Genomic DNA, 56,957 nt, shown 5'->3' with positions numbered 1-56,957 from the left:
ACAAGCTGTCGATGTCGACGGTGCGCGATTGCGCTTGTTCAGCGCAGGACGCTTCGAGGTGCTTCCTGCCGGATGCTCGGCGCTCGCCGACCGGCGCATTGCACATTGCACGATCGGCGCCGGGGAGGCCTGGCTGGTCGGCGACGCCGATCTGCTGTTCGCCCCGCTATGGCGCCCGCTGGTGCCGGGTGCCGAGCATCTGCGGCAGGCGGACACGATGGTATGGCTCGCAGCACGCCTGCGCGGCGAGCCGGGCGATAGCGTCGTTCTGCAGCCGCTCTGGATTTCCTCCACCTGATCGCGGCGCTCGAACGCACCGCTCAGCTTCCACTTTCGATCGGTCTTTCGCGCCACTCGCTTGCGCGTTTCACCTTGCCTTGCCCCGCGCGGGGGGAGGTTTCTCCTGTTTTTGAGATAAATTTGGGATAGATTCCCTAACTTGCCCTAATTTTCCCCTTTCCACCCCGATTTATACTTGGTAGGCAGGAATCGGAGAGGGGCAATCTCCACCCGAGTCATTTCGCCCGGAATCCTGCGATTCCCGGATCGGGGAAGTTTTGCCCGGAGGCGCGAGAACGGGGGCAAGAGCGATGGCGGTTGTGACGCCCGGCCGATACTCGGGCACCAACTTCGCCGCGATCGATGGCAAGGGGCGCGTCGCCGTCCCTTCGCAGTTCCGCAACAATGTGCCCCTCAATGCGGACGGCCAGCGCGTGCTTTGGGTCGGTTTTCACGAAAAGCTGCCCTGTCTCGTCGCTTATGGCCACGACCAATATGATCGCCTCTCGGACGAGATCGAGCGTGACCGCGCGGCCGCGCTGGCGCGCAATCTCGACTTTGACGAGGACGAGGCGTTCAAGCAGCGCTTTAGCTATACGGAGGCTTATACACTCGACGACAGCGGGCGCTTCCTGCCCAATTTCACCGCGCGCGATCGCGTCGGCGAGGCGGGCGCGACGGCGTTCGTCGGGTCGGGGCGCCGCTTCGAAATCTGGTGGTTGCCGACGCTGGCCGAATGCGCCGCCGCCGATCCCGTGCTCCAGCGGCTTGCCGCCAACTGGGCCGAGACCAAAGGGCGGGGGCGCAAATGAGCGACCTGTCCCGCGATCCCCGTCACGATCCGGTGTTGCGCGACGAAGTGGTCGCCGCGCTCGCCATCGTGCCGGGCGAGCGTCACGTCGACGCGACATTCGGTGCCGGCGGCTACACGCGCGCGATGCTCGCCGCGGGCGCCGAGGTGGTCGCGTGCGACCGCGACCCCGATGCGATCGGCGAGGGGCGTGCACTGGCCGAAGAGGCCGACGGCCGCCTGACGCTGGTACAGGGACGCTTCGGCGAGATCGACCGGTTGCTTGCCGAGCGCGGGATCGAGGCGGTCGACGGCATCGTCTTCGACATCGGCGTGTCGTCGATGCAGCTCGACCGGGCCGACCGCGGCTTTTCCTTCCAGGCGGACGGCCCGCTCGACATGCGGATGGCGCAGGCGGGCGAGAGCGCGGCCGACTGGCTCAACCGAGCCGACGAAGCCGAAATCGCCGACGTGCTGTATCACTACGGCGACGAGCGCCAATCGCGGCGGGTCGCGCGCGCGATCGTTGCGGCGCGTCCGCTGTCGCGCACGGGCGAATTGGCCGCGGTGATTCGCAAGGCGCTGCGGCATCCGCCGGGCGCCCCCAAGGATCCGGCGACCAAGAGCTTTCAGGCGATCCGCATTCATATCAATGGCGAACTCGACGAGCTGGTCGCGGGGCTGTGTGCCGCCGAGCGCATCCTGCGCCCCGGCGGCCGCCTCGCGGTGGTCAGCTTTCACAGCACCGAGGACAGGATCGTGAAGAATTTCCTGCGCGAACGGAGCGGGGGTGATGCCCGCGCGTCGCGCCACCGGCCCGCGCCGCTCCCTCTGGCGCGGGCCGCAACCTTCGAACCCCCGGCGCGCAAGGTCCGCCCGGGCAAGGCGGAGGAGGCACGCAACCCGCGCGCCCGCTCCGCGACGCTTCGCAGCGCGGTGCGGACGTCCGCACCCGCCTGGCCTGCCGGCAAGACGATGAAGGAGGCGATGTCATGTTGATGGCGGCTCGCAAGCTCCAGGGAATCGGCCTGGTGCTGCTCGTACTGATCTTTGCGATGATGTTGTATCCGGTGTCGCTCAAGGTGGCCGCGACGCGCAGCGAACTGGCACAGATCGACAAGCGGATCGGGCAGGCGCGCGACAACATCCGCTATCTGGAATCCGAACTGGCCGTCCGCGCCTCCATGCGGCAGCTCGAACAGTGGAATGTCGAAAGCTTCGGCTATTCGGCACCGAACGCCGACCAGTATCTGGCGAACGAACGCCAGCTCGCCTCGCTCGACCGCCTGCCGCGGGCGCGCGGCGCCAACGATGTTGCGCCGGTGCTGATGGCGATGGTCTCTCCGGTCGCCCAGCCTCAGGCGACGGCGCCGAAGCCGGCGACCGTCATTCCGGCGGCATCGGCGGCGGAGCCCGCACCGCCCCCGCGGACGGTGAAGGCCGAGCCCAAGCCCGTCGTGCTGGCGCAAGCCGAAACGAACGCTGCCGTCCGCTCCGACGTCGCGCCGCGCTTGGCGCCGACCCGCCGCCGCGAACAGCTCAAGATGATCGAGGATCAGCTCCTGTCGGAACGGACGCTCGCCGAACTCAAGCGCAGCGCCGCCGCCGAAGCATCGGGAGGCCAGTAAACGCCGATGAATACCCTGGTCGTCCGTCCAGCCAGGATCCGAACCGCGGGGGTGCGACAGCAGATTCTGCTGACCGCGCAGCAGCGGCTGATGATCCTGATGCTGCTGTTCATGGCGGCCTTTTTGCTGGTGTCGGTGCGCCTCTTCTATTTCGCGATGTTCGACACGTCGTCGGGACGCGGCGCGAACGCGGCCGCATTCGTCCCGGCGCGCGCCGACATCGTCGATCGCAACGGCGTGCCGCTCGCACGGACGATCGATGGATATTCGATCCGCGTCGTTCCCGAAAAGCTGATCAACAAGCCGCAATATCTGGTCGGGGAACTTCAGAAGATTTTTCCCGACATGACGCGCGCGGAGCTGTTCGCAAAGCTCAGCGGCCCGCGTCCGACCTATATCCGCCGGCGCGCGCTGCCCGACCAGGTCGCGGCGGTGAATGCGATCGGCGACGTCGGTTTCGATTTTCCGCGCGAGAAGGAGCGGCTTTATCCGCAGTTCACCCTTGCCGCGCACGTACTGGGCTTCACCAATTCCGAGGGGCATGGCGTCACCGGGGTTGAAGGGGCGTTCGACGACCGGCTGACCAACGATGCGACGCGCGGCCAGCCGCTGGCGCTGTCGATCGATGCGCGCGTCCAGGGCGTGCTCGAAAGCGAACTCAGCTATGCGGTCACGAATCTCGAAGCGATCGGTGGCGCGGGAATCATCCTCGACGTGCATACGGGCGAAGTGCTTGCGATGACGTCGCTGCCGACGTTCAATCCGAACAAGCTGGTTGCCGGCAATACCGAGGCGCGCCGCAATGCGGTGACCTATAATCTCTATGAGCTTGGTTCGACCTTCAAGCCCTTGTCGATCGGTGCGGCGATCGACAACGGCGTCGTCACCAGCATGGCAAAGCGTTACGACGCGACCAAACCGCTCGCAATCGCCGGCTTTCATATTCGCGACTCGCATATGATGGGGCGCTGGCTCAACGTCCCCGAGACGCTGATCCACAGCTCGAATATCGTCACGGCGCAGATCGCCGACCAGCTGGGCCGCGAAAAGATGGAGGAATTGTTCCGCAATCTCGAATTCGACGGGCGTCCGCATATCGAGCTGAAAGAGCGGGCATTTCCGCTGTGGCCAAAGGATTGGGGCCGCGTCACCACCATGACCACCAGCTATGGTCACGGGATCGCGGTGACGCCGTTGCACCTGGCGAGCGCCTATGCCGCGCTCGTCAACGGTGGCATCTGGCGTCCGGCCACCCTGCTCAAACTGGGCGACAAGGCGCCGCCACAGGGGCGCCGGGTGTTCAAGGCGTCGACCAGCGCCCGGATGCGCCAGCTCCTCCGCCTGATCGTTGCCGATGGCACGGGTCGCAACGCCGACGCGCCGGGCTTCCGGGTCGGTGGCAAGACGGGCAGCGCCGAAAAGCCCGGCGCGGGGGGCTATCGCCGCCATTCGCTCGTCTCGACCTTCGCGGCGGCGTTCCCGATGGATAATCCGCGCTACGTCGTCCTTGCGATGGTCGACGAGCCCAAGGGCAACGCCTTCAGTTCGGGGCAGCGAACGGCGGGCTACACCGTCGCGCCGGTGGTCAAGAAGGTGGTGATGCGCGCGGGGCCGATGCTGGGCGTTTTTCCGGACGAAAGCCGCGACGTCGATGTGTCCGAACTGACCCCGCTCTTGTGGAAGGGCGGGAAGGGGGACTGATGCGTCTCTCGGCGCTCCTCGACGCTCCGGCACCCAAAGACGCCGACCCCGTGGTCACCGGCCTGGCGATCGACCATCGCAAGGTCGCGCCCGGGACGATCTTCGGCGCGTTTGCCGGCGAGAAATTCAACGGCGAGGATTTCATTCCTGCCGCGGTCGATGCGGGCGCGATCGCGGTCGTTGCCCGCCCCGAGGCGCGGGTCGACGGCGCGGTGCATATCGCCGATGCCAATCCGCGCCGCGCCTTTGCGCATATCGCCGCGCGCTTCTTTCACCGTTTCCCGGCGACGTGCGTCGCGGTGACCGGCACCAACGGCAAGACGTCGACGGTCGAAATGACGCGCCAGCTCTGGCGTATGGCCGGGTTCCACGCGGCATCGATCGGAACGCTCGGCATCACGACGTCGAACGACAGCACGTCGACCGGGCTCACGACGCCCGACATCGTCACTTTCCTGGGCACCATGTCGGGGCTCGCCGCCGAAGGCGTGACGCACGCGGCGTTCGAGGCGTCCAGTCACGGGCTCGAACAATATCGCACCGAAGGTCTGCCGGTGCGCGCGGCGGCCTTTACCAATCTGAGCCACGATCACCTCGACTACCACGGCACGATGGACGCCTATCTCGCCGCGAAACTGCGCCTGTTTACCGAGGTGGTGGAGAATGGCGGCGCGGCCGTCATATGGACCGACGATCCCCGGTCGGCGGCGATCGTCGACGTCGCCGACGCTCGGGGGCTGAGGCTGATGACCGTCGGCACCGGTGCCGACGGGCTGCGCCTTGTCGCGCGCGCACCGACGCAGCTCGGCCAGGCGCTGACCGTCGCTGCGGGGGATTTGACGATGACCGTCAACCTGCCGCTGATTGGCGCTTATCAGGCGGCCAATGCGCTCGTCGCTGCAGGACTCGTCATCGTCACCGGCGGCGATCCGCAGCAGACCCTTGCCAATCTTGCACGGCTCCAGCCGGTGCGCGGGCGCCTGGAACGCGCAGCCATCGCCCGGTCGGGGGCGCCGGTCTATGTCGACTATGCCCACACCCCCGACGGGTTGGAAGCGGCGCTCGATGCGCTCCGCCCCCATGCCGCGGGCCGATTGATCCTGGTGTTCGGTGCAGGGGGCGACCGCGACAGGGACAAGCGGGCGCCGATGGGCCGGATTGCCGCCGCCAAGGCTGATGTCGCGATCATCACCGACGATAATCCGCGCGGCGAGGATCCCGCGATGATTCGGGCCGCGATCGCCGAGGGCGCACCCGACGCGCGGGTGATCGGCGACCGCCGCGCGGCCATCGCGGCGGCCATCGCCGAGGCGCAGGCCGACGATATCGTCTGCATCGCCGGCAAGGGGCACGAGCAGGGACAGATCGTCGGCGCGGGCGAAGCCATGCGGGTCATCCCCTTCGACGATGTCGGCATCGCGCGCGAGGTGGCGGCGTGACCCCGCTGTGGACGGCCCGTGCGATCGCGGCCGCGACCGGCGGGACCGCGAGCGGCGACTTCACCGTTCAGGGCGTTGCCTTCGATTCCCGCGAAGTGACGGGGGGAGACCTCTTCATCGCGATGAAGGGTGAGGCGACCGATGGCCACAGGTTCATCGACAAGGCGATCGCGGCGGGCGCCTCCGGCATCGTCTGCGAAACCGCGATCGACTTTCCGCACATCCGGGTTGCGGACAGCGCGGCGGCGCTGAACGCGCTGGGCGCCGCATCGCGGGCCCGCAGCCACGGCCGCATCGTCGGGGTAACCGGTTCGGCGGGCAAGACCGGCACCAAAGAGGCGCTGTTCGCGGCGCTCGACCGGTTCCGTCCGGGCAAGGCCCACCGCTCGGTCAAAAGCTACAACAATCATGTGGGCGTGCCACTCAGTCTTGCCCGCATGCCCTCGACTGCCGATTTCGGCGTCTTCGAAATGGGCATGAACCATGCGGGTGAACTCGCCGAGTTGACCCGGATGGTGCGTCCGCATGTCGCGATCGTCACCACGATCGCCCCTGCCCACATGGAATTCTTTGGCAGCGAAGAAGCGATTGCCGATGCCAAGGGCGAAATTTTCGAGGGGCTCGAGCCCGGTGGAACCGCGATCATCCCCTTCGACAGTCCGCACTATGCGCGGCTTCGGGCAAAGGCGGAACGGCATGCGGCGCATGTCGTCAGCTTCGGCCTGGGCGAGGGCGCCGACGTGCGCGCGGTCGACTGGCTGAACGACGGCAAGGGCGGCTCGCTGGTCACCGCGCAGGTGCAGGACGCGCTGTTGTGTTTCACCATTTCGCAAGGCGGCCGGCATTGGGTGTCGAACGCGCTGGCGGTGCTGGCGGCGGTGAAGGCGGTCGGCGGCGACTTGCCCGCCGCGGGGCTCGCGTTTGCCGAGATGGCCGGGCTCGCCGGGCGCGGCGCACGGCATCGCGTGCCGGTCGAGGGCGGCGACATCCTGGTCATCGACGAAAGCTACAATGCCAACCCGGCATCGATGGCGGCGACGATCGGCCAGCTTGGCGACGAATCCGGCGCGCGCAAGATAGCGATTCTCGGGAGCATGAAGGAACTCGGCGCCGATGGCGAGGCCTATCACGCCGATCTTGCCGCTCCGCTCGTCGCGGCGGGGGTGCAATTCGCCCTGCTTGTCGGCGAAGAGATGGTGCCGCTCGCCAAAGCGCTTGAGGGGCGCATCGATTTCGAGCATGTGCCCGCGCATCCGGCCGCCACCGCGCGGCTGAAAGACCTGATCCGCCCCGGCGATGTGGTGCTGGTCAAGGGATCGAACAGTGTCGGCCTGTCGCATCTTGTGACGGCGCTGACCCATGGGGACTATTGATGCTATATTGGCTGGCGGAATGGCTTGGCTTTCCGGGGGCGCTCAATCTCATCCGCTACCTGAGTTTTCGCTCGGGGGCGGCGGTAGCCACCGCGTTGATCATCGGGCTGTGGATCGGCCCCCGATTCATCCTGATGCTGCGCCTGCGGCAAGGGAAGGGGCAGCCGATCCGCGATGATGGCCCGCAGAGCCATCTCGCGAAAAAGGGCACGCCGACGATGGGCGGGCTGATGATCCTGATCTCGCTGATGATTTCGGCGCTGCTGTGGATGGACCTGTCCAACCGCTTCGTCTGGGCCTGCCTGTTTGTCACCGGCGGTTTTGCCGCGGTCGGCTTCATGGACGATCTCGACAAGGTGACCAAGGCAAGCCATCGCGGCATCCCGGGCCGGGTGCGCCTGCTGATCGAATTCGTGATCGCGGGCATCGCGGTGCTGCTGATCGTTTCGCGCACTGGTACGGACCTTTATCTGCCCTTTTTCAGCGATGTCTACATTCCGCTCGGCCCGCTCTATTATGTCTTTGCGATGGTGCTCATCGTCGGGTTCGGCAATGCGGTGAACCTGACCGACGGGCTCGATGGGCTTGCGACCTTTCCGGTGATGATCGCCAGCCTGACCTTTCTGGTGATCGTCTATCTGTCGGGCAATGTGAAGTTCGCCGGATATCTGGGCATTCCGCACGTCCCCGGCGCCGGCGAGCTTGCGATCTTCGCGGCGGCGATTATCGGCGCATGCTTGGCGTTCCTGTGGTTCAACGCGCCGCCCGCGGCGGTGTTTATGGGCGACACCGGCAGCCTTGCGCTCGGTGGTGCGCTGGCGACCATGGCGGTAACGGCGCAGCATGAACTGGTGCTCGTCCTCGTCGGTGGACTGTTCGTGGTCGAAGCGCTGTCGGTGATTATCCAGGTCTTCTGGTACAAGCGCACCGGCAAGCGCGTATTCCGGATGGCGCCGATCCATCACCATTTCGAACAATTGGGCTGGCCCGAGTCCACGGTCGTCGTCCGTTTCTGGATCGTCTCGATCGTTCTGGCGCTCGCGGGGCTCGCGACGCTGAAGCTGCGGTGATCACCTCGCGCGCCTTTGCCGGTCGCCGCTATGCGGTGTTGGGACTGGCGCGCTCGGGCCTTGCGGCCTGCGAGGCGCTGATCGCCAGCGGCGCGGGGGTGACGGCCTGGGACGACCGCGAAGCGGCCCGCGACGAGGCGATGGCGCTCGGCGCCGATATCGGCGACCCGCTCCAGATCGACTTGACCGGCTTCGCGGGTGTCGTTGTGTCGCCTGGCGTGCCGCTCAACCGCCATCCGATCGTCGCGCACGCGCGCGAGGCGCATGTGCCGGTCATCGGCGATGTCGAACTTTTCGCTGAAGCGCGCGCCGACCTGCCTCCGCACCGGGTCGTGGGCATCACGGGCACCAACGGCAAGTCGACCGTGACCGCGCTCGTCACCCACATGCTCGAGACCGCGGGCCTCCCCGCGCTGATGGGCGGCAATATCGGGCTGCCGATCCTCGCGCGCGACCCCCTCGCCGCCAATGATCGGGGCGCCGGGGTCTATGTCCTCGAATTGTCGAGCTATCAGATCGACCTGACGCACAGCCTGGCGTGCGACGTGGCGGTGCTGACCAACATCACGCCGGATCATCTCGATCGCTACGATGGGTTCGAAGGCTATGTCGCGTCGAAGGCGCGACTGTTCAACCTTCAGCACCGCGATCAGGTCGCGGTCGTCGCGGCCGACGACGACCCTTCGAAAATGATCGCGGGCCACATCAACCATCGCCTCTACCGCGTCTCGGCAAAGGATATCGATCCCGCCGATCAGGCGCGCTGGCCCGCGCTGCAAGGCCCGCACAACGCGCAGAACGCGGTCTGCGCGATCGCCGTTTGCCGCGTGCTGGGCCTGGACGACGACGAAATCGAACGCGGACTTGCGACCTTCACGTCGCTGCCGCACCGCATGGAATGGATCGGCGAAGCCCGTGGCGCCAACTGGTATAACGACAGCAAGGCGACCAATGCGGCTTCCGCTGCACCGGCGCTGGCGGCGTTTCCGCCGGCGCCGGACCAGCGTTTGCACTGGATCGCGGGCGGGCAGGCAAAGGGCGACGGGCTCGCCGCATGCCGCCCGTGGTTCGGCCATGTAAAACGCGCCTATCTGATCGGCGAGGCGACGGACGAGTTCGCGCGGGAGATCGGCGATGCGATTTCCGTCGACCGTGCGGCTACGTTGGATACGGCCGTCGCCCATGCCGCCAAGGCGGTGCAGCCGGGCGACGTGGTGCTGTTGTCGCCGGCTTGCGCCTCGTTCGACCAATATAAGGATTATGAGGACCGCGGCGACCGTTTCCGGGCGCTGGTGCAGGCGCTCCGGGCATGAGCGGGGGGATGGACAATATGGACAGGGCGAGCGAGCGGCCGATCATCGCGGCGACGCGCAGCGCAAAACGACGCGGCCCGCGCCTCAGTCGCGCCGACCGGACGCCGCTCGGCCTGTGGTTCTGGGAAATCGACCGCGTGCTGTTGCTGCTCGTGTCGATGCTGATCGCGATCGGCTTGGTCGCCGTGGCAGCGGCATCGCCGGTGGCGGCGCAAAAGCTGTCGACCTCGACCGCAAGCCTCGACCCGCTCTATTATTTCTATCGCCAGTTGATGTGGGTCATGGTCGGCGTACCGGTGATGCTCGCCATTTCGATGCTGCCAAAGCCACAAGCGCGACGGTTCGCCATCTATGGAACGATTACCTTTCTCGCGCTCCTGTTTCTCGTTCCGTTGATCGGCACCTCGGTGAACGGCGCCCAGCGGTGGATCGGCAGCGGTATGTTCCGCCTCCAGCCGTCAGAGTTTCTCAAGCCCTTCTTTGCCGTTTCGCTCGCATGGATCCTCTCGATTCGCCTGCACGACCAGAGCCTTCCGGTCGTGCCGCTGTCGGTCGTGCTCACCGGCATCATCGCGGTGCTGCTGATGGGTCAGCCCGACCTGGGACAGACGATCATTTTTGCGGCGACCTGGTTCGTGCTCGTGCTTGTCGCGGGACTTTCGATGCGGATCATGGCAGGTCTCGGCGTCGCCGGGCTCGCGGGCATCGTACTGGCCTATTTCTTCTATCCGGTGGCGCAGCAGCGCATCAACATCTGGCTTTTTGCCGAAGGCGACAGCTTTCAGGTTGAAAAGGCGCATGCGACGCTGACCGCCGGCGGGTTGATCGGGACCGGCCCGGGTGCGGGGCTCGCAAAGTTCCAGCTGCCCGAAGCGCACACCGACTATATCTTTTCGGTGATCGGCGAGGAGTTCGGGATCATCGCCTGCATTGCGATCGCGATCCTCTATCTCGCGATCATCGTGCGCGTCCTCGTCCGCCTGCTCGATGAGGAGGACAGCTTCCTCATTCTGGCGGTGACCGCGCTGATTGCGCAATTCGGGGGGCAGGCGATCATCAACATGGCGGTGAACACCCAGCTGTTCCCGTCGAAGGGCATGACGCTGCCTTTTATCAGCTATGGCGGCTCGTCGTTCATCGCGCTGTCGATCGGCATGGGTTTGCTCTTGTCGCTGACCCGGCGGAACCCCTATGCGGCGCGTGTATCGATGACCCGCAACTGGAACAGAAAATGAGCGCCACCCGCCACTATCTTCTCGCCGCCGGCGGCACCGGTGGCCATATGCTGCCCGCCTATGCGCTTGCCGGCGAGTTGATCGCGCGGGGGCACCGCGTCGCGCTGGTCAGCGACGACCGCGGGCTGAAGATCCCCGGTGCCCCGGCAGCGCTCGAAACGCATGTCCTGCCCGCCGGGCGTGTGCACGGCGGCCCGGTGGGCTGGCTGAAGGCCGCGCTCGCGATCCGCAAGGGGCGGCGCATGGCGATCGACCTGATCCGGGATTTCGACCCGGCCGTCGTCGTCGGCTTTGGCGGCTATCCGTCGCTTCCGAGTCTGCTCGCGGCACGCGCGACGAAGACGCCCAGCGTGATCCACGAACAAAATGCCGTGCTCGGCCGCACCAACCGCCTGATGGCGCGTCAGGTCGATGCGATCGCGGTGGCGTATCGCAACATCGACCGCTTCCCCGAAAAATGCGCGATGAAGCGCCACCTCACCGGCAATCCGGTGCGCGAGGAGGTGATTGCGATCCGCGAAGAGGGCTATCCGCCGCTGCCCGAGGACGGCATCCTGCGGCTGCTCGTCGTCGGTGGCAGCCTTGGCGCGACGATCCTTTCGGACGTTGTCCCGGCGGCGGTCGCGATGCTGCCAAAGGCGCTGCTCGAACGCTTGCAGGTCGTCCAGCAGGCGCGCGAAGAGGATCTGGACACGGTACGCGGCAAATATGCCGAACTCGGCGTCGCGGCCGAATGCGCCCCTTATATCGCCGACCTGCCCGAACGGCTGCGCTGGGCGCACCTGTTCATCGGCCGCGCGGGCGCGTCGACGGTCGCCGAACTCGCCTGTGCCGGACGTCCGGCGATCTTCGTGCCCTATCCGCACGCGATGGACGATCACCAGACGTGGAACGTTGTCGATCTGGTCGAGGCGCATGGTGCGCTGTCGATCGCGCAGCCCGACTTCACACCCGCCGCGCTTGCGAAGCAGATCCAGCGCATGGCGCTCGAACCCGGCGCGCTCGAAACCGCGGCGGAAAATGCCGCGAGCTGCGGTCTGCCCGATGCGACCCGCGACCTTGCCGACCTGGTCGAAAGCTTCGCACCGCCGCCGCTGATGGACGTGATCCGTGTCGGCGCGAGCGCGCCGCGGGCGGCGGCGAGCGGTGTCAGCGCCGCTCGGGAGGCAAGCTGATGCGCGGCGTCGCAACCGACATCGGGATCATTCATTTCATCGGCATCGGCGGCATCGGCATGTCGGGGATCGCCGAGGTGATGCACAATCTGGGCTATCAGGTGCAGGGCAGCGATATCGCCGACAGCTATGTCGTCGAAGGCCTGAGGAAGCGCGGCATCAAGGTTGCCATCGGCCATGCGCCCGAAAATGTCGACGGCGTCGCGGTTGTCGTCACCTCGACGGCGGTGAAGCGCGGCAATCCCGAGGTCGAGGCGGCGCTCGCGCATCGCATCCCCCTTGTCCGCCGCGCCGAAATGCTCGCCGAACTGATGCGTTTGAAATCTACCGTCGCCATCGCAGGGACGCATGGCAAGACGACGACGACCAGCCTCGTCGCGGCGCTGCTCGACGCGGGCGGCATCGACCCGACTGTCATCAACGGCGGCATCATCAACAATTACGGCTCGAACGCCCGGCTCGGTGCGTCGGACTGGATGGTGGTCGAAGCCGACGAGAGCGACGGCAGCTTCCTGCGCCTCGACGGGACGATCGCGGTCGTCACCAACATCGATCCCGAGCATCTCGACCATTATGGCAGCTTCGACGCGATCAAGGATGCGTTCGTCGAGTTCATCGAGAATGTGCCTTTCTATGGCGCAGCGATGCTCTGCCTCGACCATCCCGAAGTTCAGGCCGTCATCCCGCGCATCCGCGACCGCCGCATCGTCACCTATGGCTTCTCCGCTCAGGCCGACGTGCGCGGTACCAATGTCCTTCCCGGCCCCGACGGCAATCGCTTCGACGTCGTCGTGCGCGACCGCGACGGGAACAGCCGGACGATAGAGGGAATCCACCTGCCGATGTCGGGCCGGCACAATGTCCAGAATGCGCTCGCGGCGATCGCGGTGGCGCTGCACATGGGCGTCAGCGACGACAAGATCGTATCGGGCTTCAACGGGTTCGCGGGGGTGAAGCGCCGCTTCACCAAGGTCGGCGAGATCGCGGCGGGCGTGGGCAATATCGCGGTGATCGACGATTATGCGCACCACCCGGTCGAAATCCGCGCGGTCCTTTCGGCGGCGCGCGAGGGCGTCGGCGCGGGGCGCGTGGTCGCCGTGGTGCAGCCGCACCGATATACCCGGCTGCGCGATCATATGGACGAGTTCCAGCAGGCCTTCAACGACGCCGACATGGTGCTTGCGCTCCCTGTCTATGCCGCCGGCGAAGCGGCGATCGAGGGCGTGTCGTCCGATGCGCTTGTTGCCGGCCTGCGCGACCGCGGCCATCGCCACGCAGCGACGGTAGCCGACCCCTCGGCGCTTGGAGCTGTGCTCGCCGACGCGATCCGCGCGGGTCACCTCGGCGCGGGCGACAAGATCATCTGCCTCGGCGCGGGCGACGTCACCAAGACAGCGGCTGGACTGGCGAGCGCGGTGGAGGCGGCATGATGCTCGGTCTCCTGCGCGACCGTTTCAACGGGGAAGGGGCGATGGCATGAGTCTCACCACCCTTCCCGTTGTCCGCGGCAAGCTCACTCCGCGCGCGCCGCTGGCACCGCTTGTCTGGTTCAAGTCGGGGGGTGCTGCCGACTGGCTGTTCGAGCCGAAGGACGCCGACGATCTTTCCGACTTCCTTCGCGACCTGGATCCGGCGATCGCGGTGATGGCGCTCGGCCTCGGGTCGAACCTCATCGTCCGCGATGGCGGCTTTCCGGGCGTCGTCGTCCGGCTCGGCAAGGCGTTCGCAAAGGTCGAAGCCGTCGATGCGACGAGCCTGCGCTGCGGCGGCGGTGCGTCGGGCATCCTCGTTTCTTCGACGGCGCGCGATGCGGGTATCGCCGGAATGGAATTCCTGCGCTCAATCCCCGGCACCGTAGGCGGCTTCGTCCGCATGAACGGCGGTGCCTATGGCAGCGAGGTCAAGGACATATTGGTCGAGGCTGACGTGGTGCTGCGTTCGGGCGAGCGCCGAACACTCGCGCTCGCAGACCTGGGTTATACCTATCGCCACAGCGCATTGCCGGAGGGTGCGGTCGTCGTCGCCGCGACGTTCCACGGCCGCCCGGGCGAACCCGCCGCGATCCAGGCGGAGATGGACCGCATCTCGGCGAGCCGCGAAGCCTCGCAGCCGCTGCGCTCGAAAACCGGCGGCTCGACCTTCAAGAATCCGGACGGCCACAAGGCGTGGCAGCTCGTCGACGAGGCCGGCTGTCGCGGATTGGTGCTCGGCGGCGCGCAGGTCAGCGAAAAGCACACCAATTTCCTGATCAACACCGGCGACGCGACGAGCGCCGACATCGAGGCGCTCGGCGAGGAAGTCCGCCGCCGGGTGAAGGCGAAGAGCGGCATCGAATTGCAATGGGAGATTCAGCGCGTGGGAGTGGCGAAGTGAGGGCGCCTCACCTCTCTCCGTTCGTGCTGAGCTTGTCGAAGCACCGCTCTTCTTTTTGGACGTCGAAAGACAAGAACGGTCCTTCGACAAGCTCAGGACAAACGGTTTTGAATATTGGAGTTGAAGCATGACCCACGGTCCGTGGCATGTCGCCGTCCTGATGGGCGGCTGGTCCGCCGAGCGTGAGGTGTCCCTGTCGAGTGGCAAGGGGATCGCCGATGCGCTTGAAAGCCGCGGGCACAAGGTCACCCGGATCGACATGGGCCGCGATGTCGCACAGCGGCTGGCCGACGTGAAACCCGACATCGTCTTCAACGCGCTCCACGGCGTCCCGGGCGAGGACGGGACGGTGCAGGGCATGCTCGACCTCATGGGCCTCAAATATACGCACAGCGGGCTCGTGACGTCGGTGATTGCGATCGACAAGGAGTTGACGAAGCAGGCGCTTGTGCCGCATGGAATCCCTATGCCGACGGGGGTCATGGTCGACAGCGAAAGCCTGTTTTCAACCGACCCTTTGCCGCGCCCCTATGTCCTGAAACCCGTCAACGAAGGCTCGTCGGTCGGGGTCGCGATCGTCAAGGACGACAGCAATTACGGCAACCCGATCGCGCGCGGCTCGGTAGGCCCGTGGCAGGAGTTCGACCGGCTGCTCGCCGAGCCTTTCGTGAAGGGGCGCGAACTGACCGTCGCGGTGCTCGGCGGACAGGCGCTCGGTGTCACCGAGCTGCGCGTGAAGTCGGGTTTCTACGATTATGACGCCAAATATACCGAAGGTCTGACCGAGCATGTCTGCCCGGCCGAGGTGCCGGCGGATATCGCGGACAGGATGAAGCATATTGCGATCGAGGCGCATCGCCTGCTGGGCTGCAAGGGCGCCTCGCGCTCCGATTTCCGCTGGGATGACGAGCATGGCCTCGCGGGGATATTCCTGCTCGAGGTCAATACCCAGCCCGGTATGACTCCGCTCAGCCTCGTGCCTGAACAGGCACGGGCTATCGGCATCGACTATGCCGAACTCGTCGAACGCATCGTGGAGGAAGCGTTATGAGCAGCACCCGGATCAAGCGGGCCAAGGCGCCGCCGCGCCGACCCGCGCGCGCGCCCAAGAAGCGCAAGGCGGTCAAGACGTCGCGTGTGAACGCGCTGCTCAACGCGCTGCCGGTCAGCCCGGCAACGCTTCAACGCGTCGCCAATTGGACGATCGGGCTCAGCCTCGCCGCGATCGCCGCCGTCGGCGCCCATGCAACGGGCGTCACCGCGAAGATCGACGAGGAATGGGCACAGGCGGTCGGCCGAGCGGGATTCCAGGTCAAGAAGGTCGAGGTGGTCGGCGCGGACCGCATCGATCGGCTCAAAGTCTATGACATCGCGCTGGCGCAGAAGGACCGCTCGATGGCGGCGGTCGACCTGGAAGCGGTGCGCGACGATCTGATGCAATATGGCTGGATCAAGGATGCGCGGGTGTCGCGCCGGTTGCCCGATACGCTTGTGGTCGACATCGTCGAACGCAGTCCCGCCGCGATCTGGCAACATGGGGGCAAGCTGTCGTTGATCGACAAGACCGGGGTCGTGCTCGAACCGGTCACGGTCGCGACGATGCCCGACCTGCCGCTGGTCATCGGTCCCAATGCGAACCAGCGATCGCAGGATCTCGACCGCTTGCTCGCATCGGCGAGCAGCCTCAGGGAATTGCTCGCGGGCGCGACCTGGGTCGGCAATCGCCGCTGGGACTTGCGCTTCCGTAGTGGCGAGACGCTATCGCTTCCCGAGGGCGAGGCGGCCGCGAAGCAAGCCCTTGCGAAATTTGCGCATATGGACGGCGCGAATCGCCTGCTCGGGCGAGGTATCCTGCGTTTCGATATGCGCGACCCGAGCCGTTTCGTGCTACGCTTGCCGCACGAGGGGCAGGTGGCGCCGGCGAAGCTCGAAGACGCGCGCGCCGCCGCCGATGCCATAGCCGCCGGCACGGCCGGCGAAGGATAGGGATCGCAGCACCATGGCGCCGCCGCGCATCGAAAAGATCATCACAGCGCTCGATGTCGGGTCGTGGAAGGTCTGCGCGCTGATCGCGGGACAGACGGCCGATGGCGCGCTCCACGTGCTCGGCACCGGCCAGCGCGAAAGCCGCGGCGTCCAGCGCGGCTATGTCGCCGATATGGAGCAGACCGAGCATATCGTGCGCGAAGCGATCGAGCAGGCCGAGCGTATCGCCGGGCTGAACATCGACGATGTGTGGGTCAGCTTTTCGGCGGGCAGCTTGCTGAGCGACGTTGCGCCGATCGAGAGCGAACTCGGCGGCCACCGGATCGAGCAGGAGGATATCGACGACCTCCTCGCCGCGGGACGCGCCGGGATCGACCCCGAAGGGCGGATGATCCTCCATGCACAGCCCGCGCTCTACACGCTCGACGGACTGACGGGGGTCAAGAATCCGATCGGCCTGCACGCCGACCGGCTGGGCGTCGATATCCACATCATCATGGCGGACGGCGCGCCGGTGCGGAACCTGGAGGCCGCGGTGCGCCAGGCGCATCTCGACGTCAATGCCGTGGTCGCGTCGCCGATTGCGGCGGGGTTGGCGTGCCTGTCGGATGAAGAGCGCGACCTCGGCGTCGCACTGGTCGAACTCGGCGCCGCGGTGACGACGGTGTCGCTCTATGCCGCCGGCATGCTGGTCGAAATGGTGTCGCTGCCGTTCGGCGCGAGCGACATTACCGACGATATCGCATCGGCTTTCGGCATCCGGCGCAGTCAGGCGCAGCGCTTGCAGAGCTTTTACGGCTCGGCCTCTGCAAGCCCGCGTGACAACAGCGACGTCATCGAACTCGACCCTGGCGCCGCGGCGGCGGGAGCCGAATCGCCGCGGATCACGCGGGCACAGCTCGTCGCGGTGATCCGGCAGCGGCTCGACGCGATGATGGGAGAGATCGGGCGAACCCTGAAAGACCTGCATTTCGTGGGGCCGGTCGGGCGACAGGTCGTGCTCGTCGGTGGTGGCGCCGACCTGAAAGGGATCGCCGACTATACGCAGATTGCGCTGGGCCGCGCCGCGCGGGTCGGGCGGCCCCGTGGCTTGCACGGCCTGCCCGATGCGCATTCGGGACCGGCTTTCGCGACGCTCGCGGGTCTGGTTCTCTATGCGGCATCGGACCCGGTCGACTTGCGCGATCTGCCGATGATGGCGCAGGATATCTATCGTCCGAAGGGTGCGTCGATCCTCCAGCGGTTGATGACTGCGCTCAAAAGCAGCTTTTGATGGTGAGATACGGGAAAAGGTTAATTTTTTGGGTGATTCCGACGTCACAATAGTGCAATGCGTTGACGGAAAGCCGGGCGAAGGGGACCACCGTCCGGAGGGTCGCAAGGTGAGGCAAGCGGCAACGGTTCGCCGCTGCAGGGAGAATTTTTGATGAGCATCAATATTGGCCCGCCGCAGGTCGATGAGCTGAAACCGCGCATCGCCGTGATCGGCGTGGGTGGCGCGGGGGGTAATGCCATCGCCAACATGATCGCGGCGCGGGTCGAGGGCGTCGATTTCATCGTCGCCAATACCGACGCGCAGGCGCTCAACGCATCGCCTGCCGAACGGCGGATCCAGCTGGGAACGCAGATCACGCAGGGCCTGGGAGCCGGATCGCGGCCGGAAGTGGGACGTGCGGCCGCCGAGGAGAGCATCAGCCAGGTCGAGGAAGCTCTCGACGGCGCCCATATGTGCTTCGTCGCCGCCGGCATGGGCGGCGGTACCGGTACCGGCGCCGCGCCGGTGATTGCGAAGGCGGCGCGCGACCGCGGTATCCTGACCGTCGGTGTGGTGACCAAGCCTTTCACCTTCGAGGGGCAGCGCCGTATGCGCTCGGCCGAATCGGGGATCAGCGAGCTTCAGGAACATGTCGACACGCTGATCGTCATTCCCAACCAGAATCTCTTCCTCGTCGCGAACCCGAACACGACGTTCAAGGAAGCCTTCACGATGGCGGACGAAGTGCTCCAGCAGGGCGTTCGCGGGATCACCGACCTGATGGTCATGCCCGGGCTGATCAATCTGGACTTTGCCGACGTTCGCAGCGTGATGCGCGAGATGGGCAAGGCGATGATGGGCACCGGCGAAGCCGAAGGCGATGGCCGCGCGCTCGAAGCAGCGCAAAAGGCGATCGCCAATCCGCTGCTCGACGGGGTTTCGATGACCGGCGCCAAGGGCGTGATCATCTCGATCACGGGTGGCGAGGACATGCGCCTGATGGAAGTCGACGAGGCGGCGAATCACATCCGCGAACTCGTCGACCCCGACGCGAACATCATCTGGGGCAGCGCCTTCAACGAGGGTCTCGAAGGCAAGATCCGCGTCTCGGTCGTCGCCACGGGTATCGACGGCAATGGCGATCAGGTTGCGGCGGTGGCTCCCGCCGCGCGCAGCTTTTCTTTCGCGCCGGGACGGACCGCGGCACCTGCGCCGGTCTCCGAAGAGTCGATCGAGCCGGTGGTCGAGGAAGCTCCGGTCGAAGAGCCGGCCGCGAGCGAGCCCGAGGACAAGGATCCGGCTCCTGGCTTCTCGCTGAGCGATGCAAGCCCCGCCACTGAGAGCCCGGCCCCGGCCGACGAGGAGCCGATGGAGCTTTCCGACGTCGCGGCGACCTATGACGACACGGCGGATGAACTGGTGCTTGGCGAGCCTGCGGCACCGGCGGCAAGCGACCCCGCACCGGCCCCACAGCCGGCCGAGGAAGCCCCCGCGCGCCCGATCGGCGGCGGCACGCTGTTCGAGCGTATGTCGCGCCTGTCGCGCGGCGGCGCTACGACCGAGTCCGGCGAAGACGGCAAGACCAAGGAAGAGGGGAGCGACATACCGCGCTTCCTTGGCCGCCAGAACAACCAGTAACAGGGTATTTGACGGCCGCTGCATCAGGGCAGGGCGGCCCGGAACACGGGATGAGCTTGCCCATGCGGCGACCGAAAACGACGGCCAGGCCGGCGCGCGTGCGATCCATCGCTCGCGTGCTTGGCTTGTTCGTCCTGACCACCATGATGACGCCTGCGGCGCAGGGCCAGGTGACGCCGCCCGATCCCGCGACAAAGGCGGCGATGGACAGGCGGACCGCCGCGCGGACGCTGCTGTCGTCGGCGCTCGGCCGGATCGCCGCAAACGCCAACGACGCCACCGCGCTGCTCGATGCCGGGCGCGCGTCGATCGACCTCGAAGACTATCGCGCCGCGCTGAGCTTTCTGCTCCGGGCCGAACAGGCCGCGCCGCGCAATGGCGAAGTGAAAGCAGCACTCGGATCGGCGGCGGTGCACATGGAAAACCCGACGCGCGCGCTCGACTATTTCGGGGAGGCCCAGCTGCTCGGCGCACCCGAGCGGATATTCCTTGCCGACCGCGGCCTCGCGCGCGATTTGCTCGGTCAGCAGGATCAGGCGCAGCGCGACTATCAGCTTGCCCTGTCGACGACGCCCAGCGACGAGGTGACGCGCCGCTATGCGCTGTCGCTCGGCATCAGCGGCGACCCCGATCGCGCGATCCAGCTCCTCGGGCCGCAGCTTCGCCAGTCGAGCCGCGCCGCTTGGCGATCGCGCGCGATGATCCTTGCGATGAACGGCCGAAGCGATGAGGCAAAGCAGATTGTGGATGCGACGATGCCGTCTCAGCTCGCCGAGAATATCCTTCCCTATCTGTTGAAAATGGATCGCCTCAATCCGGCGCAGATGGCCGCGGCCGCGCATTTCGGACGCTTCCCTTCGGGCGAACTCGGCCCGGCGCGGCGGCCGGTACAGATGGCGGCGGCGACCCCCGCTCCGGCGACGGCCGCGAAGCCGGCAGTCAAGCCGCGCCGGGGCCGCGAAGCGAAGCCTGCGCCGGCCTTGGAGCCGACGTCGACGCCTGCTGCCGCCGTACGGCGGCAATCCGACCCTGTACCGGTGGCCAAACCCGGTCCGACTCCTACGTCCACGTCCACTACGCCCGCGGCAGCCCGCCCGCCCGCCCCGACGTCCGCGGCGGCAAGGCCCGCGCCCGCTCCCACACCGCCCCCCGCACCAGCCGCCGCCGCGTCTCCCGCACCCACGCCGGTCGGCGTCGCGGTCAAGCCCGACGCGGGGCCGGTGGGTCCCGGCTTCTCTATCGCCGAGATGGGGGCTGGCGCTCCCGCGGCACAGGCGCCCGGCCCGGCGACCAGTGCCGCGGCGCCGCTTGCGTCGCTTGCCGAGATCGTCAGTTCGATCGACATTCCCGCCGAGGAGATGGCGAAGCCCGACAATGCGGTGGGCGCCGACACGCTCGCGCGGCTGCTCGAAGAGAAGCATAAGGCGGAAGCCGCCGAGGCCGCGAAACGGGCAAAGGAAGACGCCGCCGCGAAGGCGAAGGCCGAAGCCGAGGCGAAAGCCAAAGAGGAAGCCGAGCGCAGGAAGGCGAATCCCGCGCGCATCTGGGTACAGATTGCGACGGGCTCGAACCTGAAGGCGCTGGCTTTCGATTATAACCGCTTTTCGAAGCGGAATGCCGCGTTGTTCAAGGGTAAGTCGGGCTCCACCGCCGAATGGGGGCAGACCCGCCGGCTGCTCGTCGGTCCGTTCAAGGACAAGAAGAGCGCGCAGGATTGGCTTGCCGACTATAAGAAGGCTGAAGGCGACGGTTTCCTGTTCAACAGCGACGTCGGCGAGACCGTCGAGCCGATCAAGTGAGCCTGGCGAGGGTCGCCAGCGATCCGGAACAGACGCGCGGCCGCCGTCACGAGGAGGTCGGACGCGTCGTGCGCGGGCCGCGCGACGCGTTCCAGCGCGACCGCGACCGTATCATCCATTCGATTGCCTTTCGCCGCCTGCGCCACAAGACCCAGGTGTTCGTCGCGCCCGACGGCGACCATTATCGCGTTCGCCTGACCCACAGTATTGAGGTCGCACAGATCGGGCGGGGCATCGCGCGCGCGCTGGGGCTCAACGAAGATCTGACCGAGGCGCTGTGCCTCGCGCACGACATCGGGCACCCGCCTTTCGGCCATGCCGGCGAGGATGCACTCAAGGCGGCGATGCAGGCGCATGGGGGCTTCGACCACAATGGCCACACGCTGCGCACGCTCGCCCGGATCGAATGCCCTTATCCGCTCTTCGACGGTCTCAATCTGACGTGGGAGACGCTCGAAGGGCTCGCCAAGCATAATGGTCCGGTCCGCCGTCCGGGCTGGGCGCTGGCCGACATCGACGCCGAAATTCCGCTCGACCTTGCGACGCACGCAAGCCTCGAGGCGCAGGTCGCGGCGGTCGCCGACGACATCGCCTATGACAATCACGACATCGACGACGGGCTGCGCGCGGGGCTGCTCGATCTCGACCAACTGATGGCCCAACCGTTCGTCGCGGCGAATTTTGCGGGGGTCGAGCGCCGCTTTCCCGGCGCCGCTCGCGATCGGCAGCTTCGCGAACTCGTGCGCGACCAGATCGGGGTGATGGTCAACGACGTGATTGCGGCGACGCAGGCGAATGTCGTCGACGCGGGCGTGGCCACCGTCGCCGAGGTGCGCGCGGCGGGCCGCACGCTCGGCACCTTCTCGCCGGCTCTCGCGCGGCAGGAACGCGACCTCAAGCGCTTCATGTATGCGAATCTCTATCACCACCCGTCGCAACTCGCCGCAGCGGAAGGCGCGCGGCACGTCGTCGCCAGTCTGTTCGCCGCCTATGTCGAAGACCCGCGGCGGATGGGCGCGGATTGGGCCGCGCGCTTGCCCGACGGCGAAGCCGCGACGATCCGCCATATCGGCGACTATATCGCCGGCATGACCGACCGCTTCGCGATCGACCGCTTCTCCGAGATCCACGGGCGCGATGCGGTGCCGGACGCACTCGCGCACGCCTGAGCGCGAAGCTCTCGATAATTCCCGTTTCCTCGAGCGAAGACGAGGGGCTATGCCGAGCGAAGTCGAGGCCGAACGCGGAGCGCTTGTCGCTTCGCTCGAACGTGACCCTCGTCTTCGCTCGGGGAGGCGGACAAGATGGACGTGAAAACCCTTGTCATCGGCGCGACCGGCATGGTGGGGCGCGGCGTGATCGCACACGCGGACGGCCAGCCGCTGGCGATCCTCGGGCGTCATGCGCTCGCCGACTTGCCTGCTCTCCACAGCGAGCATGTCGCGCCGCCCGGGGATTGGCCCGCGATCATCGCGACCGCGCGTCCCGCGACCCTGATCTGCTGCCTCGGTACGACGATCAGGCAGGCGGGCTCGCAAGCGGCGTTCAGGGCGGTCGACCATGATCTCGTGCTGGCGGCGGCGGGCGCGGCGCGGAGGGCGGGCACTGCGCATATGATCGTGGTCAGCGCGGTCGGCGCATCGGCGAAAAGCCGCAATTTCTACCTGCGCACCAAGGGTGAGGCCGAGGACGATCTCGCAGCGCTCGGCTTCGACCGGCTCGATATTCTGCGCCCGGGCCTGCTCATGGGCGAGCGCCAGGGGCCGCCGCGGCTGGGCGAGGGGATTGCGATGGCCGCGGCGCCGTTCACCGACGCGCTGCTCCACGGATCGCTACGGCGCTATCGTTCGATTCCCGCCGATGTCGTCGCAAAGGCGATAGTCGCGCTCATCGATGCCGACGCTGCGGGAGTTTATGTCCACGAAAATGACGCGATGCGGCGGCTCGCCGATTGACTCTGTGCAGCGCCCCCGCCAAGGCTCGGTCGTCTGCCGGAGCCCGCAGGGGATTCGGACGGCCGCGCGGGAGAGCGCGAGGAGCGGAGCGATCCGTGCCTCGCCACCGAAGGAGCAACCGCCCCGGAAACTCTCAGGTCAGCAGGACCGCGCGCCGGATTGGACACTCTGGAAAGCGTCGCGGCTTCATGTTGCGACCACCGAAGGGGTAACTCCATGATGTCATGGAGGAAAACTCTCAGGTTCCCGTGACAGAGGGGGCGTGGCAAAGCGGTGGCATCGGGCCACCTCGCGCCATGTCAACGACGGGAGGCCGCATTGAGCGAAACCGATGAAATGGGCGAAGAGGTGGCGATCGAAACGCTGCCGCTCGATGCCTGGCACCGCGCCCACGGCGCGCGGATGGTCGAATTCGCCGGCTATCACATGCCGATCCAGTATGACGGCATCATGGCCGAACATCTGTGGACGCGGACAAGCGCCGGCCTGTTCGACGTCAGCCACATGGGCCAGCTCGTGCTGAGCGGCGAGGGCGTTGCCGAGGCGCTCGAGACGCTCGTTCCCGGCGATATTTCGGCGCTGAAGCCCGGCCGGATGCGCTATTCGCTGTTGCTTGCCGAAGACGGCGGGATCCTCGACGACCTGATGATCACGAACACCGGGCGCGGCCTCTATATGGTCGTCAACGGCGCGGTGAAGTGGGACGATATCGCGCACCTGCGCGAGCATCTGCCCGACGAGATCGAAATGAACCTGCTCGACGACCATGCGCTGCTCGCGCTGCAAGGGCCGAAGGCGGTCGGGGCGCTCGTCGCGCTCGGCATCGCACCCGAATTCGCTGATATTCTTCCCGTCGACCGCCTCGTCTTCATGCAGGCCGGCCCCTATCTGTGGGGCGACGTCCGGCTCGGGATCAGCCGCTCGGGCTACACCGGCGAGGATGGATTCGAGATTTCGGTGCCGGCCGAACAGGCCGAAGCACTCGCCGATGCGCTTTGCGCGCTCGCGACGGTGAAGCCGATCGGGCTCGGTGCGCGCGATTCGCTGCGGCTGGAGGCGGGGCTGCCGCTTTATGGCCACGACCTCGACGACGGCATCGACCCGGTCGAGGGCGATTTGTCTTTCGCGATTTCGAAGCGCCGCCGCGAAGCGGGCGGCTTCCCCGGCGCCGCGCGCATCCTGGGCCATCTTGCCGACGGAAGCCCCCGCAAGCGCGTCGGCCTGAGCGTCGAGGGCAAGCTGCCGGTCCGCGAAGGCGCCAAGCTGTTCGACGGCAACACCGAAATCGGCGTCGTTACCTCGGGCGGCTTCGCCCCGAGCGTCGGCGTGCCGATCGCGATGGGCTATGTGCCCCGCGACCATGCCGCGCCCGGCACCGCGCTCGCCGCCGAAGTGCGGGGCAAGCGCATCCCGGTTGCGGTGGCCGACATGCCGTTTGTTCCGCACCGCTATGTTCGTAAAACAGGAGCCTGACGATGCCGCGTTACTATACCGAAGAGCATGAATGGATCGACGTCGATGGCGATGTCGCAACGGTCGGCATCACCGACTATGCGCAGGGCCAGCTCGGCGACATCGTGTTCGTCGAAGTTCCCGATACCGGCGCCGAGCTGTCAAAGGGCGGCGACGCGGCGGTGGTCGAATCGGTGAAGGCGGCGAGCGACGTCTATGCCCCCGTCGACGGCACCGTGACCGAAGGCAACGCCCAGCTCGAGGAAGACCCCGCGCTCGTCAACAGCGACCCCGAGGGCGAAGGCTGGTTCTTTCGCATGACGCTCGGCGACAAGGGCCAGCTCGAGGGGTTGATGAACGCCGCGGCGTATAAATCCTACTGCGACGATCTGTAATTCGTCTCCCCCTCCCGCTTGCGGGAGGGGCCGGGGTGGGCGACTGGCAAGCCCGGCTCCGGACCATGCCCCCCCAAGCCCCTCCCGCAAGCGGGAGGGGGGAGATAGGTCGATGACGCGTCTTGAGGTGTCTCTACGGTCCGTCGCATGACAGGTGAAGCGCCCTCGCTCGCCGGATGCAGGCTCATGGTCGCCACGCCCATCTATGACGGGGCGCAGGGCGGCTATGTGCGGGCGGCGCTTGCGCTTGCGCTCGATGCGCAGGCGGCGGGGGTGCCGGTGCGGTTCGAATTCATCCTCTATCAACCCGACATAGCGCGCGCACGCAACATGCTGAGCGCGATGTTCCTCGCAAGCGACTGCACCCATCTGTTGTTCGTCGATGCCGATATCGACTTTGCGTCGGCGGACATCTTTGCGATGCTGCGCGCGATGCAGGACCGCGCCGATTGCGCGGTCCTCGGTGGCGTCTGTCCGCGACGGGTCGTGAATTGGACTGCGGTTGCCCGCGCGGCGCAGGCGGGGGCGGCGACCACGCCCGCCGACCTGGCCCGCTACAGTGGAGAATTCGCCTTTCACTTCCTTCATGCGGGGCAGAGTTTCGCGCTCACCGATATCGTCGAGCTCGAACGGCTCGGCACCGGATTGATGCTGATCCGCCGCGACGTGCTGGAGGGCGTGGCCGCGGCGCATCCCGAGCTGGCCTTTCGCCCTGGCGCGAGCGAGCGGCAGGCGCATGGGATCGGGGATCGTGCACATGCTTTCTTTCACCCGACGATCGATGCCGACAGCGGCGATCTCCTCTCCGAAGACTATGCTTTCTGCCGCCGCGTTCGCGATGCGGGCTTTCGCATCTGGCTCGCGCCCTGGGTTCGCACGACCCACAGCGGCCCGATGGTCTTTTCCGGCTCATTCCCCGACCTTGCTCAGCTTTCGGCTGTGAATCCAGCTTCTTCGATGGAGTAGTTCATGCGTTATCTCCCTCTCACTCCCGACGATCGCTCCGCGATGCTTGCTACGGTCGGCGCCGCGTCGATCGACGACCTGTTCGCCGACGTTCCGCCCGAGGCTCGACTCTCGGGGCCGATCGAGGGCTTGCCGCTGCACGCGAGCGAACTGGCCGTCGAACGGCACATGGCGGCGCTGTCGCGGCAGAACCGTGCCGCGGGCGACGGTCCCTTCTTCCTCGGCGCGGGTGCTTATCGCCACCATGTCCCGGCGAGCGTCGACCATCTGATCCAGCGCGGCGAATTCCTGACCGCCTACACACCCTATCAGCCCGAGATCGCGCAGGGCACGCTGCAGATGCTGTTCGAATTCCAGACGCAGGTCGCGCGGCTGTTCGGAACCGACGTCGCCAATGCGTCGATGTACGACGGCTCGACCGCCTGCTGGGAAGCGATCGTCATGGCACGGCGGATCACCAAGCGCGGCAAGGCCTTGCTGTCGACCGGCCTCCACCCGCATTATCGCAGCGTCGCACGGACGATGGCGAAATACACCCGCGACAGCCTGATCGATGGCGATCCGAGCCTCGAGGCCGGCACCGACTGGCGAGCGATGGCCGACGCGGTCGACAAGGATACGAGCTGCGTCGTCGTCCAGTATCCCGACATTCTGGGCCGCATCGACGACATGACCGCACTTGCCGAAGCCTGCCAGGCGGCGGGGGCGCTGCTGATTGCCGTCGTTACCGAACCTGTTGCGCTCGGCCTGATCAAGTCGCCCGGTGAGATGGGGGCCGACATCGTGGTTGGCGAGGGGCAGTCGCTCGGCGTCGGGCTTCAGTTCGGCGGGCCTTATGTGGGTCTTTTCGCGTGCAAGACCAAATATGTCCGTCAGATGCCGGGACGCCTCTGCGGCGAGACCGTCGATGCGCAGGGCAAGCGCGGCTTCGTGCTTACCCTCTCGACCCGCGAACAACATATTCGGCGCGAAAAGGCGACGAGCAATATCTGCACCAATTCGGGGCTTTGCGCGCTCGCCTTTAGCATTCACATGAGCTTGCTCGGCGAAAAGGGGCTGCGCCAACTCGCCGCGATCAACCACGCCCGCGCGAAGGCCGCCGCCACCGACCTCGCAAAGGTGCCCGGCGTGTCGGTAATGAACGACAGCTTCTTCAACGAATTCACGCTGCGGCTTCCCGCCGAAGCGCGGCCCGTCGTCCACCGGCTAGCGGAACGGGACGTGCTCGGCGGCGTGTCGCTCGGCCGGCTCTACCCCGACAATGACACGCTTGCGAACGGGTTGGTTGTGGCCGTCACCGAAACCGTGACCGAAACGGATATCGCCGCCTTTGCCGCGGCGCTGAAGGAGGTGCTGGCATGACCGCGCTCAACCCCGCCGGCTGGCGTCCTGAAATGAATGTCGCGGGCACCGGCGACGATAGCGTCACCGTCACCGGCAACCGCGCGCTGATGCTCGAAGAGCCGCTGATCTTCGAGATCGGTTCGGCCGACACGACCGGCGTCGATTTCGACGAGGCGGCGCCCGCCGCCGACCTTGGCGGCCTGATGCGCGGCGATCCCATCGGCCTGCCGGGGCTCAGCGAGTCCGAAACGGTGCGGCACTACACGCGCCTGTCGCGCCAGAATTACGCGATCGACCTCGGTCTCTTCCCGCTCGGCAGTTGCACGATGAAGCATAATCCGCGCCTTAATGAAAAGATCGCGCGGATGCCGGGTTTCGCCGACGTCCACCCGCTCCAGCCGCAGGAAACGGTGCAAGGCGCGCTCGGCGTCATCAACGAGCTTGCGGTCTGGCTGATAAAGCTGACCGGCATGTATGGCGTCGCCATGTCCCCCAAGGCCGGGGCGCATGGCGAGCTCTGCGGCATCCTCTGCATCAAGGCGGCGCTCGAAGCGCGCGGCGAGGATCGGCGCGTGCTGCTCGTTCCCGAAAGCGCGCATGGGACCAATCCCGCCACCGCCGCCTTCGCGGGTTTCACCGTCGAGGACATTCCGGCGACCAAGGAGGGGCGCGTCGATCTCGAGGCGCTGAAGGCGCGGCTCGGGCCCGATGTCGCCGGCGTGATGATCACCAACCCCAACACCTGCGGCCTGTTCGAGCGCGACATGAAGGCGATCTCCGACGCGGTTCACGCCGTGGGCGGCTATGTCTATTGCGACGGCGCGAATTTCAACGCCATCGTCGGGCGCGTGCGCCCCGGCGATCTGGGCGTCGATGCGATGCACATCAACCTGCACAAGACCTTCTCGACCCCGCACGGCGGCGGCGGGCCGGGCTCGGGTCCGGTTGTGCTCTCCGAAGCGCTCGCGCCCTATGGCCCCATCCCTTATGCCGCGCGCTACGCCGACGGCTCGCTCAGGCTGGTCGAAGAGGAAAGCGCGGGCGACGAGCATCCCGACACCTTCGGTCGTATGACCGCTTTCCACGGCCAGATGGGGATGTTCACGCGCGCCCTGACCTATATGCTCAGCCACGGCGCCGACGGGCTCAAGCAGGTTGCCGAGGACGCGGTGCTCAACGCCAACTACGTCCTGCGCAGCCTCGAAGAGGTCCTCGACGCGCCCTTTGCCGCGTCGGGCCCGTGCATGCACGAGGCGCTGTTCAGCGACCGCGGGTTCGCCGAGGGCTTCTCGACGCTCGACATCGCCAAGGGGCTGATCGACGAAGGCTTCCACCCGATGACGGTCTATTTCCCGCTCGTCGTCCACGGCGCGATGCTGGTCGAACCGACCGAGACCGAATCGAAGGCGGCTCTCGACCAGTTCATCGCGGCCTTGCGCAGCCTGGCAAGGCGCGCGAAGAATGGCGATCCGGCGCTCAAGTCGGCGCCGCACTTCGCCCCGCGCGCGCGGCTCGACGAAACGCTGGCCGCGCGCAAGCCGATTCTGACGTGGGGTGAAGGCGGCCAATGATCAGGGTTGCCCTCCCGTAACCCGTTTGTGCTGAGCTTGTCGAAGCACCGTTCTTTTCTTTAACGGCGCAAAGAAGGAACGGCCCTTCGACAAGCTCAGGGCGAACGGGATAGGGTAGGGCCGGTTTTGGACCGCCAGGAGAGAGGATCGAATGAGCTGGGAAAGCCTTTATTCGCTGACCAACGGCTGGGCGCTGACCGGCTGGGTCGCGCTTGCCTTCCTGCCGCGCAGTCCGCGCATCCTGTCGGCGATCCTCTATGCCGGGGTCGCGCTCCTCTGCCTGACCTATGCGATACTGCTCGGCGGGCTGACGTTCGGCGGCTGGGATGCCGGCGGTCCGCAGGCGGCAGTCGATTTCACCAGCCTGTCGGGCGTGATGGCGCTGTTCGCGACCAAGGGGGGCACGGTTGTCGGGTGGACGCATTATCTGGCGTTCGACCTGTTCGCCGGCATGTGGATCGCGCGCGACGCCGATCAAAAGGGTTTCAGCCGTATCATTCAGCTGCCCTTTCTGTTCCTGACATTGATGGTCGGGCCGGTCGGCCTGCTCGCGTGGCTCGTGATGCGCGAACGGCGCGCACGGGCGCTGGCAAAAGGAAAGTGAGGCCCGCATGACTCCGGCACCCGCCCCGTCTCCGCTGTTTCAATATCTGATCCCCGGCGCGATTATCCTGCTCGTGCTGGCGCTGCGGCTACGGTCGGTGGGCAAGGCACGGAGGCTGCGTATCGAACGGCTGTGGATCCTGCCGGCGATCTACACATTGCTTGTCGGGTTCATCTTCTGGAGCGTGCCGCCGCACGGGCTTGTCTGGCTGTGGTGCCTGCTCGCGCTCGGGGCTGGCGCCGCGCTCGGCTGGATGCGCGGCAAGATGATGCACATCGCGGTCGATCCAGAGACGCACGAACTCAGCCAGACCGTTTCGCCTGCGGCGCTGATCTTCCTCGTCATCCTCGTCGTCGTCCGCTCGGCGTCGCGCAACATGGCGACGGACATGGCGGGTCCCGGTCCCGCAGGCCTGATGGCGACGACCGATATATTGATGGCATTTGCGCTCGGCTTCCTGGCGTTCCAGCGCATTGAAATCGCGATCCGCGCCCGCCGCCTTCTAGCGGACGCGCGCGCCCGCCGCCCGTGACCACTCCCTGGTCACCAGGGGACGGCGGCGCCGGTGCAAAGCGTCACGCCCCTGCGACGCTGCGCAACCGCGACGCGATCGCCCCGGTGCTGGCCGAATGGCTGCCCCCCGCTGGCACGATTCTGGAGGTCGCGAGCGGGTCGGGCGAGCACGCCGTCCATTTCGCCGCCGCTTTTCCCCGCCTTCGATGGCAGCCGACCGACCCCGACCCCGACGCGCTCGTCTCCATCGCCGCTTGGAGCGGGGAAGCGGGGCTGGTCAATATCGCGCCGCCGCTCCGGCTCGACGCTGCCGCGCCCGACTGGCCGGTAACCGCCGCCGACGCCTTGCTCTGCGTAAACATGGTGCACATCAGTCCGTGGGCGGCAACGACCGGCCTCTTCGCGGGTGCCCGGCGCGCGCTGCCTGCCGGCGCGCCGCTGATCCTCTACGGTCCCTATGTCGAGCCGGGCGTGCCGACCGCCCCGAGCAATGTCGATTTCGATGCCAGCTTGCGCGCGCGCAATCCCCGATGGGGCCTGCGCGACCTTGACGCAGTAAAGGCGGCTGCCGCCGATGCGGGTCTCGCCTTCACCGAGCGGCGCGCGATGCCGGCGAATAATCTGATGCTCCTGTTCCACCGCGCCTGATCGCCGCTTTCCCGTTGCGCCCGCGCACGCATCGGATAAGTTCGCATACGAAGCGTCGCGCTTGCCAAGTCGTCGAGTCTGTTGTTATCAGGCTTGAGAAGAGCGCAATGCCGCCGGGAGAGATTTGTATGAGCGATATCGCCGACCTCGTCACCTTCGACGAATTCATCACGCATTGGGCGCGGGAACGCCCCGATCGCGTCGCGATGCGCGAGGACGCTCGCGTGATGAGCTATGCCGATCTCGAAGAGCGCACCGCGCGCGTCGCAAGCGCGCTGCTCGCTGCGGGCCTTCGAAAAGGCGATCGCATCGCGTGGATCGGCAAGAACAGCGACCTTTATTTCACCCTCTTCTTCGGCGCCGCGCGCGCCGGCATCGTTATGGCGCCGATCGGCTGGCGCCTGTCGCCGGTCGAATGGGCGTTCATCGTCAACGACACACGGGCAAGGATCGTCTTCACCGGCCCCGGCTTCGACGCCGCGGCGGGCCAACTCGCGGGCAAGCTCGACCATGATCCGCAAATCGTCGGCGCCGACGCCGCGCGCGCGATGATAGACGGCGCGGAGCGAGTGGCCTTCGATCCGTCGGGTCCCGACAACGCGGTTCTGCAACTCTATACCTCGGGCACCACCGGCAATCCGAAGGGTGCTGTGCTCACCAACACCAACCTCTTTGCGCTGCGCAAGAATTCGGCCGACCTCGACATGCCCTACACCCAGTGGGAGGATGACGAGGCGGTGCTTGTTGCAATGCCCTGCGCGCATATCGGCGGCACCGGGCTCGGCATCATGGCGCTCGCGGCGGGGCTGCCGGGCGTGATTCTCGCCGAATTCAACCCCGACGGCGTCTTCGATGCGGTCGAGCATCATGGCGTGACGCGCTTCTTCATCGTCCCTGCGGCGCTGCAGATGCTGCTCCTCCACCCGCGCTGCGCGAGCGTCGATTACAGCCGGCTCAAATATATCCTTTACGGCGCCGCCCCGATTCCGCTCGACCTCTTGCGGCAGTGCATCAAGATGTTCGGCGCGCAGTTCATCCAGGCCTATGGGATGACCGAGACGACGGGTACGATTTGCATGCTGCCGCCCGAGGATCACGACCCCGAAGGCAACAAGCGGATGCGCTCGGCGGGCAAGCCTCTGCCCGGCGTCGAGATCCGCATTCTCGGCCCCGACGGCGAAGAAGTGCCCACCGGCGAGGTGGGCGAGGTCGTCACCCGATCTTCGAACAACATGCAAGGCTATTGGAACCTTCCCGACGCGACCGCGCGGACGATGACGGGTGAGGGTTGGATCCACACCGGCGACGCCGGCTACATGGACGAGGACGGCTATCTCTATATCCACGACCGGATGAAGGACATGATCATCTCGGGCGGGGAGAATGTCTATCCGGCCGAGGTCGAAAGCGCGATCTATGGCCACCCCGCGGTGCAGGAGGTCGCGGTGATCGGAATCCCCGATGCGAAATGGGGCGAAACGGTGAAGGCGGTCGTCGTCGCCAAGCCCGGCATGACGGTCGAGTCCGAGGACATCATCGCCTGGGCCCGCGAGCGCATCGCCGCGTTCAAGGCGCCGCGCAGCGTCGATGTGATCGAAGCGCTGCCGCGCAATGCCTCGGGCAAGATCCTGCGCAAGGATCTGCGCGCGCCCTATTGGGAGGGTTACGAGCGGATGGTGAATTGAGGCGCCTTATAAATTCGGTCGTGACGAACGTAGAATCGAGGGCAGGCGGCTCAAATCCTTCCCAAATACAGCCGTTGTAGCTATCCCTTCTGCCGCTCGCGCGCGCGAACGAAGCCGTCGCGCGCCGTGCAGCGCGCCAGCCAGTCCTTCGTCGCTTCGCCGAGCAGGTCGTCGGCGCCGAGCGTCGTCGCCAGAAACGCCGCATAGCCGATCGCGATGTCGGCGATGGTGAAGCGTCCGCCGACGAGCCATTCGCGCCCGTCGGCGAGCGTCGCTTCGACGCTCTTGGCGCGGCCGCCGAAGAAGGCCTTGTAATCCTCGACCGCTTGCGCGACCCGTCGCTCCTCCGGCTCGACGCGCGTGTAGCGGATCATGATCGCCAGCGGAAAGGTCAGCGTCGCGTCGCTGCGGTGGAGCCAGTTGCGATATGTCCAGTAATCGGGCTCGTCGCGCCCTACTTCGAGCGGCGTGCCGTCGGCAATGCGTTCGCAGATCGCGGCCGATTCGGTCAGCAGCCGCCCGTCCTCGACCCAGCCCGGTACCGTCATCAGCGGATTGATCGCGCGATAGTCGGGGGCAAAGGCGCGGGGAGGGAAGGGCAAGAGCCGCAGGTCGATGTCCAGCCCTGCTTCCTCGGCTGCCCACAGGCATCGCAGCGACCGCGCGTCGGGACAGTGATAAAGGATCGGAAGGTTCGTCATGCGGTCAGATCCTTTCGCCGCTCGATGTGCAGACGGTGTTCGCGCCAGGCGATGAACAGGCCGCTCGCGATGATCAGCGGCGCGCCGACCCACGTCGTGTCGGCCGGGAAGGTGCCAAAGAAATACCAGCCGCAGGCGATCGACCAGAGCAGGCTCGAATAATCCATCGGCGTCACTACCGCGACGGGAGCGAGCCGCAGCGCGCCGGTCAGCGACATCTGCACCACCGCGCCGAGCAAACCCAAACCGATCAGCGTCGCCCAGATCGCGGGGCTGTGCGGTGTCATCACGAAAGGCAGCGCGATGGTCAGCGGGACGAGCGATATCAGGCTGAACCAAAAGACGATCGCCATCGGGCTTTCGGTGCGCGCAAGGTCGCGGACCTGAATCGTGATCAACGCGGTCATGATCGCGCCGCCCAGCGCGATCAACGTGCCGAGGCCGTGTTCGCCGCTGAAGCCGCTCGCAACCACCGTCGTCGGGTTGAGCACGACGAGCACGCCCAGGAAGCCGACGATCACCGCGCCCCAGCGTTGCCAACCCGTCGGTTCGCCCAGAAAGGCCGCGGCAAAGATCACCGCAAAGATCGGCACCGACAGGTTGATCGTCGTCGCCTCGGCCATCGGCAGATAGATCATCCCGCCGAAATTGAGCGCCATGCCGGTGAGGCCCATCATCGCGCGCCGCGCGTGCGTGCCGGGCCGTTGCGTTCGGAACATTTTGATCCCGCCGTGCCGCATCGCCCAAAAGACCAGCAGCGGCAGCACGATCACCTGCCGCCAGAACAGGCTTTCGACGAGGTGGACGTGGGCGGCGGCGGCGATCTTTACCAGCACGAACATCAGCGAAAGGCTCGCCATCGCGAGCAGCCGGAGCGCAATACCGCCGAGATAATGTTGCGGAACGTCGGAGGTGCGGGCGGGCGTCATGCGAGGCAAGCGCATATCAGCCCGGCGATGCTTTGCAAGCTATGCATTGCCCGCCGCAATAAGCGGAACCAGACTGCAATCTGCTTGCCTAATGGTCCCCGTTGCGGCTAAGGGCGCACTCCGGCCTAGGGGTATAGCTCAGCTGGTAGAGCATCGGTCTCCAAAACCGAGGGTCGCGGGTTCGAATCCTGCTGCCCCTGCCATTCCCGTCGACGGGGATGGCGCAGGCCCGGACGCTGCCAGCGCGGCGCCCACGTCCCCTTATCATTTGCGCACGGGCGACCCGCATCCTTGTCCGGATGCGTCAATCGGCAATCGGGCGGATTGCGCAGGCCAAAGCCGAGATGCTAACGCGGAAGGCGAATCTCCGAACGGGACAATCCTGTCTTCGCTCGATAATTTGAAAAGGCCGGAGGAACCGTTTGGCTATGGCAGAGGGTCGAAAGACGCTTGGGGCGGTGATGGCCGGTCTGCGTGCACGCAATGGCTGGACGCTCAAGGAAATGAGCGAACGATGCGGCATTCCGGTATCGACGCTGTCGAAGGTCGAGCACGACCGGCTGTCGCTGACATACGACAAGCTCCAGCAACTCGGCGAGCGCCTCAACCTGAGTATGGCCGACCTGTTCGCCGAACAGGAAGAGGCGCCTGCACCGATCCTCGGGCGCCGCAGCATCGGGGCGATCGACAAGGCGTTGCGCGTCGATACGCCGAACTATGAATATTATTACGTCTGCACCGAATTGCGGCACAAGCGCATGGTGCCGATCATCACGCGCATCCATGCGAAATCGATCGAGGAATTCGGCGAGCTCGTCCGTCACAGCGGCGAGGAGTTCATCTATGTCGTCGAAGGGACGCTGACCGTCCACACCGAATATTACGATCCGATCGAGCTACAGGCGGGCGAGTCCATCTACATCGATTCAGGAATGGGGCACGCCTATGTCTGCGGTCCCGGTTCGACCGAAACGCTGACCGTCGGGGTGATGTCGAGCGCCGACGAAGATCTGTCGCACCTGATCTACGAAGCGCACCATCGCCTGTCATCCCCGGCAGGCGCGGCGAAAAAGTCGCCCGCCTAGCCGGTCCATTCGGTGGCCGGTGCCGCGCGATCAGCGGCGGCACATATGGCGCAATGCCTGGCCCGGCCGCGCGCCGGTCATCTTGCCGGCACGCAGCACGGGCACCCCGTTGACGATGACGTCGTCGATGCCGGTGGTCGCGGCCAAGGGCTTTTCCCAGCTGGCCCCTTCGGCGACCGTGTCGGCGTCGAAAATGGCGATGTCGGCGCGCAGTCCTTCGCGCAGAACGCCGCGGTCGGTCAGCCCCATGCGCTGCGCCGGCCACGACGTCATCTTTCGCACCGCATCCTCCAGCGTCAGTATTTTCCGTTCGCGGACATAGCGGCCCAAAATGCGCGGAAAGGTGCCATAGGCGCGCGGATGGGGCAGGCCGATCGCATCGACCTCGCCAAAGGTGGCAGCGGCGCCGGCGTCGGTTCCGATGCTGACCCACGGCCTTTGCAGCGCCAGGTCGATATCGCCCTCGTCCATCATGAAGAACAGGCCATAGGCACGATTGGGCAGCGCGCCGAGGACGATGTCCCACGCGGCGTCGGCGGGGTCCTTGCCCAGCGCCTTGCCGATCGCGACCATGCTCTGGCCGCGAAACCGGTCCATCTGTGGATCATAGGCGTTCGCGAGCGTAATATGATCCCAGCCGCCCGACGCTTCGACCAGGTTCGACCAGCCTGGTTGCGATCCGGCTGCTACCTCTCGCTTCAACCGTTCGCGCACTTCGGGATCGCGCAGCTTCTCGAACCCGGCCTTCGCCCCGTCCGCAAAGAGCCGGTTGGGAACGGTGATCTCCAGCCCGGTGCCCCCCGCGGTATAGGGATACAGGTCGGCCGCGATGTCGACGCCGCGCGCCCGCGCTTCGGCGATCCGGTCGAGCGCCCTGGGCATCAACTGGCCGGCGAGCGGCCGATAGGCGGCCTTCAGGTGAAAGATTTCGACCTTGGCGCCGCTGCGTTCCCCGATCGCGATCGCTTCATCGATCGCGTCGATCAGCTTCGCGCTCTCGTCGCGCATATGCGTGGCGTAAAAGCCGCCGCATTTTCCGGCTTCGGACGCGAGCGCGACGATCTCGTCGGTCGACTGAAAGCTGTTGGGCGGATAGATGAGCGCCGAGGATACGCCGAACGCCCCGTTGTTCATCGCCACAGCGGTTTCGGCTTTCATCGCGTCGAGCTGCGTCGCGTTGGGTGTACCCGCGCCATCGCCCATCACCTTCATGCGCGGCTGGGCGATATTGTAATAGCTGCCGAAATTGATCGCGATGCCGGTCTTTTCCAGACCGTCGAAATAGGCGCCGATGTCGGCGGCCTCGACAGGTGTGCCGCCTTCGCCGCCAATCGCGGTGGTCACGCCCATCCGGACCTTGTTCTCGGCCGCGCCATTCTTGCGCAGCACCTCGCCCGACTGGTCCATCATGTCGATGAAGCCCGGCGCGACGTACCGGCCCGTCGCGTCGATCTCTTCGCGACCCCGCCCGGTGACCCGACCGATGCGGGCGATCCGTCCGCCCTCGATCGCCACGTCGCCCGATACCCACGGATTGCCTGCGCCGTCGAGCAGGCGGCCGCCGCGAATGACGAGGTCATAGGCGGGTTGGGGCGAGGCGGCGCCGAGCAGCAGGACCGCCGCGAACGGCATGAAAATTTTCATCGTCACGTCTCCCCATCGTCGGGACGGGCCGGGCGATCGGGCGCCGCCCGGCCCCACGTCTTCACCAGTTGGCGCCAAGGCTGATCAGGTTGAAGGCGAGCGCCGTCCACAGCAGGAAGAAGGCGGCAATCGCCAGCAACACGCTCCAGAGCCGACCGAACCAGCCACGCGGACCCCGGAAGGCGAGCCAGGCGTTCCAGATGGCGAGACCCAGCAGGCCCGGAAAGACCAGGATACCCAAGATCTGCGCGAACCAGATCAGGCCGACCGGTGTCACGAACTTTTCGATCATCGTCAGGGCGGCGATCCAGCAACCGATGACGAGGAACGCCAACCATGCGAACAGCCGCACCGCGCGATAGGCCGAGCGATCGCGCCCCGCGAGTGCGAGCGACTGGCCGTAGCGGCGGCGATTGATCGCCCCGACCGGCCAGGCAAGAGCGGTCAGCGCGATGACCGCCAGGCCGGCGATCAACACCGGCATCAGCCAGGCCGTGTCCTTGTAGGCGGGAACGGGGTCCCACACCATGATCGGTGCATAGTCGCCATAGAATATGCGGACGACCTTGCCGTTCTCGACCTTGGCGGCAAAGGTGGCCCGGTCGTACATCGATTGCCAGATGAACGGCTTTACCTCGACCCATTTGCGATCGCCGCCGCCGATCGTCTTGAACGGGGTCGTCAGATTGCCGTCCTTGTCGACACCGATCTTCACCTGCGAAGCGAGGCCCATCATCGCGGCCCAGTTTTCGACCGCGGCGCGGCTGGTGGCATAGGTGCCCGCGACCATCGCGGCATGGTCCCTTGCCGTGGGCAGGGCGACCGGGGCAGCCTGGGGCGCCGGGAAATAGCGGTCCGCGAAATCCTGCACCAACGCTTCGCGGATCGGCCCGACCGCGCCGTCCTTGCCGACGCTGTTCATCGAAATATAAATGCCGGTGTCCTTCGACGGAAAGAGGACGAGATCCGAGTGGAACCACATCGTGTCGCCGCCGTGCGCAATCGCGCTCAACCCGTTGATCTTCTGCTCGTAGAATCCGTGCATCATCCGCGGCAGACCGGGCAGCGGCTCGTTGGCGGGCGAGTGCATCAACCGGGCCGTTTCGGGCTTTAGCAGCGGTCCTCCGTCTTCAAGGTGCGCGATCATGAATTTCGCCATGTCGCCGCCGCTGATCGACGAGCTGCCGGCCGGCGGGACCGATACATATTCGAACGCCTTCGCTTCGCCCGATCCGACCTGGTAGCCCGTGGCCATAAAGGGCTGGAGCGCCTTGGGAAGCGGCTGGCGGAAGGTCGCATACTTCATCCCGAGCGGGGTGAAGATCCGCTGCTCGATATAGTCGTCATAGGGCACACCGGACACGCGCTGGACGATGTAGCCGGCGAGCGCGGTGGCATAGTTGGAATAAGCGGGGGTCGATCCCGGAGCATAAACGCGCGCCGGAACCCATCGCTTCAGCACGGCTTCCAGCGACGGCGGCGGCCCCTTGTCGGTGATCAGGTCGCGGCCCGCCTCCTCGAAGCCCGGGGTGTGCGTCATGATATTGGTCATCGTGATCGGCTTGCCGTGGAAGGGCGGGATCTTGAAATCGAGATAGGTGTTCACGTCGGCGTCGAGATCGATCTTGCCCGCCTCGACCTGCTGCATCACCGCGGTCCAGGTAAACAGCTTCGACACCGACCCCGGCCGGAACAGCGTCGTCGCCGGATCGACCGGCTTGCGCGAGGCGACGTCGGCATAGCCGAAACCGCGCTGCGTCAGCACCTCGCCGTCCTTGACGATCACGACGACAGCGCCGGCGACATCGCCGCGCGCGAGCGCATAGGGCATGAAACCGTCGAGCCAGGTGTCGGCATCGTCCCGCGTCAGTGCATGGGCGCTTCCGTCGCGGGCGGGACGCGGTGCGGCGGCGGGGCTGCTATCGGCCACGGGTACCGCCACCGGCCCGGTTGCCTGCTGCGCTGCGGTGACGCCGCCGACGAGCGTCAGCGCCGCCGCGGCGACATATTTCCACCATGCCATGACTTTCCCCTTTTCCTGCTTGTTGGTCTTGCAAAGAAGATCGCGGGCAGAGTCAGCGCGGAAGGCTGCTCCGGACCGCCCGCCCCGGGAAGCGGTTGGCCGTGACATGGCCATCGTGCGCCATCACCTGGCCGCTCACGAGGACATAGGCGATCCCGGTCGACGCCTGCATCGGCTTTTCGAACGTCGCGCGGTCGCGGATCTTGGCGGGGTCGAAGATGGTGATGTCGGCATCGGCCCCCTCTGCGATCCGGCCTTTCCGGGCCATCTGGGGCGACACGGCTTCCAGCCGGCGGGCGGGCATGATCGTCATCTTGGCGATCGCCGCCGGCAGGTCGAGTAGCTTGCGCTCGCGCACATAGCGGCCGAGCACGCGCGAAAAGGTCCCGGCTCCGCGCGGATGCTCGCCTTCGGTCGTCCACGGCATGCCGTCGGAGGCGATCGATACCAGCGGGTCGGCGATCGCCTGGTCGACGACTTCGGACGGAATGATGTGGATGACCACCGCCGCTTCGGGCTGCTCCGCCCGGAAGCGGTCGAATGTCTCCTTGGTCAGTCGCTCGCCGGTTGCGGGCCACTGGATATCGCCATAATCGGCTCCGCCGTTGCGCTCCTGCCACCCGTCGGCAAAGAAGTTCGAGCCGATGGCGGTGCTGCCGGCGGTATAGGGATAGGCTTCGGTCGTCACGTCGACCCCGCGTGCACGCGCGCCTCTTATCAACTCCAGGATCACCGGGGTGTCGCGCAGTCCCGTCGACGCGACATGGACGATTTGCAGCGACGCGCCGGTGGTCGCGGCGTCGGCCAGCACTTCCTGCGCGACGGCGGTCGGCACGCCGCTCGCCTGATCGAGCGGTCTCGACCGGACGTGGACGAAAACCGGCGCCTTCGTCCGCGCCGCACCCTGAAAGACGCGAAAAATCTCGCGCCGTCCGGCGCCCGGCACATATTCGAGGCCGATGCCATAGCCCAGCGCACCGGCCGCAACCTCGCGATCGAGCACTTCGACGATCCGGCTTTCCTGTTCGGGAGTCGCCCCCTTTACCAGCATCGCCGGGTCGGCGGTCACCTGGCCCTCTACGGTCGAGCCGCAGCGCTTGTCCGACATGACCTCCAGCCGCGCGCAGATGTGCGAGGCCGACGCGCCGAAGTTGATCAGCGCCTTGCCTTCCATTCGGCGATACAGGGCCGAAACCGGGGCGGTGCCGATTTCCATGTCGATTGCGGTGGTAACCCCGTCGAGGAGCTGGAACCGTTCGGCAAGCGGGTCCTGGCCATGCGCGTGCAGGTCGATGAAACCCGGCGCGACGACAAGGCCCTTCGCGTCGATCCGGTGCTTTCCTTCAAGCGCAGCGGTAGAAATCGCCGCTACGGTTCCGCCGTTGATCCCGACGTTGGCAATCTCGTCGCGTCCGCTTGCCGGGTCGATGACCCGACCGCCGGCTATGACGAGGTCATAGTCGGCGGCCGAGGCCACGCCGGGAGCAAGCGTGAAGGCGATCGCAAGGGCCGCGGCGGCCGTCGATAATGTGCGCCGCCGCATCGGTCAGAACTTCGCCTTGGCGCCGACCGAGAAATAGCGCCCGATCGTGTCATAGTTCGGGTTGTTGTAGACTAGCAGCGGCGGATCGCGGTCGAACAGGTTGTTGACGTTGGCAAAGAAGGTGAAATCCTCCGTCGCCTTGAACCGGAGCCCCAGGTCGATGTAGGTCCGGCTCGCAATGTCGTTGTTCAGGATCGACTGTCCGTTCGGGCCGATCTGGGTGCTATACAGGCCTCCGTCGACATAGCGTGCGCGAAGGTCGACCCCGAAGTCGTCGGTCTCATAGCCGACGGTTCCGGTTACCCGCCACTTCGGCGTAGAGAAGTTCGTTTCCCCGCCCACGATGCCGGCGCGATCGGTCGTTCGCACGCCGTCGTCGATCAGCAGTTCGAAAACATGCGTGGCCAAGGCGCGGAGCGAGAGCATGCCGTTGCCCAGCGGCTTGCGGAACGACGCTTCGATATCGATTCCGCGCGTTTTATACTGGGCAAGGTTGCGATTGGTCCGCGAAACGAAATCGATTGCGCCGCTGTCGGTGCGCGCGATCAGGCCGCCGCAGGTCGGGTCGTCCGGCGTCGCGGCGTAGCAGGTGTCGAGGACGTCCTGCGCGAGCAGGGTCACGATGACATTGTCGATCTTGATCTCGTAATAATCGACCGAAAGCCGCAGGCCCGATGCGAAACTCGGGGAATAGGAGCCGCCGAGCGTCAGCGTGTGCGATACTTCGGGGGTCAGGTCGGGGTTGCCGCCGACATAGCTGACGACATTGGCCTGCACCGCATTACCGCGATAGGGGTCGGCGACATTGCCGATATTGGTCCCGCGAGCGAGGAAATATTCGCTGATGCTGGGCGACCGGATGTCGCGCGAATAGACGGCGCGCAGCAGCAGATCGTCGACCAGGCGCAGCGTGGTACCGCCCTTCCACGACCAGATGCCGCCGCTGGTGCTATAGTCCGAATAGCGCGCCGCGCCGTTGATTTCGAGCTTGGCCGCGCCCGGGATGTCGAGCAGCGGCACGTTGATTTCGCCGAACACTTCCTTGACGTCGAACTTGCCGTTGGTCGGGGCATAGTTCAGCGTCGCGAGCGCGCCCGCCTCCGAAAGCGGATCGATATAGTCGGTGGTGAATTTCTCCCAGCGAAAGTCGGTGCCGAAGGCGATGTCGACCGGCCCCGCCCAGGTCGAAAAGGGCTGGCCCTGGATCGCGGCGCCGGCGGCGTCGAGCTTGGTCGTGGTGATCGACTGCCCCGCGCCAAAGGCATAGGCGATGGCCTCGGGCGAGATATTGCCGTTGCCGAGCAGGTCGATCGGTGCACATGCGGCATCGTCGTTGGTGGTGTCGGCATCGGCATTCACACGGCACGTCGGCACCCCGCCCACGAGCACCGCGTCGATCGCCTTGTTGAATCGTGCCGAAATGCGCTGGTTATAGAGCGACTGGTTGTTGCGCAGCTCCCCGTGATCATAATAGGCGTTATAGCTCCAGCCGCCGCCGAGATTGCCCTCGACCCCGATCGCACCCTCGATATTGCGGCGGACATAGCGATAGCTCAGATATTTAGCCGACCCGACATCGTCCATGATCCGCCCGAGAACGAAGGGATAGGTGACGTCCGCCGCGGCGAGCTGGTCGCGCGCGGTCTGGGTCAGGAAAGCATTGTCTTCCTGGACGACGACGATGGGGGTTTCCGGGAAGAAGCCATAGTTGGCCGACATGCGGTTAAAGCTGCCTTCGACCCAGACCTTGGCGGCATCGCTGAATTCATAGCTCGCACGGGCGAAGAGATTGGCGCGCTTGTAGGGCGAGCTTACGGCGACATAATCATAGATGTTCTGGCCGCCACCGCCGACGGTGAACTGACCCACGGTCTCGCTGCCGAGCGGGAAGGGGGCAACCGACCCGTCGGGATTGAAAACAAGATTATAGGGCGCGGCGCCAAGGTTCAGGATCGACCCGCCGTTGTTGATGATGGTGTAGTTGACGTCGCGGGTCAGGACGAGCTGGCCGTCGGCGCGAGTGAACAGCCCGCCTTCCATGTTCGGGCGGCTCTTGCGATCGAAGGCGCCCAGTTCCTGCGTATAGTCGCCACCGACCATGAAATGACCCCGGTCGTCGGCGAAATGCGTTCCCCAGGCCAGATTAGCGCCATAGCGCTGCGCGTCGCCGCGCGACGATATGCCGCCATCGATGCCGCCTTGCAGGCCGGTCAGGTCGTCCTTCAGGATGATGTTGACGACACCCGCGACCGCGCCGGATCCCCATGCCGCCGAGGCGCCGCCGGTCACGACGTCGACGCGTTCGATCAGCGCCTGCGGAACCGTATTGAGATCGGCCGATCCGTTGAAACGATGGCCGTTGAGCAAGGTCAGCGTCCGGTTCGAGCCCAGGCTGCGCAGGTCTGCGGCAGAGGTCGAGCTGCTGGTGTTGCCCGTCGTGGTCGCGGGGCTGAACGTCGCGCGGAACGCCGGCATGTCGGTCAGGACCTGCGCGATGCTTGGGCGATTGCCCTGCCGCAGTTCGTCTTCGCCTATGACCGTGGTCGGCGTCGGTGCGTCGAAACCCGACCGCTGGATGCGCGATCCGGAGACAACGATCTCGTTTTCCGCACGGGCGGCTTCGTCTTCCGACGTCTGGGCCGACGCGGGCGAGGTCGCTGCCAACAACGACAACGCGCTTCCCGCATACCAAATTGCACGACTCGCTCTCATGATAGTCCCCTTCATCGGTGGACGGACGCCTCTTCGATGAACCACGCCTCCCTGGCGACGCTGGCGCTTCTTCGTCCCTATTGAACCCGGCGGGATAGGATCATGCCTAAAAAGAAAATTCAATCCTAATCAGGATAAAAATGTCATTTTTATGATGGCTTTTGCGGCTTTTCGTTGCAAAACCGATGGTTAAGGCTGCGGGGTCGGCACCAAATGATAGGCGACATGGGGCTGGGATGCGAAACCCAGCCGCGGATCGGCGGCATCGCCATAGAATCGCAGCTGGTCATAGGGGCCGCCTTCGCGGGTTCCCGTCGCCTGCTCATAGAGGTTCGGGCCGATCTGTTCCCATGCGGTCTTCTCGCCGTGGGCTTCGACCAGCACGGTGTGGTCGCCGATCGCCGACAGCTTGATGTCGCCGGCAGGGTCGGCGGGCCGGCTATAATCGCGCCGGTTCGAACGATAGGAACCGAGCGGCGGGCGTTCCGCGGCCCCCGTCCAGCGTTTTGCCGGTTGTTGGGGGAACAGCCGGCCGATGATCGCGTCGCTGAGTTCGGTGCGCGCGCCATAGCTGCCCTGGCCGCCGGTATAGGATACGAAAAAGCCGAACCCCTTTTCGGGTGCCAGCAGGAGGTACGAGTGGAAGTCCATCGTATTGCCGCCATGACCCACGAGCCGGGGACCCGCTTCGCGCGCGACCATGAAGCCGTGGGCCATGCCGGGGAGGCCCGGCGTGTTCGCCACCGAATCGCTTTCGAGCAGCGCGACCGACTCGGGGGTCAGGATGCGTTTGCCGTCCAGGCTGCCGTTGCCCAGGATCGCCAGCATGAAGCGCGCCATGTCGGGGGCGGTCGATGCCGCCGAACCCGCCGGCATGATCTTGTCATAGCGTTCATAGGGCTTGGGCTTGAACCGGCCGTCGACGACGTCATAGCCTAGCGCCATATGCGCCGCATTCTCCCCGCTCAGCGGTTCGACGAAGGTCGTGTGCGTCATGCCGAGCGGCTGGAATATATGCCTGGTCACATAGTCGGGAAACGCCTCGCCCGAAACGCGTTCGACGATATAGCCCGCCAGCGACGCGCCATAGTTCGAATAGGACACTTCAGTTCCCGGCGCCCATAGCCGCTCGGGCATGTGCGTCTTCAGGAACGATTGATAGGTTTCGGGCTTCGCCCATTCCGCTTCGTCATAGCGCAGGTCGCTCATCCCCGGCGTGTGCGAAAACAGGTCGCGCACCCGGACCGGCTGGCCCTCGAAGGGCGGGATGGTGAAATCGATATAGGTGTTCACGTCGGCGTCGAGGTCGACCTTGCCAGCCTCGACCTGCTGCATCAGGCTGGTCCAGGTAATCAGCTTGGACACCGAACCGGGGCGGAATAGCGTCGTCTGGCCGTCGACCTTCACGCCCTTGGCGATGTCGGCGAAGCCATAGCCGCGCGTGAAGAGGACCTTGCCCTCGTGGACGACGGTGACGACTGCGCCCGCGACTTCGCGGGTGGCCAGTTGCTGCGCAAGCACCCCGTCGATGAAATCATCAAGTCCCGCCAGGCGTCCGGCATCGATTGCGACGGTGGTGGTGGGCGTCTGAGGCGCCGCGATGGCAGGAACGCCGCTGAGCGACACGCCTATCGAAAGCGCGATGGCGAAGCGTGACATGCCGCGAGAAGTGGAAAAAATTTTCATAATAGGCACCATTTCTCTTTACAGGATTATTTCATCATCCACAATCGCGGGCGCAAATCAACCAAGATAGGGGTGGCTCATGCAGAAAAATTCCCACTTGTCGCGTCGCGCGATGCTGACGCGGAGCGCAGCGCTGGCCGCAACGGCCTTTCCGATGGTCAACTTCGGCTTGTCGCAGGCGCATGCCGCCTCGCCGCGGCGCTTTGCAACGCGAGTCGTCGACCTGGTGCGCGAGGCGACCGTCATCGACATGCTGGCACCCCTGACGCTCGATTTCCGCCCGGAGGTGTTTGCCGAGCCGATCGGTGAGCAATGGGCAGCCGATTTTCGCGCGAGCGGAATCACGGGCTTTCACAATTCGGTCGGGATCGGCGGCCCCGATGCTTATGAAAACACGCTCAGCTTCCTGCTCGCCTGGACCGGCTTCACCGCCCGGAACCCGCATGTGTTCGAAGGCGTAGGCCGCGCCACAGACCTCGATCGCGCAAAGGCCGACGGCAAATGCGCGGTCATCATGGGGCTTCAGAACAGCGATCATTTCCGCACCGCGGCCGACGTGAAAACCTTCTACCAGCTCGGCCAGCGTGTGTCGCAGCTCACCTATAACAGCCAGAATCTCATCGGCGCGGGGTGCACCGACCGCATCGACGGCGGACTGTCCGACTATGGCGTCCAGATCGTCGCGGAGATGGACAAGGTCGGCATGCTCGTCGACACTTCGCATTGCGGCGACAAGACGACGCTCGACGCGATCGCGGCGGCCGAGGGTCCGATCGCGATCACGCACAGCAATGTGCGCGCGCTCAACAACCACCCGCGCACCAAGACCGACGAGGCGATCAGGGCGCTTGGCGCGAAGGGCGGGGTGATGGGCATTACCGGGGTGCGCAACTTCCTGACCGCGAAGGAGCCGACGACGGTTGCGAACATCGTCGACCAGATCGACCACGTCGGAAAGCTGATCGGCTTCGACAAGGTCGGCATCGGGTCCGACGCCGACCTTTACGGCTATGACGATATGGAGCCCAAGGCCTATGCCCAGCTCAAGGCGGCGTACAAAGGCAGCTATGCCTTTCGCGACAAGATCGACACCGACGGTTTCGACGATCCGCTCAAATTTTACAGCCTGACCGAAGAGATGGTGCGGCGCGGCTATTCGGACGAGCAGGTTCACGGTGTCCTTGGCGCCAACTTTCGCCGCCTGCTGGGGCAGGTCTGGAAATAGGCGTCGATGAAATCAGGGAGAGAAACGCAATGAAAACGGGCATTACAGTCATCGGGGCGATGCTGGCGGCGCTCGCCGTGCCCGCCTGGGCGGACGATGCTGCGATTGCCGCGGCGATCGACCGGGCGGCGGAGCAGGCGGTTGCGGCGGGGGAAAGTCCCGGCTTGCAGGTTGCGGTCTACAAGGATGGCAAGCCGCTTCTCGTCAAGGGCTATGGTTTGGGCAATATCGAGCTCGGCACGCAGGTCGACAACGACAGCGTGTTCCGCATCGGGTCGGTAACGAAGCAGTTCACCGCCGCCGCGCTGCTCAAGCTTCAGGAAGAGGGCAAGCTGTCGCTCGACGACCATCTTTCGGATTATTATCCCGACTATCCGCGCGCCGCCGACGTCACGCTCAAGCAGATGCTGCATCACACCTCGGGCATCCACAGCTATACCGACGACGAGAGCTTTCTGGCGCAAGCAGCGCTGACGAAGACGACCGACGAATGGATCGCCTATTTCGCAAAGATGCCCAAGCATCAGGATTTCGAACCGGGGACCGACTGGTATTACAGCAACACCGCCTATTTCCTGCTCGGCGGCATCGTCGAAAAGGTAGAAGGCAAGCCGCTCGCGGACGTACTCGAGGCGCGCTTCTTCGGACCGTTGAAGCTCGACCACACCGCGCTCGACGATGAGCGCGCGATCGTACCGGGCCGCGTCGCCGGATATGAAGGCGAGCCCGGAAAATATCGCAACGCCGCGCCGATCTCGATGACGATTCCGGGCGGCGCAGGCGCGATGCGGTCGACCGCCGACGATCTGGCGCACTGGAACGCCGCACTGTTCGGCGGCAAGGTGCTGGCGCCGGCCTCCTTTGCGGCGATGACCGCGCCCGGGCGGCTGAACGACGGGGCGACCAGCGGCACGGCTATGGCGAAGGCGGAGGGGATGCCCGCCGGCGAATATGGCTATGCGCTGTTCCTGTCGGATATGGAGGGGCATCGGAAGGTTGCGCACGGCGGCGGCATCTTCGGTTTCAACAGTTCGCTGTCCGAATTTCCCGATGACCATGTCACCGTTGCGGTGATCGCCAATTCGATCGGCAAAGATCTGGGCGCGCGCATGGTGGCACAGCGGATCGAGCGCATCGCGCTTGAGCTTCCGCCGCAACCGGCCGAAGATCCCGCCGCGAAGAAATAAGGAACATCGCGATGACCCTTTTCCGATCGACGTCCCGTTTCGCCCGCTCGCTTCTCCTCGCCTCGGCGATCGCCGGCCTGTCGGCGGCGGCTGCAACCGCCGAACCCGATATCGCGGCCGATGTGCTGATTCGCGGCGGCACCATTTATGACGGTGGCGGGGGCAGCCCCTATGTCGGCGATGTGTTGATTCGCGGCGACCGCATTGTCGCCGTCACGCACGGTGCCTCGGGCGCCAGCGCCGGGACGACGGTCGACGCCACGGGGCTCGCGGTGGCGCCCGGCTTCATCAACATGCTCAGTTGGGCGACCGAATCGCTTTTGCTCGACGGGCGGGGCATGTCGGACCTCAAGCAGGGCGTGACGCTGGAGGTGATGGGCGAAGGCTGGTCGATGGGTCCGATGACGCCCGAAATGAAGGCACTGGCGGTGCAGCGACAGGGCGATTTCAAATATGAGATTCCCTGGACGACGCTGGGCAATTATCTCGATTATCTCGCGGACAAGGGGATATCCCCCAATATCGCGTCGTTCGTCGGCGCCGGAACGGTGCGCGTCAATGTCCTCGGCGAGGGCGATGTCGATCCCGATGCGGCGCAGCTCGACCGGATGCGCGGCCTTGTGCATCAGGCGATGCAGGAGGGCGCGATGGGGGTCGGCTCGGCGCTGATCTATGCGCCCAATGCCTATGCGGAGACCCCCGAGCTCGTCGCGCTGGCGACCGAAGCCGCGCGCTGCGGTGGCATGTATATCAGCCATATGCGCTCCGAAGGGGACCATATCGAGGAGGCGGTCGACGAACTGATCGAAATCAGCCGCAAGAGTGGCGCTCCGGCAGAAATCTATCATCTGAAATTCGGCGGCAAGGCGAACTGGGGCAAATATGACGCGATCATCGCCAAGGTCGAAGCGGCTCGCAAGGCTGGTCAACGGATCACGGCCGATATGTACACCTACACCGCCGGCGCGACGGGGCTCGACGCGGCCATGCCGACCTGGGTGCAGGCTGGCGGCTACGAGCAATGGGCCGAGCGGCTCAAAGATCCGAAGGTCCGCGCCCGAGTGATTGCCGAAATGAAGGCGCCGGGCAAGGATTGGGAAAATCTGTATAATGCAGCGGGAACGCCCGACAATCTGCTGTTGCTCGCATTCAAAAATCCGGACTTGCGCCAATATACCGGCAAGACGCTGGGCGAGGTGGCAAAGCTGCGCGGTACCTCGCCGGAGCAAACCGCGATCGACCTGGTGATCGAGGATGGCAGCCGGGTCGGGACCGCCTATTTCTTGATGAGTGAGGACAATGTCCGCAAGGCGGTCGACCTGCCGTGGATGTCGTTCGGGTCGGACGAAGAAGCGGCGGCGCCCGAGGGCCTGTTCCTCAACGCCAGGCACCATCCGCGTGCCTATGGCAATGTCGCGCGCCTGCTCGGCAAATATGTCCGCGATGAAAAGGCGACGACGCTGGAGAGCGCGATCCGGCGCCTGACCAGCCTGCCTGCCGGCAATCTGGGCATACGCGACCGGGGCTCGCTCAAATCGGGCTATTATGCCGATGTCGTGCTGTTCGATCCGGCAACCGTCCAGGATCATGCGACCTTCGAGACGCCCGACCGGTACGCGACGGGGGTGCGCGACGTGTTCGTCAACGGGGTTCAGGTGATCAAGGACGGGGCTCATAGCGGTGCGACGCCCGGCCGTGTCGTGCGGGGCCCCGGCTGGACCGGCTGGCCCGGTGGCGGCGCGTGCGCCGGTTAGCGATTCAGGGACGCCGATCGACCGTGCGCCTGGCCCCTATGGTCCGGCCAGGCGTTGGGTGATACGGCATCAGCTTTCGAAGCGGCGGATGCTTTCAAGATCGCCGGGCGCGAGCGGCGGGGCGAACCATATGCCGGCGCGATCGCCGCGCGACCAGCGGACGACGCCGCGGCGCTTGATGTCGCCGCTCAGCACGAGCAGCAACTCGGCGCCGGTTTCGATCGCGCCTTCGTGGATGATGCCCGCGCCGTTCTGCGACAGGTTTTCGATCTCGACGTCATGGTCGCCATCGTCAGTGACCGCGACGGCGCGGCCGTGCACGGGAAGGCGCGGGGGGCGATAGTCGCCCGATTGCCGTTCCGCGGCCAGATGGCGCAGGATTTCGAGGGCATCGACGGGCTCGTTGAACTCGACCCCGCATCGTCCGTCGCGCGCCCAGACCACTTTGCCGGTCAGCACGATTGCGTCGGACAGCGCGATCTGCAGCGGCTCGCCGGTCGTGACATCGACCGTCGTCGCCAGCATCATGCCGTTGTTCGATATGTTGCGTACGCGCCACAGGCCCGCATCGCTTTCACGCGCGATCTTGGCGATACGGAACACCGTGCAATGGCGGTTTGCTTCGCGCCGGTCGTCGCCCAGCGCCGCGGAATCCAGGGGGACGCTGTTGGGCGCATTGGGGATATTCATAGGCTTCTCCTCATCGCTGCGTACCCAGGTGAGTCCGTAGAGACCTATGTAATTTACGGACATTTTTTACGTTATTAAGCCGATTCTGTCGATATTTTATTATTTATGAAGGGGGTAGTTTAACGTCTCGTTTAATCTTCCATTTATTGACCCGATTACGGATGCTTGGCCGCGATGGCGAGCCTCTGTGAGGGGGTCGGGATATAGGGGCGATTGCGTATCAATCCGGGGCACCTGTGCGCCAGCCCCGCCGCGGCGCGTTGGGGGCGGTCGGGCGCAAGGCTTTGCTTGCCAAGCCATCGGCGGACGGCTAAAGGCCGCTTTCACTCGGACAGATGCGCCGTTTTCCTCCGCCTTTCACCGGCCCGGCCGGGGAGGGTGGGCGGACTATTGCCCGAAACGCGCTTGACGCGGCAGGGACGGCAACCCATCTGGCCTTCGAATTGAACGCACAAGGACAGGACGATCGACATGGCCAGGCCCAAGATTGGCGAATTCGTCAACCAGGTGAAGACCGAGGCCGGCAAGATCGTGTGGCCGACCGGCCGCGAAACGGTGCAGACGACGATCATGGTGCTGATCATGACGACGATCCTCGCCTTCTTCTTCCTTGGCGTCGACACGGTTTTCAACGCGATCGTCAACTGGTTGACGTCGCTCGCGCGCTGATACGGCGCGGTTACAGGCATTTTTCCAGGGACAGGACACAAATGGCGCGCTGGTACATCATTCACGCCTATTCGGGTTTCGAGAACAAGGTTCGCGATTCGGTGATCTCCGAAGCCGAACGCATGGGCCTCAGCGACTTCGTCGAGGCGGTCGAAGTGCCGGTGGAGACCGTCACCGAAGTCAAGCGCGGCAAGAAGGTTCAGGCCGAGCGGAAATTCTTCCCCGGCTATGTTCTCGCCAAGCTGACGATGAGCGACGACGTCTATCACCTCGTCAAGAACACACCGAAGGTCACGGGCTTCCTCGGGTCGTCGGGAAAACCGCAGCCGATCAGCGAGGCCGAAGCCGCGCGCATCCTCAATAGCAAGGAAGAGGCCGCGGCGCGTCCGAAGACCGAGATCCGCGTCGATTACGAGATCGGCGACCAGGTCAAGGTGCTCGAAGGGCCGTTCGCCAGCTTCAACGGCGTCGTCGAGGAACTCGACTTCGACAAGGCGCGCGTCAAGGTGTCGGTGTCGATCTTCGGTCGCGCGACCCCCGTCGAGCTCGATTTCGAGCAGGTCGAACGCATGAAGTGACGACCCTGCCGGTCGTCATTCCCGCAACGGATAGGAACCGCTAATGAGCCTCTCTCCGGCAGAGATTCAGGCTCGCATCGCGCGCGCGCAAGAGATCAACGCGAGCGTCGATGTCGCAAAGGTCGTGGGCGCCGTCGCGCGGCTGTTCACGCTCGACCCGGTTCCGGGTCTCGAGGACGAGTTCACCTTTCCCGCGCTCCCCACGACCTCGCGCCAGCGCATCTTCGGCGGGCAGGTGATCGCGCAGGCGATGGTCGCTGCCGCGCGCACCGTCGATGCCGACAAGGACGTTCATTCGCTCCACGCCTATTTCCTGCGCGGCGGCGACGAGACCAAGCCGCTCCATTTCCGCGTCCACCGCGACTTCGACGGCCGCAGCTTTGCGAACCGCCGCGTCGTCGTGCGGCAGGACGGCAAGGTGATCTTCAACCTCACCGCGTCGTTCCAGCGTCCGTCGCCCGGCCTTGCGCACCAGGTGCCGATGCCCGACCTCATGCCGCCCGAGGAATGCCGCGATTTTCTGGAAACCATCGCCGCCGACCCCGGCGTGTCCGAGGAATCCTTTGCGCATATGGCGCGGCGCCGGCCGTTCGAACTGCGCAATCATCGCCCGGCTGCCGACGCGCAGGCGACCCAGCACTACCAGTGGTTCCGCATCGCGGCGCCGGTCGGCGACGATCCGCTGATCCACCGCGCCTTCCTGGCCTTTGCCTCCGACATGGGTCTGCTGTCCTCGGCGATGTTGCCGCACGGGCTTAACTGGTCGACTCCGGGGCTGTTCTCGACCAGCCTCGATCATGCGATGTGGTTCCACGCCGACATCCGCGTCGACGAATGGTTCGTCTATGTGATGGACAGCGACTGGTCGGGCGGCAGCCGCGGGATCAACCGCGGCTCGATCTATCGCCAGGACGGCACGCTGATCGCCTCGACGGTGCAGGAAGGCCTGCTGCGTTACGACCCGGCTGGCTGAGCCCGCCAAAAAGCTTGCGTTTCGGCCGCGTTGGGGCTAACCGCGCCGCTTCGCATCGGGCAAGGGTGCGATTCCGCGCGGGAGGAGGGCCGATATCCCTCCGCTGGACCGCTTATTTTGAGGTCTTTCCCCTTGGGTAAGGACCGATAGAAAGAAAGGAGGCCATCATGGCCAAGAAGATCAGCGGCTATATCAAGCTGCAGGTGCCCGCCGGCACCGCCAACCCGTCGCCGCCGCTCGGGCCGGCGCTCGGTCAGCGCGGCGTCAACATCATGGAATTCTGCAAGGCGTTCAACGCCGCGACCGACGGCATGGACAAGGGCACTCCGACCCCGACCATCATCACCGTCTATGCGGACAAGAGCTTCTCGTTCGTCACCAAGACGCCCCCGGCGACCTACCTCATCAAGAAGGCCGCGAACCTGAAGTCGGGGTCCAAGGAGCCCGGCAAGATCAGCGGCGGCAAGATCGCGCGCTCGAAGCTCAGCGAGATCGCCGAGATCAAGATGAAGGATCTGAACGCCAACGACATCGAACAGGCGACGAAGATCATCGAAGGCAGCGCCCGCTCGATGGGCCTCGAAGTGACGGAGGGCTGATCCCATGGCAAAGCTGACCAAGAAGCAGAAGGCCCTCGAGGGCAAGGTCGACGCGTTGAAGCTCCACGCGGTCGATGAAGCGATCAAGACCGTGCGCGAACTGGCTTCGACCAAGTTCGACGAAACGATGGAAATCGCGATGAACCTGGGCGTCGACCCGCGCCACGCCGACCAGATGGTCCGCGGCGTCGTCACGCTGCCCGCGGGCACCGGCAAGGACGTCAAGGTCGCGGTCTTCGCGCGCGGCGACAAAGCCGAGGAAGCGCTGAAGGCAGGCGCCGACAAGGTCGGAGCCGAGGACCTGATGGAAGACATGCAGGCCGGCAACCTCGACTATGGCCGCGTCATCGCGACGCCTGACATGATGGGCATCGTCGGCCGTCTGGGCAAGGTGCTGGGTCCGAAGGGCCTGATGCCGAACCCGAAGCTGGGCACCGTCACCCCCAACGTCACCGAAGCCGTGAAGGCGGCCAAGGGCGGCCAGATCGAATTCCGCGTCGAAAAGGCCGGGATCATCCATGCGGGCCTCGGCAAGCTGTCGTTCGGCGAGGAAAAGCTGCGCCAGAACTTCGACGCCTTCGTCGACGCGATCGTCAAGGCGAAGCCTTCGGGCGCCAAGGGCAAGTACGTCCGCAAGATCGCCCTGTCGTCGTCGATGGGCCCGGGCGTGAAGGTCGACACCGCCGAAATCGGCGCCTGATCGATCCGCTCAGCAATTCAGGAAAGGGCCGGGGGAAACTCCGGCCCTTTTCTTTTGGGCAGCGGGGGGCCTTGCCGTCTGCGGTCGTCGCGGGCGGGGGGACGTTTCAAAGTTCAGTAAAGTTCAGCCTTGTGCAGCCGCCGACGGGTCGCGTTCGCGTCGGTATACCGTGACCGCCTTTACCCCTGTCGAAAGAGCCGAGACGGAGGCTGGCACAGGCGAGCCATGTAGGACAGCGGTTTTTTTGCGGCGGATGTCCGATTCGGGGTGGGAAGCTGACAGACTCGCTGGTTCTTTTTATGTCAAGTCGGCGGAGGATGCGGCGGATTCAGGACGCACCGGCCGGCGTTCGCCATTGCGAGACGACGGCGAGCTATTCGCTCGGCCTTGTTGATAGCACCGGCAAAATCGGCCTTTCCTTCAATAAGCACGGCTCTCTTCGGTCCCTCCAATTTCTCGAAGGAGATCTTATAATATCCGCTACGCTTTAGGCTCCTCATACACTCGCGTCCTCGCAGCAGTGACTCCCGGACGAATATGCCATTAAGCGGATAAGGCTGGATCGACGTATCGCCTATCAGAATGACCTCTTCGCCGCAGGAAAAAGTCATTGAATTAATAGGGAAATTCTCTTTTCCGAAAAGTTTGCGGAAATTATAGAAGTGGATGGAATGATATCCATCGTCGGTCAGCGGCGCTCTAAATCCGAAATTTATGTTGGGGGAGTCTATGCCGAGATCGCCCTTATCCGGCCGGATATGGGTCCGGGGGATGCGGTAATTGATGCTAATGTTCGGACCTGCACCCCGGTTCAGGAAGATCGAAATAGTGAAAGAGCCATATTGCGCTTCGTCGTTGCAGTTTTCCATCCCGGACGAAGCCGGAGTGAGTTGGGCGGCGGCAAAGGCGGCGAGGACGGGCAAAATCTGCATTCGCAACCTTCCTGATCAGCATTCGTGTCAGGTGATAGCTACTACCCGCATATCTCGCATCCGTTAACGTCCACAATCGGTCGTCACCCGACGCTCTCAATCTGCCTCGCGAAACTCGATCAAATCCCACTTGTTGCCATACAGGTCGAGGAACACGGCGACCGTCCCATAGTCCGCCTCCATCGGCTCGCGAACGAAGGTCACGCCGGCTTCGCGAAAGCGGCGGTAGTCGCGCGCGAAATCGTCGGTGCGCAGGAACAGGAAGACGCGGCCGCCCGACTGGTCGCCGATGAAGCGCGCCTGCTCTTCATTCGCGGCGCGGGCGAGCAGGATTGTCGCGCCGCCTTCGGGATTGCCCGGCGGCGCGACGACGACCCAGCGCTTGTCCTGTTCGGGCTGATAGTCGTCGGCGATCAGCGTGAAGCCGAGCTTGCCGACAAAAAAGGCGATCGCCTCGTCATAATCGCGCACGACGAGCGCGACATACGCGAGCGATTGGCGCGTCATTCGCGCAGCCCCCGCAGCGCAGCGCCTGCCGCGAACGGGCCGATCGCGGTGAGGAGCAGACTGACCGCCGCGAGCAGCTTCGCCGCGCCGCGTCCCGAGGGGTCGAGCATCCCCGCACCGAAGATCAGCAGCGGCACCGCGAGCGGCAGGATCAGCAGGCCGCCGATCGCGCTGCCGCCTTTCAGGTTCGCGGTCAGCGCCGCGCTCAGCACCGCAAGCGCGGCGAGCGCCGGGATCGCGATCGCGAGCCCCGTCGCAATCGTGGCAACCCGCGCGCCGTCCTGTGCGAGCAGCGCCGCCGCGGGCAGCAGCGCGATCAGCAGCGGGAGGCCAAAGCCGATCGCATGCGCGGCGATCTTGACCGCGGCAATGGCCTCGTCGGCGAAGCCGCGCACGGCGAGCTGGTCGAGCACCCCCGCCTCGCGGTCGGGGCGCACCAGCCGATCGATCGGCAGCAGCGCCGCGAGCAGCGCCGCCACCCACAGCATCCCGCCGCCGGTCTTTGCCAGCAGCGGCGCGTCGGGGCCGACCGCGAAAGGAAAGGCGGTCGCGACGAGCAGGAAGAAGACGACCGGAATCCACAGCGCCCCGCTGCCCCACGCGCGGCGCAGGTCGCGCCAGAACAGGGCGATGAGGGCGGTCATGGACGCATTCCCCTAGTCCCGCCCCGCCACATCCGTTCGTGCTGAGCGTGTTGACGCACCGTCCTTCTTCTTGAAGCGGAAGGAAAGAACCGCCCTTCGACAAGCTCAGGGCAAACGGATTGGCAGGGATGCCGGTTCACGCCAGTTCCCCCATGTCGAGCTCCGCCACATCGGCCAGCCCCAGGCTGAAATGCGACGCCAGCAAGACCGCACCGCCGCCCGCGCGGTGCGCGGCGATCGCGGCGACGAGCAAGCCTCGCGCGCGGTCGTCCATGCCATTGGCGGGCTCGTCGAGCAACCAGATCGGCGCGCCGCTCGCAACCACGCGCGCCATCGCGCCGCGCTTGCGCTGGCCGGTCGACAGCATGCCGACGGGGACATCGGAGAGGGGAGCAAGCGCCATCGCCTCCATCGCGCGGTCGACCGCATGGCCATCGACGGTATCGACCCGCGCCCAGAAATCGAGCGCGCGGCGCAGCGGCACTTCCGGATCGAGCGCCGCCGCCTCGTCGATCAGCGCGCAGCGTTCGCGGCGCGCCACCGTCCCCGCGGCGGGACGCAGCAGACCGGCGGCGAGCCGGATCAGGCTGGACTTGCCCGCGCCGTTGGGGCCGCGCAGCCACAGCGCCTGGCCGCGCGACAGCGTCAGCGACAGCTGCTCGAACAACAGCCGGTCGCCGCGGATGCACGCCACCCGGTCGAGCTGCAACAACTCGGCCATCAGGCCATGTCTTCCAGTGCGTGCATATCGTCGTCGGAGAATCCGAAATGATGACCGATCTCGTGGATCAGCACATGGCGCACCAGCCAGTCGAGCCGCTCGCCGCCCTCGATCCATTCGACCAGGATCGGCAGGCGATAGAGAGTCACGCGGTCGGGCATGCCGCCGCTCATCTCGATGCTGCGTTCGGTGAGCGGGCGCCCTTCGTAAAGCCCGGTCAGGTCATAGGGGTGTTCGATGTCGAGCGAGGCGAGAATTTCGTCGCCCGCGACCTCCTCGATCGCGACCACCACGCCCTCGATATGCGGCTTGAAGACGTCGGGCAGCACCGCCAGTGCCGCCTCGGCCATCGCACGGAACGCATCGGCGTCGGGCGCGGTGCCGGCCCAGCCGGCGGAGGGATCGCGAAGGGCGGTCTTGTCGCTCATCGCGCCCACCCTTATGGCGAGCTTACAGGCATTACCAGCGGGAGAACGCAGATGGTCCAGAAACTCGACGATGCGGCACGCGCCGCGCTGCTCGCCCGCTTCCCCGAATGGACGCACGAACCGGCGCGCGATGCGATCACGCGCCGCTTCAGCTTCGCCGATTTCGCGCAGGCGTTCGGTTTCATGGCGAGCGTCGCGATCATCGCCGAAAAGATGGACCATCATCCCGAATGGTCGAACGTCTATAACCGCGTCGACATCCTGCTGACCACGCACGATGCGGACGGGCTGTCGGAGCGCGACGCAAAGCTCGCCGAGGCGATCGAGGCGCTGGTCTAGGTCTGCCGCCATGCTGCGCTTCGACCGCTCGCAGCAAGGTCTCGCCATCGGCATTTCGGCGCTCGCGGGGTTCGTCGACGCGCTCGGCTTCGTCGAATCCTCGGGCTTCTTCGTCTCGTTCATGACCGGCAATTCGACGCGGCTCGCCGTCGGCGCCGCGGAAGGAACGTGCGCCGGGCTCGTCGCGGGCGCGATCATCCTGTTGTTCGTCGGCGGGGTGGTAACGGGGTCGCTCGTCGGAGCGCGGTTCGCCGCGCGCCGGGCGCGGGCGGTATTGGCGCTCGTGACCGCCTTGCTCGCAGCCGCGACGGCGCTGCGGTTCGCGGGTCTGCAGATCCCGGCGATCGCCGGCCTCGCGGTGGCGATGGGTGCGGTGAATGCGACGTTGCAGGGCCGGGACGGATCGGTCGTCGGGGTGACCTATATGACCGGAACGCTGGTCCAGATGGGGCAGAAAATGGCGAACCGGCTGCGCGGTTCCGGCGACGGGCGCTGGGTGCC

At 65.7% G+C, this 56,957-nt stretch carries 53 protein-coding genes, 1 tRNA gene and 1 riboswitch (2 of these 55 running past the window's edge); of the genes, 41 read left to right on the top strand and 13 right to left on the bottom strand.

The features are described from left to right. From AC58D2_RS04225 to AC58D2_RS04085, 29 genes are all read left to right on the top strand, one after another. Positions 1–298 carry the 3' end of a Gldg family protein gene (locus AC58D2_RS04225; RefSeq protein WP_497387640.1) on the top strand. The gene continues 842 nt to the left of window position 1, outside the view, so only the last 298 of its 1,140 coding nucleotides appear in the window; the start codon falls outside the window, past its left edge; the stop codon is at positions 296–298. A gap of 292 nt (positions 299–590) precedes the next feature. Next, the gene (locus AC58D2_RS04220) at positions 591–1,091 is read left to right on the top strand and encodes a division/cell wall cluster transcriptional repressor MraZ (protein ID WP_497387638.1); all 501 of its coding nucleotides are present in this window, start codon (positions 591–593) and stop codon (positions 1,089–1,091) included. Then, complete coding sequence (gene rsmH, locus AC58D2_RS04215; RefSeq protein ID WP_497387636.1) at positions 1,088–2,068, top strand: 16S rRNA (cytosine(1402)-N(4))-methyltransferase RsmH; 981 nt, start codon at positions 1,088–1,090, stop codon at positions 2,066–2,068. The genes AC58D2_RS04220 and rsmH overlap by 4 nt, the downstream gene beginning before the upstream one ends. Next, the gene (locus AC58D2_RS04210) at positions 2,062–2,697 is read left to right on the top strand and encodes a hypothetical protein (RefSeq protein WP_497387634.1); all 636 of its coding nucleotides are present in this window, start codon (positions 2,062–2,064) and stop codon (positions 2,695–2,697) included. Before rsmH ends, AC58D2_RS04210 begins: the two co-directional genes overlap by 7 nt. Positions 2,698–2,703: 6 nt before the next feature. Then, positions 2,704–4,398 carry a peptidoglycan D,D-transpeptidase FtsI family protein gene (locus AC58D2_RS04205; protein ID WP_497387632.1) on the top strand — a complete coding sequence of 565 codons (1,695 nt, stop codon included), beginning with the start codon at positions 2,704–2,706 and terminating at the stop codon, positions 4,396–4,398. Then, positions 4,398–5,837: a UDP-N-acetylmuramoyl-L-alanyl-D-glutamate--2,6-diaminopimelate ligase gene (locus AC58D2_RS04200; RefSeq protein ID WP_497387630.1), complete on the top strand. Its 1,440-nt coding sequence runs from the start codon at positions 4,398–4,400 to the stop codon at positions 5,835–5,837. Before AC58D2_RS04205 ends, AC58D2_RS04200 begins: the two co-directional genes overlap by 1 nt. Further along, positions 5,834–7,210 (top strand): UDP-N-acetylmuramoyl-tripeptide--D-alanyl-D-alanine ligase, encoded by a 1,377-nt coding sequence (locus tag AC58D2_RS04195; protein ID WP_497387628.1) that lies wholly within the window; start codon positions 5,834–5,836, stop codon positions 7,208–7,210. Before AC58D2_RS04200 ends, AC58D2_RS04195 begins: the two co-directional genes overlap by 4 nt. Next, positions 7,210–8,280 carry a phospho-N-acetylmuramoyl-pentapeptide-transferase gene (gene mraY / locus AC58D2_RS04190; RefSeq protein ID WP_497387626.1) on the top strand — a complete coding sequence of 357 codons (1,071 nt, stop codon included), beginning with the start codon at positions 7,210–7,212 and terminating at the stop codon, positions 8,278–8,280. The genes AC58D2_RS04195 and mraY overlap by 1 nt, the downstream gene beginning before the upstream one ends. After that, on the top strand, positions 8,277–9,593 hold the full coding sequence (murD, locus tag AC58D2_RS04185) for a UDP-N-acetylmuramoyl-L-alanine--D-glutamate ligase (protein WP_497387624.1): 1,317 nt from the start codon (positions 8,277–8,279) through the stop codon (positions 9,591–9,593). The genes mraY and murD overlap by 4 nt, the downstream gene beginning before the upstream one ends. Continuing rightward, on the top strand, positions 9,590–10,828 hold the full coding sequence (locus tag AC58D2_RS04180; protein WP_497387622.1) for an FtsW/RodA/SpoVE family cell cycle protein: 1,239 nt from the start codon (positions 9,590–9,592) through the stop codon (positions 10,826–10,828). Before murD ends, AC58D2_RS04180 begins: the two co-directional genes overlap by 4 nt. Next, positions 10,825–12,003, top strand: coding sequence for an undecaprenyldiphospho-muramoylpentapeptide beta-N-acetylglucosaminyltransferase (gene murG / locus AC58D2_RS04175; RefSeq protein ID WP_497387620.1), 1,179 nt, complete (start codon positions 10,825–10,827; stop codon positions 12,001–12,003). Before AC58D2_RS04180 ends, murG begins: the two co-directional genes overlap by 4 nt. Further along, positions 12,003–13,433, top strand: a complete 1,431-nt coding sequence (gene murC / locus AC58D2_RS04170) for a UDP-N-acetylmuramate--L-alanine ligase (RefSeq protein ID WP_497387618.1) — start codon at positions 12,003–12,005, stop codon at positions 13,431–13,433. The genes murG and murC overlap by 1 nt, the downstream gene beginning before the upstream one ends. Before the next feature lie 46 nt (positions 13,434–13,479). Beyond that, positions 13,480–14,376, top strand: a complete 897-nt coding sequence (gene murB, locus AC58D2_RS04165) for a UDP-N-acetylmuramate dehydrogenase (RefSeq protein ID WP_497387616.1) — start codon at positions 13,480–13,482, stop codon at positions 14,374–14,376. A gap of 127 nt (positions 14,377–14,503) precedes the next feature. Then, positions 14,504–15,427, top strand: a complete 924-nt coding sequence (locus AC58D2_RS04160; RefSeq protein ID WP_497387614.1) for a D-alanine--D-alanine ligase — start codon at positions 14,504–14,506, stop codon at positions 15,425–15,427. Continuing rightward, positions 15,424–16,362, top strand: coding sequence for a cell division protein FtsQ/DivIB (locus AC58D2_RS04155; RefSeq protein WP_497387612.1), 939 nt, complete (start codon positions 15,424–15,426; stop codon positions 16,360–16,362). Before AC58D2_RS04160 ends, AC58D2_RS04155 begins: the two co-directional genes overlap by 4 nt. A 13-nt stretch (positions 16,363–16,375) precedes the next feature. Continuing rightward, a complete protein-coding gene (ftsA, locus tag AC58D2_RS04150; protein ID WP_497387610.1) occupies positions 16,376–17,635 on the top strand; it encodes a cell division protein FtsA in 1,260 nt (419 codons plus the stop codon). 153 nt (positions 17,636–17,788) lie between these two features. Next, positions 17,789–19,255, top strand: a complete 1,467-nt coding sequence (ftsZ, locus tag AC58D2_RS04145; protein ID WP_497387608.1) for a cell division protein FtsZ — start codon at positions 17,789–17,791, stop codon at positions 19,253–19,255. Between the two features lie 98 nt (positions 19,256–19,353). After that, on the top strand, positions 19,354–21,054 hold the full coding sequence (locus AC58D2_RS04140) for a tetratricopeptide repeat protein (protein WP_497387606.1): 1,701 nt from the start codon (positions 19,354–19,356) through the stop codon (positions 21,052–21,054). After that, positions 21,051–22,223, top strand: coding sequence for a deoxyguanosinetriphosphate triphosphohydrolase (locus AC58D2_RS04135; RefSeq protein WP_497387604.1), 1,173 nt, complete (start codon positions 21,051–21,053; stop codon positions 22,221–22,223). Before AC58D2_RS04140 ends, AC58D2_RS04135 begins: the two co-directional genes overlap by 4 nt. 135 nt (positions 22,224–22,358) lie before the next feature. Next, positions 22,359–23,009 (top strand): Rossmann-fold NAD(P)-binding domain-containing protein, encoded by a 651-nt coding sequence (locus tag AC58D2_RS04130; protein ID WP_497387602.1) that lies wholly within the window; start codon positions 22,359–22,361, stop codon positions 23,007–23,009. A gap of 158 nt (positions 23,010–23,167) precedes the next feature. Further along, a riboswitch (glycine riboswitch) is annotated at positions 23,168–23,274 on the top strand. Positions 23,275–23,327: 53 nt separating this feature from the next. Beyond that, entirely contained in the window at positions 23,328–24,482 is a 1,155-nt protein-coding gene (gene gcvT / locus AC58D2_RS04125; protein ID WP_497387601.1) for a glycine cleavage system aminomethyltransferase GcvT, read from the top strand. 2 nt (positions 24,483–24,484) lie between these two features. Continuing rightward, a complete protein-coding gene (gene gcvH, locus AC58D2_RS04120; RefSeq protein WP_497387600.1) occupies positions 24,485–24,856 on the top strand; it encodes a glycine cleavage system protein GcvH in 372 nt (123 codons plus the stop codon). Positions 24,857–25,042: 186 nt separating this feature from the next. Next, positions 25,043–25,822, top strand: coding sequence for a hypothetical protein (locus tag AC58D2_RS04115; RefSeq protein WP_497387599.1), 780 nt, complete (start codon positions 25,043–25,045; stop codon positions 25,820–25,822). A 3-nt stretch (positions 25,823–25,825) separates the two neighbouring features. Then, the gene (gcvPA, locus tag AC58D2_RS04110; RefSeq protein ID WP_497387598.1) at positions 25,826–27,184 is read left to right on the top strand and encodes an aminomethyl-transferring glycine dehydrogenase subunit GcvPA; all 1,359 of its coding nucleotides are present in this window, start codon (positions 25,826–25,828) and stop codon (positions 27,182–27,184) included. After that, complete coding sequence (gene gcvPB, locus AC58D2_RS04105) at positions 27,181–28,737, top strand: aminomethyl-transferring glycine dehydrogenase subunit GcvPB (RefSeq protein ID WP_497387597.1); 1,557 nt, start codon at positions 27,181–27,183, stop codon at positions 28,735–28,737. The genes gcvPA and gcvPB overlap by 4 nt, the downstream gene beginning before the upstream one ends. A 151-nt stretch (positions 28,738–28,888) precedes the next feature. Next, a complete protein-coding gene (locus AC58D2_RS04100) occupies positions 28,889–29,341 on the top strand; it encodes an ABA4-like family protein (protein ID WP_497387596.1) in 453 nt (150 codons plus the stop codon). Positions 29,342–29,348: 7 nt separating this feature from the next. After that, the gene (locus AC58D2_RS04095) at positions 29,349–29,873 is read left to right on the top strand and encodes a CcdC protein domain-containing protein (RefSeq protein ID WP_497387595.1); all 525 of its coding nucleotides are present in this window, start codon (positions 29,349–29,351) and stop codon (positions 29,871–29,873) included. Next, a complete protein-coding gene (locus AC58D2_RS04090; RefSeq protein ID WP_497387594.1) occupies positions 29,870–30,502 on the top strand; it encodes a DUF938 domain-containing protein in 633 nt (210 codons plus the stop codon). Before AC58D2_RS04095 ends, AC58D2_RS04090 begins: the two co-directional genes overlap by 4 nt. A gap of 128 nt (positions 30,503–30,630) precedes the next feature. After that, positions 30,631–32,187, top strand: a complete 1,557-nt coding sequence (locus tag AC58D2_RS04085) for a fatty acid--CoA ligase (protein WP_497387593.1) — start codon at positions 30,631–30,633, stop codon at positions 32,185–32,187. A gap of 80 nt (positions 32,188–32,267) precedes the next feature. Here the strand turns inward: AC58D2_RS04085 and AC58D2_RS04080 are convergent, their stop codons facing one another. Together AC58D2_RS04080 and AC58D2_RS04075 are read right to left on the bottom strand one after the other, a co-directional pair. Next, positions 32,268–32,888: a glutathione S-transferase family protein gene (locus AC58D2_RS04080; protein WP_497387591.1), complete on the bottom strand. Its 621-nt coding sequence runs from the start codon at positions 32,886–32,888 to the stop codon at positions 32,268–32,270. After that, the gene (locus AC58D2_RS04075) at positions 32,885–33,817 is read right to left on the bottom strand and encodes a DMT family transporter (RefSeq protein ID WP_497387589.1); all 933 of its coding nucleotides are present in this window, start codon (positions 33,815–33,817) and stop codon (positions 32,885–32,887) included. Before AC58D2_RS04075 ends, AC58D2_RS04080 begins: the two co-directional genes overlap by 4 nt. Positions 33,818–33,944: 127 nt before the next feature. Here AC58D2_RS04075 and AC58D2_RS04070 point away from each other — a divergent pair. Together AC58D2_RS04070 and AC58D2_RS04065 are read left to right on the top strand one after the other, a co-directional pair. After that, positions 33,945–34,020: transfer RNA gene (locus AC58D2_RS04070), tRNA-Trp, on the top strand. A gap of 225 nt (positions 34,021–34,245) precedes the next feature. Next, positions 34,246–34,902: a helix-turn-helix domain-containing protein gene (locus AC58D2_RS04065; protein WP_497387587.1), complete on the top strand. Its 657-nt coding sequence runs from the start codon at positions 34,246–34,248 to the stop codon at positions 34,900–34,902. A gap of 30 nt (positions 34,903–34,932) precedes the next feature. On the opposite strand, the gene AC58D2_RS04060 is transcribed toward AC58D2_RS04065, so the two are convergent. From AC58D2_RS04060 to AC58D2_RS04040, 5 genes are all read right to left on the bottom strand, one after another. Continuing rightward, the gene (locus AC58D2_RS04060) at positions 34,933–36,546 is read right to left on the bottom strand and encodes an N-acyl-D-amino-acid deacylase family protein (RefSeq protein ID WP_497387585.1); all 1,614 of its coding nucleotides are present in this window, start codon (positions 36,544–36,546) and stop codon (positions 34,933–34,935) included. A gap of 61 nt (positions 36,547–36,607) precedes the next feature. Further along, positions 36,608–38,569, bottom strand: a complete 1,962-nt coding sequence (locus AC58D2_RS04055; protein ID WP_497387583.1) for a serine hydrolase domain-containing protein — start codon at positions 38,567–38,569, stop codon at positions 36,608–36,610. Between the two features lie 52 nt (positions 38,570–38,621). After that, on the bottom strand, positions 38,622–40,112 hold the full coding sequence (locus AC58D2_RS04050; RefSeq protein WP_497387581.1) for an amidohydrolase family protein: 1,491 nt from the start codon (positions 40,110–40,112) through the stop codon (positions 38,622–38,624). Between the two features lie 3 nt (positions 40,113–40,115). Continuing rightward, positions 40,116–42,776 carry a TonB-dependent receptor plug domain-containing protein gene (locus AC58D2_RS04045; protein ID WP_497387579.1) on the bottom strand — a complete coding sequence of 887 codons (2,661 nt, stop codon included), beginning with the start codon at positions 42,774–42,776 and terminating at the stop codon, positions 40,116–40,118. Between the two features lie 237 nt (positions 42,777–43,013). Continuing rightward, positions 43,014–44,483, bottom strand: coding sequence for a serine hydrolase domain-containing protein (locus AC58D2_RS04040; RefSeq protein ID WP_497387577.1), 1,470 nt, complete (start codon positions 44,481–44,483; stop codon positions 43,014–43,016). A 106-nt stretch (positions 44,484–44,589) separates the two neighbouring features. Between AC58D2_RS04040 and AC58D2_RS04035 the strand changes: the two genes are divergently transcribed. From AC58D2_RS04035 to AC58D2_RS04025, 3 genes are read left to right on the top strand one after another with little or no spacing between them, the layout of a single operon-like run. Continuing rightward, positions 44,590–45,735 (top strand): dipeptidase, encoded by a 1,146-nt coding sequence (locus AC58D2_RS04035; protein WP_497387575.1) that lies wholly within the window; start codon positions 44,590–44,592, stop codon positions 45,733–45,735. Positions 45,736–45,764: 29 nt separating this feature from the next. After that, the gene (locus AC58D2_RS04030; RefSeq protein WP_497387573.1) at positions 45,765–46,922 is read left to right on the top strand and encodes a serine hydrolase domain-containing protein; all 1,158 of its coding nucleotides are present in this window, start codon (positions 45,765–45,767) and stop codon (positions 46,920–46,922) included. An 11-nt stretch (positions 46,923–46,933) separates the two neighbouring features. Further along, on the top strand, positions 46,934–48,676 hold the full coding sequence (locus tag AC58D2_RS04025; protein WP_497387571.1) for an N-acyl-D-amino-acid deacylase family protein: 1,743 nt from the start codon (positions 46,934–46,936) through the stop codon (positions 48,674–48,676). A gap of 69 nt (positions 48,677–48,745) precedes the next feature. On the opposite strand, the gene AC58D2_RS04020 is transcribed toward AC58D2_RS04025, so the two are convergent. Then, positions 48,746–49,366 (bottom strand): PilZ domain-containing protein, encoded by a 621-nt coding sequence (locus tag AC58D2_RS04020; RefSeq protein ID WP_497387569.1) that lies wholly within the window; start codon positions 49,364–49,366, stop codon positions 48,746–48,748. 471 nt (positions 49,367–49,837) lie between these two features. On the opposite strand from AC58D2_RS04020, the gene secE reads away from it, so the two are divergent. From secE to rplA, 5 genes are all read left to right on the top strand, one after another. Continuing rightward, entirely contained in the window at positions 49,838–50,035 is a 198-nt protein-coding gene (secE, locus tag AC58D2_RS04015; protein ID WP_089215037.1) for a preprotein translocase subunit SecE, read from the top strand. A 41-nt stretch (positions 50,036–50,076) separates the two neighbouring features. Next, a complete protein-coding gene (gene nusG, locus AC58D2_RS04010; protein ID WP_497387566.1) occupies positions 50,077–50,613 on the top strand; it encodes a transcription termination/antitermination protein NusG in 537 nt (178 codons plus the stop codon). 43 nt (positions 50,614–50,656) lie between these two features. Continuing rightward, on the top strand, positions 50,657–51,586 hold the full coding sequence (locus AC58D2_RS04005) for an acyl-CoA thioesterase (RefSeq protein WP_497387564.1): 930 nt from the start codon (positions 50,657–50,659) through the stop codon (positions 51,584–51,586). 167 nt (positions 51,587–51,753) lie between these two features. Then, positions 51,754–52,185, top strand: a complete 432-nt coding sequence (gene rplK, locus AC58D2_RS04000) for a 50S ribosomal protein L11 (protein ID WP_089215034.1) — start codon at positions 51,754–51,756, stop codon at positions 52,183–52,185. 4 nt (positions 52,186–52,189) lie between these two features. Then, positions 52,190–52,885: a 50S ribosomal protein L1 gene (rplA, locus tag AC58D2_RS03995; RefSeq protein ID WP_497387562.1), complete on the top strand. Its 696-nt coding sequence runs from the start codon at positions 52,190–52,192 to the stop codon at positions 52,883–52,885. Between the two features lie 302 nt (positions 52,886–53,187). Here the strand turns inward: rplA and AC58D2_RS03990 are convergent, their stop codons facing one another. The 5 genes from AC58D2_RS03990 to AC58D2_RS03970 all read right to left on the bottom strand — a co-directional run bounded on the left by AC58D2_RS03990 (position 53,188) and on the right by AC58D2_RS03970 (position 56,117). Beyond that, the gene (locus AC58D2_RS03990; RefSeq protein WP_497387560.1) at positions 53,188–53,817 is read right to left on the bottom strand and encodes a hypothetical protein; all 630 of its coding nucleotides are present in this window, start codon (positions 53,815–53,817) and stop codon (positions 53,188–53,190) included. Between the two features lie 96 nt (positions 53,818–53,913). Further along, positions 53,914–54,324, bottom strand: a complete 411-nt coding sequence (locus AC58D2_RS03985) for a VOC family protein (protein WP_497387558.1) — start codon at positions 54,322–54,324, stop codon at positions 53,914–53,916. Further along, positions 54,321–54,968, bottom strand: a complete 648-nt coding sequence (locus AC58D2_RS03980; protein ID WP_497387556.1) for a heme exporter protein CcmB — start codon at positions 54,966–54,968, stop codon at positions 54,321–54,323. The genes AC58D2_RS03985 and AC58D2_RS03980 overlap by 4 nt, the downstream gene beginning before the upstream one ends. A 136-nt stretch (positions 54,969–55,104) precedes the next feature. Next, positions 55,105–55,689, bottom strand: coding sequence for a heme ABC exporter ATP-binding protein CcmA (gene ccmA / locus AC58D2_RS03975; RefSeq protein WP_497387554.1), 585 nt, complete (start codon positions 55,687–55,689; stop codon positions 55,105–55,107). After that, on the bottom strand, positions 55,689–56,117 hold the full coding sequence (locus AC58D2_RS03970; RefSeq protein ID WP_497387552.1) for a metallopeptidase family protein: 429 nt from the start codon (positions 56,115–56,117) through the stop codon (positions 55,689–55,691). The genes ccmA and AC58D2_RS03970 overlap by 1 nt, the downstream gene beginning before the upstream one ends. Before the next feature lie 51 nt (positions 56,118–56,168). Between AC58D2_RS03970 and AC58D2_RS03965 the strand changes: the two genes are divergently transcribed. Both AC58D2_RS03965 and AC58D2_RS03960 read left to right on the top strand, forming a co-directional pair. Further along, positions 56,169–56,456, top strand: a complete 288-nt coding sequence (locus AC58D2_RS03965; RefSeq protein ID WP_497387550.1) for a 4a-hydroxytetrahydrobiopterin dehydratase — start codon at positions 56,169–56,171, stop codon at positions 56,454–56,456. Between the two features lie 10 nt (positions 56,457–56,466). Further along, positions 56,467–56,957: the 5' portion of a YoaK family protein gene (locus tag AC58D2_RS03960; RefSeq protein WP_497387548.1), read on the top strand. It continues 148 nt past the right edge of the window; the window shows 491 of its 639 coding nt (coding positions 1–491); its start codon is at positions 56,467–56,469; its stop codon lies off the right edge, out of view.

Source organism: Sphingopyxis sp. CR5, from assembly GCF_059693785.1.
Note: the sequence above shows the minus strand (reverse complement) of the source record. Positions and strands in the feature narration are given on the sequence as shown.

Bases quoted from the DNA above. Each gene is read 5' to 3' on its own strand.
- AC58D2_RS04220 (WP_497387638.1), top strand. From the start codon at position 591: ATGGCGGTTGTGACGCCCGGCCGATACTCGGGCACCAACTTCGCCGCG.
- rsmH (WP_497387636.1), top strand. From the start codon at position 1,088: ATGAGCGACCTGTCCCGCGATCCCCGTCACGATCCGGTGTTGCGCGAC.
- AC58D2_RS04210 (WP_497387634.1), top strand. From the start codon at position 2,062: ATGTTGATGGCGGCTCGCAAGCTCCAGGGAATCGGCCTGGTGCTGCTC.
- AC58D2_RS04205 (WP_497387632.1), top strand. From the start codon at position 2,704: ATGAATACCCTGGTCGTCCGTCCAGCCAGGATCCGAACCGCGGGGGTG.
- AC58D2_RS04200 (WP_497387630.1), top strand. From the start codon at position 4,398: ATGCGTCTCTCGGCGCTCCTCGACGCTCCGGCACCCAAAGACGCCGAC.
- mraY (WP_497387626.1), top strand. From the start codon at position 7,210: ATGCTATATTGGCTGGCGGAATGGCTTGGCTTTCCGGGGGCGCTCAAT.
- AC58D2_RS04180 (WP_497387622.1), top strand. From the start codon at position 9,590: ATGAGCGGGGGGATGGACAATATGGACAGGGCGAGCGAGCGGCCGATC.
- murG (WP_497387620.1), top strand. From the start codon at position 10,825: ATGAGCGCCACCCGCCACTATCTTCTCGCCGCCGGCGGCACCGGTGGC.
- murC (WP_497387618.1), top strand. From the start codon at position 12,003: ATGCGCGGCGTCGCAACCGACATCGGGATCATTCATTTCATCGGCATC.
- murB (WP_497387616.1), top strand. From the start codon at position 13,480: ATGAGTCTCACCACCCTTCCCGTTGTCCGCGGCAAGCTCACTCCGCGC.
- AC58D2_RS04160 (WP_497387614.1), top strand. From the start codon at position 14,504: ATGACCCACGGTCCGTGGCATGTCGCCGTCCTGATGGGCGGCTGGTCC.
- AC58D2_RS04155 (WP_497387612.1), top strand. From the start codon at position 15,424: ATGAGCAGCACCCGGATCAAGCGGGCCAAGGCGCCGCCGCGCCGACCC.
- ftsA (WP_497387610.1), top strand. From the start codon at position 16,376: ATGGCGCCGCCGCGCATCGAAAAGATCATCACAGCGCTCGATGTCGGG.
- ftsZ (WP_497387608.1), top strand. From the start codon at position 17,789: ATGAGCATCAATATTGGCCCGCCGCAGGTCGATGAGCTGAAACCGCGC.
- AC58D2_RS04130 (WP_497387602.1), top strand. From the start codon at position 22,359: ATGGACGTGAAAACCCTTGTCATCGGCGCGACCGGCATGGTGGGGCGC.
- gcvH (WP_497387600.1), top strand. From the start codon at position 24,485: ATGCCGCGTTACTATACCGAAGAGCATGAATGGATCGACGTCGATGGC.
- AC58D2_RS04115 (WP_497387599.1), top strand. From the start codon at position 25,043: ATGGTCGCCACGCCCATCTATGACGGGGCGCAGGGCGGCTATGTGCGG.
- gcvPA (WP_497387598.1), top strand. From the start codon at position 25,826: ATGCGTTATCTCCCTCTCACTCCCGACGATCGCTCCGCGATGCTTGCT.
- gcvPB (WP_497387597.1), top strand. From the start codon at position 27,181: ATGACCGCGCTCAACCCCGCCGGCTGGCGTCCTGAAATGAATGTCGCG.
- AC58D2_RS04100 (WP_497387596.1), top strand. From the start codon at position 28,889: ATGAGCTGGGAAAGCCTTTATTCGCTGACCAACGGCTGGGCGCTGACC.
- AC58D2_RS04095 (WP_497387595.1), top strand. From the start codon at position 29,349: ATGACTCCGGCACCCGCCCCGTCTCCGCTGTTTCAATATCTGATCCCC.
- AC58D2_RS04085 (WP_497387593.1), top strand. From the start codon at position 30,631: ATGAGCGATATCGCCGACCTCGTCACCTTCGACGAATTCATCACGCAT.
- AC58D2_RS04080 (WP_497387591.1), bottom strand. From the start codon at position 32,888: ATGACGAACCTTCCGATCCTTTATCACTGTCCCGACGCGCGGTCGCTG.
- AC58D2_RS04075 (WP_497387589.1), bottom strand. From the start codon at position 33,817: ATGACGCCCGCCCGCACCTCCGACGTTCCGCAACATTATCTCGGCGGT.
- AC58D2_RS04065 (WP_497387587.1), top strand. From the start codon at position 34,246: ATGGCAGAGGGTCGAAAGACGCTTGGGGCGGTGATGGCCGGTCTGCGT.
- AC58D2_RS04060 (WP_497387585.1), bottom strand. From the start codon at position 36,546: ATGAAAATTTTCATGCCGTTCGCGGCGGTCCTGCTGCTCGGCGCCGCC.
- AC58D2_RS04055 (WP_497387583.1), bottom strand. From the start codon at position 38,569: ATGGCATGGTGGAAATATGTCGCCGCGGCGGCGCTGACGCTCGTCGGC.
- AC58D2_RS04050 (WP_497387581.1), bottom strand. From the start codon at position 40,112: ATGCGGCGGCGCACATTATCGACGGCCGCCGCGGCCCTTGCGATCGCC.
- AC58D2_RS04040 (WP_497387577.1), bottom strand. From the start codon at position 44,483: ATGTCACGCTTCGCCATCGCGCTTTCGATAGGCGTGTCGCTCAGCGGC.
- AC58D2_RS04035 (WP_497387575.1), top strand. From the start codon at position 44,590: ATGCAGAAAAATTCCCACTTGTCGCGTCGCGCGATGCTGACGCGGAGC.
- AC58D2_RS04030 (WP_497387573.1), top strand. From the start codon at position 45,765: ATGAAAACGGGCATTACAGTCATCGGGGCGATGCTGGCGGCGCTCGCC.
- AC58D2_RS04025 (WP_497387571.1), top strand. From the start codon at position 46,934: ATGACCCTTTTCCGATCGACGTCCCGTTTCGCCCGCTCGCTTCTCCTC.
- AC58D2_RS04020 (WP_497387569.1), bottom strand. From the start codon at position 49,366: ATGAATATCCCCAATGCGCCCAACAGCGTCCCCCTGGATTCCGCGGCG.
- secE (WP_089215037.1), top strand. From the start codon at position 49,838: ATGGCCAGGCCCAAGATTGGCGAATTCGTCAACCAGGTGAAGACCGAG.
- nusG (WP_497387566.1), top strand. From the start codon at position 50,077: ATGGCGCGCTGGTACATCATTCACGCCTATTCGGGTTTCGAGAACAAG.
- AC58D2_RS04005 (WP_497387564.1), top strand. From the start codon at position 50,657: ATGAGCCTCTCTCCGGCAGAGATTCAGGCTCGCATCGCGCGCGCGCAA.
- rplK (WP_089215034.1), top strand. From the start codon at position 51,754: ATGGCCAAGAAGATCAGCGGCTATATCAAGCTGCAGGTGCCCGCCGGC.
- rplA (WP_497387562.1), top strand. From the start codon at position 52,190: ATGGCAAAGCTGACCAAGAAGCAGAAGGCCCTCGAGGGCAAGGTCGAC.
- AC58D2_RS03990 (WP_497387560.1), bottom strand. From the start codon at position 53,817: ATGCAGATTTTGCCCGTCCTCGCCGCCTTTGCCGCCGCCCAACTCACT.
- AC58D2_RS03985 (WP_497387558.1), bottom strand. From the start codon at position 54,324: ATGACGCGCCAATCGCTCGCGTATGTCGCGCTCGTCGTGCGCGATTAT.
- AC58D2_RS03980 (WP_497387556.1), bottom strand. From the start codon at position 54,968: ATGACCGCCCTCATCGCCCTGTTCTGGCGCGACCTGCGCCGCGCGTGG.
- ccmA (WP_497387554.1), bottom strand. From the start codon at position 55,689: ATGGCCGAGTTGTTGCAGCTCGACCGGGTGGCGTGCATCCGCGGCGAC.
- AC58D2_RS03970 (WP_497387552.1), bottom strand. From the start codon at position 56,117: ATGAGCGACAAGACCGCCCTTCGCGATCCCTCCGCCGGCTGGGCCGGC.
- AC58D2_RS03965 (WP_497387550.1), top strand. From the start codon at position 56,169: ATGGTCCAGAAACTCGACGATGCGGCACGCGCCGCGCTGCTCGCCCGC.